The sequence below is a fragment of the Synechocystis sp. LKSZ1 genome, from assembly GCF_040436315.1.
GTDB lineage: Bacteria > Cyanobacteriota > Cyanobacteriia > Cyanobacteriales > Microcystaceae > Synechocystis.
The window spans coordinates 3,048,310-3,105,980 of record NZ_AP031572.1; the positions used below are offsets into that span (position 1 = coordinate 3,048,310).

Genomic DNA, 57,671 nt, shown 5'->3' on the forward strand with positions numbered 1-57,671 from the left:
CGGAGGAAGTCTATGACCGCTTAGAGAGTGGGCCACAGGGTCTCACCAGCGAAGAAGCGGCCCTGCGTCTCCAGCGCTACGGGGTTAATGAGTTGCCGGAACCCACTCACCGGCCCCTCTGGTTGCGCTTTACGGATCAGCTCACCCATTTCATGGCCCTACTCCTCTGGACGGCGGGGATTCTAGCCTTTGTTTCCCATACGCCGCAATTGGGCTGGGCCATCTGGGCGGTGATTTGGATTAATGCCCTGTTTAGTTTTGTCCAGGAATTTCGGGCAGAAAAGGCCCTGGCGGCCTTAAAAAAAGTGTTGCCGAGTCAGGCCAGGGTCTATCGAGACGGAGAACTTCAGCAGATCCTGGCCCGAGACCTCGTCCGGGGCGATGTGGTGCAGTTGGAAGAAGGGGATCGTCTGTCGGCGGATATGCGCTTGGTCTGGGCGGATAATTTGTACCTTGATGTGTCGGTCATGACGGGGGAATCCTTGCCGGTGGCCCGTGCCGCTGAATCAGTTCAGGTGCGGGAAGTGCGGGCCGTACGGGGAGGAACGGTTATTCCCCACGGGGAGGAAGGTCATCTCCAGGAAGTGGTCAAACCGGCGGAAATTCGCAATTTAGTGTTGGCAGGTTCAACGGTAACGGCGGGTCGGGGCCTGGGGGTGGTCTATGCGACGGCGGCCCAGACTGAATTTGGCCATGTGGCCCACCTCACCACCAAGGTACACCGGGAAACCAGTACTCTGGAGGTACAAATCAGTCAGATTGTGCGTCTGATCACCCTCATTGCCGTCAGCATGGGGATATTGGTCTTTCTGCTGACTTCGTTGCTGGTGGGGATGGCCGTCAAGGAGAGTTTTATTTTTGCCATTGGCATTATCGTGGCCTTGGTTCCCGAAGGATTGTTGCCCACGGTCACCCTCTCTCTGGCCCTGGGGGTACAACGGATGGCCAAGCAAAATGCCCTGGTGCGGCGTCTATCGGCGGTGGAAACCCTGAGTGCAACCACGGTGATTTGTACGGATAAGACAGGAACCCTGACCAAGAACGAAATGACGGTTTGTGCGCTATGGTTGCCGTTGAATCAACAAGGCTATCGGGTTACGGTTACCGGAGAAGGCTATGATCCCCACTCTGGATCGATTGCCTGGCCCGAAGCAATGGCCCTGCAACAACAGATTCAACTTCTACTGCTGGGAGGGGCCCTCTGTTCCAATGCCCATCTCGTGAATCCTCCCGGTTCCAGCCGCTGGCAAGAAATTGGCGACCCGACAGAGGCCGCCCTACTGGTGGCGGCTCTTAAGGGCCAGTTGGATTTATCCCAACTACAACGGGAATTTCCCCGCCAACGGGAAGTCCCCTTCGATTCCCGACGACGACGCATGAGTGTGGTGTTGGGACGAGAGGATGGTGCGCTGTTTGATCTCCTGGCCCAGCCGGGCCAAGGCCCTGGTTTATTGCCCTATGGCCTGATTACCAAAGGGGCCCCCCTGGAGGTACTGCGGGGCTGTCAGGGCCTGTGTCGCGCCGGAGTGGTCGATACCCTGAAGGAGGAAGACCGGCAGCAAATCATTGCAGCCAACGATGCCTTTGCCCAGGAAGGGTTTCGGGTACTGGGAGTAGCCATGCGCCAAGGCAACGAAGCACTGCTAACGGAAACCCCCCAACGCCTGGAACAAAGCTTGGTTTTTATTGGGTTAATCGCTATGTTTGACCCCCCACGGGCGGAAGTGCCGGAGGCCATTACCCGTTGTCATCAGGCCGGAATTAAGATCACGATGGTGACGGGAGACTATGGGCTGACCGCTGAGGCCATTGCCCACCGTATTGGGCTGGTACAAGACAGGGCTCGCATTATTACCGGGGATGGACTCGAACGCCTCTCTGATGCTCAGCTCAGGCAGGTGTTGAAATACCGCTCAGGATTAATCTTTGCCCGTATGGCTCCGGAGCAAAAGCTCCGTCTGGTTCAAGCCTATAAAGACCTAGGACAGGTGGTGGCAGTGACGGGTGATGGTGTTAATGATGCCCCGGCCCTGCAGGCCGCCCACATTGGCATTGCGATGGGCCTTAACGGCACCGATGTGGCCCGGGAAGCGGCGGATATCGTCTTGATGGATGATAACTTTGCCACCATTGTCAGTGCTGTCGAGGAAGGACGAACGGTGTACCAGAATATTCGCAAGTTTATTACCTATATCCTGGCCTCCAATGTGGCGGAACTGGTGCCCTTTTTGGCGATGGTGGCCTTAAAAATTCCCCCAGCTCTGGTGATCATGCAAATTTTGGCAGTGGATTTAGGCACCGATATGATTCCCGCCCTGGCCCTGGGGGTCGAACGAGCAGAACAGGGAACAATGCAGCGGCCCCCTCGCCCCAAGCAGGCGGCCCTGCTAGACCGGTCTTTGCTCCTACGGGCCTACGGATTTCTAGGGCTGATGGAAGCGACCCTGGCCATGGGGGCCTTTTTTCTTGTCTGGTGGAGCCATGGCTATGGCCTCAGCGAACTCCAAGCTATCACCCCGAGTATTCTGAGCCATACCGCCAGTGCTACGGTAATAGCTATTTATGCCCAGGCGACAACGATGACCCTGGCAACCATTGTGGCCTGCCAAGATGGTAATCTCTTTGCCTGCCGTTCTGAACAGACTTCCGCTCTTCAACTCCCCTGGTTCAATAACCCGCTGCTCTGGATCGGGATTGCCACGGAATGGTTATTGATCATTTCGCTGATCACCGTAGCCCCCCTGGCCCAAATTTTTGCGACCGCTCCCCTACAACCTTGGCAGGGCCTCTTGCTCTTGGTTTGTCCCCCCTTGGTCTTGGGGGCTGAAGAACTGCGGAAATATGTTCTGCGCCAACATCCAGGAACCTTAGTGCAGGAAATGACGCAGGCCGGTAAAGACCATCACCAGGCCTAATTCATTGGCGGCCTGGATGGAATCTTGGTCACGCACGGAGCCACCGGGTTGGACAATGGCCGTAATCCCGGCCTGGGCCGCCGTCCGTACCGAGTCATCAAAGGGGAAAAAGCCATCGCTGGCCAGATAACCGCCCCGAGCCTTTTCGCCGGCTTGTTGCAGGGCAATGGCCACAGAACCGACTCGATTCATTTGGCCGGCCCCGACGCCCAAACTAGTTTTCTGGTGACTGACCACAATGGCATTGGACTTAACATGCTTGCAGACCTTCCAGGCAAAGAGGAGTTCAGCGAGTTGTTCAGCACTGGGCTGTTTTTCCGTCACGACTTGCCAATGCTCTGGAGTTTCAGCCACATCATCACTGGCCTGAACCAGGAAACCACCGGCGATGGCCTTGATTGTCTGTTGAGGGCCGGTGAGTAAATCGGGGAGCAACAACACCCGCAGATTGGGCTTAGCGGCCAGAATTTTTTCCGCCTCTGGGTCACAGGCCGGGGCCACAATACATTCCAAAAAGGTTTGGCTTAGGGCCTGGGCCGTGCTGCTATCAATCGCTTGGTTCAGGGCCACAATGCCGCCAAAGGCGGAGACTGAATCCGCGGCATAGGCCTTACGGTAAGCTTCGGCCAGGTTACTCCCCAGGGCCACCCCACAGGGATTGGTATGTTTGAGAATGGCGGCGGCGGCCTCCTGGGGGTCAAATTCTGCAATCAGACGACGGGCCGCTTCCAGATCCACCAGATTGTTGTAGCTGAGTTCCTTACCCTGCAATTTAACCGCACTGGCCCAACCTTCGGCCTGGCTTCCTGTTTGGTACCAAGCGGCACTTTGGTGGGGATTTTCGCCGTAGCGGAGGCTTTGGCGTAGGTTGCCTCTGAGCCCATAGTGTTGACCTGTCTCACCGTTCAGTTGGGCAAAGTACTGGGCAATGGCCTGGTCATAGGCCTGGGTCAAGGCAAAGGCTTCTCCGGCCCAACGTTGGCGCAAGCTTAGGTCAATTTCTCCAGTTTCCCCCAGGGCCTGAAGATAGTCAGCGTACTGGCGGGGGTGGCTCAAGATGGTGGTGTGGGCAAAGTTCTTGGCGGTGGCGCGGATCATGGCCGGGCCGCCAATATCGATCTGTTCAATGGCCTCAGCCACGGTGACGTTGGGTTTGGCAATGGTCTCTTCAAAGGGATAGAGATTCACCACGACTAAATCCAGGGGACGAATTTGGTTCGCTTCTAGGTCTGCCAGATCCTCGGCTAAATTCTTGCGTGCCAAGATACCGCCATGGATGCGGGGATGGAGGGTCTTCACCCGGCCCCCTAAAATTTCCGGTGCGCCGGTGTAGTCACTGACCTTGGTCACAGGAATGCCGGCCCCCTGCAAGGCCTTAGCCGTACCGCCACTGCTAATCAGGTCAAACTGAAACTCTTCGACCAAAGAACGAGCAAACTCAATCAAACCGGTTTTATCGGAAACACTGAGCAGGGCAAGGCGGGCCATGGCTTTCTCCTATCGCAATCAGGGACAAACCTTTCCATTATCCATCGACACTCCCCCGTCCACCCAACGATTTTTCCCCAGGCATTTGGCGGAACTGCCTGTTGGCGATAAGATTGGGGCGTATTTTGTCGTGACTCCCATGCCTGCGCCATGCTCAGACTAATCACCGATTTTGACGGCCCGATTATGGATGTTTCTGAACGTTACTATCGGGTTTATCTCTATTGTTTAGAGCAGGTGCAAGAACCCGGTCAGGCCCTGCACGTGTTAACCAAGAGCGACTTTTGGCAGTTAAAGCGGGCCAAGGTAGCAGAGGTAGAAATTGGTCGTCGTTCTGGCCTGGTGGAGTCCCAAGTCCAGCGTTTTGCCGATCTCCGTCGTCAGACGGTGCATACTCTACCCTACCTTGTCCACGATTTACCCCATCCGGGGGCCGTAGAAACCTTGGAATATCTGCAATCTCTCGGTGTTGAGTTGGTGGTGATGACCATGCGTCGGGTCTGTGAATTGGAGGAGGCCCTGGAACGCAATCATCTGGGTCGTTTTTTTGCCCCCCAGCATCGCTATTGTCTGAGCAACGACTACGTTAAAACCGGCGATACCAAGGATAAACCCCTGCTGATGCAACGGGCTATCAGAGAACTGCCTCCCCACGATACCGTTTGGATGGTGGGAGACACCGAGGCGGATATCCTGGCGGCCCAGAGTGCGGATATTCCGGTGATTGGGGTGTTATCGGGAATTCGTAACCAAGAACAGTTGGAACGCTATGGCCCTCTGCGGATTATGGCCAATCTGCGCGAGGCCACGGAATTTATTTTGGCTAGCGTAGGAAGCTACTAATCAGCCAAAAAACCAAGAAAGTCACGCCCGTGGCCATGGCTTCTGCGCTCAGGCCCGTTAGCAGTCCCGCACTTCCCAAGAGAGCTGTCAGACCCGTGCCTAGGGCCACGCCAGCAATCAGGCCCAACAATGTCAGCAAAAAGGCCCGGGCAAACTTTTTCTCTTTGCGATTGAGAAAATAGAGGTTGACAAAGACCCCGGCCACTAGCAGGAGAGGACGCAGGGATTGAGGGCCATTGGGGCTAAAAAAGCTGACGACGGCCAGGGCCAAGAAAAGACCGGCGGGCAGTAAAATATCGTTTTTAGACGGCGTATCAACTAAATTCTGGAGCCAGGACGGAGTCTGGGTTTTGGGAAAGTTCGGCCCACTGTTGGGCATCTCTACACTTTTTTCGGGAAAGCGAATCCGTTCCGGGACTTTGATTTTTCCCTCCTGACGTAGTCTAAGCCGCTCCATGATGATGGCATCGTAGGCCGCTTCAATTTTCTCCACAGCGGCGCTGTCTTCCTGGTATTTTTGACTCAATTGAGCCTTGATGACCTGAATCTCCTCAAAGGACGCATCTTCGGTGACACCAAGGGTTTGGTAGGGAGTGGGGTCGCTCATAGGGCCAGCTTGTCTACGTTTTTCTGCATTCGTCGCCAATCATAAACCTTATTATGCGTTAATTTTCTCTAATCTGCCCCTGGAAACCGAGAGAAACGTGAGTCGGATTCCATCGTAGGATAATGGCCAAGGTAAGCAACGTCTCTCGGACTATGCCTAAGCTTGCCGCCCAATTCTACCGGCCACAGACCATTCACGAGGGGAAATTAGGGGTGCTAGAACCAGCTCAACGCCTTGCCCAGTTGCGGCAACAACTCCAAAAGGCTAGCTATGCCTACTATGTTCTAGACGCGCCCATTATGGAGGACAGCGTCTATGACCAACTCTATCGGGAACTCCAGGCCCTAGAAAGTCAGTACCCCCAGTGGATTACCCCCGATAGTCCGACCCAACGGGTTGGAGAACGACCCGCGAGTCAATTTACCTCCGTCCGCCATCGCATTTCCCTCTACAGCCTCGAAAATGCCTTTAATCTCCCGGAATTGCGCCAATGGCAGGAACGCTGGCAACGCCTGGCCCCTGATGTTCCGGACGCGGAGTATGTTTGCGAACTCAAAATTGATGGTTCGGCCATTGCCCTGACCTACGAGGCTGGAGTTTTAGTGCAAGGGGTGACCAGAGGTGATGGTACGACCGGCGAAGAGATTACCCAAAACCTGAGAACCATTCGCTCCATTCCTCTGCGGTTGGCCCTAGACTCCCCTCCCCCCATTGTGGAAGTCCGGGGTGAGGCCTTTTTACCCCTAGCGGAGTTTCATCGCATTAATCAGGAACGAGAACAGGCCGGCGAGGCCCTGTTTGCCAATCCCCGCAATGCGGCGGCGGGGACCTTACGCCAACTGGATTCTAGAATTGTTTCCCAGCGGCGTCTCCAATTTTTTGCCTACACCCTGCATCTACCTGGCCAGGAAGAACAGATTACTAGTCAATGGCAGGCCCTGGAATACTTGAAGCAAGCCGGTTTTGTGGTCAATCCCCACTGCCAACTCTGCCCAGACCTGACGGTGGTGACGGAATATTTTGAGGATTGGGAAGGGGCCCGACAACGGCTCCCCTACATGACCGATGGCGTAGTGGTGAAGCTCAATGACTACGCCCTGCAAGAACGCCTCGGCTTTACCCAAAAGTTTCCCCGCTGGGCCATTGCCCTGAAATATCCCGCCGAAGAGGCTCCGACGGTCGTTAAAGATATCCAGGTCAACGTTGGTAGAACTGGCGCCGTGACGCCCTTGGCCGTGATGGCCCCCGTCCAACTGGCCGGTACGACGGTACAACGGGCCACCCTCCATAACCAAGACCGCATTACGGCCTTGGACATTCGCATCGGGGATACGGTAATCATCCGTAAGGCCGGGGAAATTATCCCGGAAGTTGTCCGAGTCTTATCGGAACTCCGGCCCACGGGAACCCAGCCCTTTCAGATGCCGACCCATTGTCCCGAATGCAATTCCCTGCTCGTCCGGCCGGCCACCGAGGCTGTGATCCGCTGTATCAATAGTTCCTGTCCTGCCATTTTGCGGGGGAGTCTAGTGCATTGGGCCTCGCGGGATGCCCTGGATATCCGGGGCCTGGGGGAAAAAGTAGTAGTGGCCCTGCTCCAGCATCAGTTGGTTCGTTCCTTGGCGGATCTCTATCGGTTAACCGAATCCCAATTGTCCCAACTAGAGCGCTTCGGAGAAAAATCCGCCCAAAATTTGGTTCAGGCCATTGCCGACAGTAAACAGCAACCCTGGGAAAAAGTCCTCTACGGCCTCGGCATTCGCCATGTGGGGGTAGTCAATGCTCGGGTTCTGGCGGAGCAATTCCCCTCGGTGGCGGCCCTGGGCCAGGCCACGGTAGCTCAATTAGCTGGGGTGTACGGCATTGGCGATGAAATTGCCCAGGCAGTTTTTGATTGGTTCCGCAGTCCGGCGAATCAAGCATTACTTCAGGATCTGGAGGCCCTGGAATTGACCCTGGCCCGGCCCCAAACCAGTGTAGAAAATGCTTCCCCCCGTTCCCTAACCGGCAAAACCTTTGTCCTGACGGGAACCCTACCCACTCTCAAGCGACAGGACGCCCAAACTTTGATCGAGCAGGCCGGTGGCAAGGTAACGAGTAGCGTGAGTGCTAAGACCGATTTCGTGGTGGTGGGGGAAAATGCCGGTTCTAAATTGGCCAAGGCCCAAGCCTTAAACCTGACATTGCTGAGTGAGGAAGAATTATTGGCCCTGTTAGTATCAGAGACTACTTAGGCCAGTGACAAATTCCGTTGGGCTTCGACCAGGCCTGAGCGTTGCACAAGGGCCAGCAGAGCCCCGGTTTGTTCCGTTCCCCGCACGCCAAAATCACTGTGACAAAGAATTAAGCGCTCCGTGACCCGGCCCAACAGATCCTGAATCAGACGTTCAAAACGATCCTGATTAAAGGCCAATTCCTCGGCTTCCGTCCAAGGGCCAGGGGGCCGATAACGTTGAAAGAGGGGGGCCGCAAACTTGGCCGCTCCGCCCTTGCTCCAGAGATTATCCCCCACATCCAGCCAAATCTGCCAACGATGTTGCTGACGCAGAGAACGATAGTGATACACCGTCGCTAGTAGGACTTGGTTGGGGGGGTGGTCAAAGTAGTGGGGAGGACGAGACGGTGCATTAACCAGGCCCTGGCGAATGAATTGGATTAATTGTCCGGCCCGCTGGGCCTGGGTCAAGGGGGGCTCTGTTTGCAGACGGTCTTGGATTTGTTGGAAGTGATAGGTGGTTTTCTGGAGGGTGCTTAACTCCATGGCCTGGGCATAGGACAGGCAAGATTTGGGTAAAACCAAGTCCTCAATGGCCTGATAGAGGATGGCTAGCGGTGATGGTGGAGTTGTTCCCTGGCAATCTTGCCGATAGCGCTCGATCCATTGGTAAAGCTTTTGATAGGCCTGGGTGGCCCGATAGCCAAAACGATCCCAACGAGCGTAGCTGGTTTCTGGCAAAAGGCGGGGATGGTCAGGGCTCAGTTGATAGCAGGTGTCTGCCAACAGGCCGGCCCGCACGGGATCAATGGCGGCCTGGACACTGGGGGAGGCCGCCGGGGTCACTTGGGGAAACTGACTCAGTAGGACTAACATTTCGGCCACTTCATCCCGCAGGGCCCACTGGCCGAGGCCAGGGTATACCAGGGCCAACAAGGTTAGCAGGGCCCGAATCAGCGGAGAACTATTGAGGGGTCGTTGTTCATTGAGGGGAGCAATGGCAATCTTAGCCGCGCCTAAAATTTCCAGTAGGGTATAGCGGGCCACTTCATCCAGACCGGGAGCAATGATGGCAATCTCCTGGGGTTGAACCTGGCCCTGTTGGATCGCTTCGATGATAAATTCCGCCGTTTCCCGCAGGAGGTTGGCCCGTGAAGTAGTCTGAATCGATTGGATGACCGGAGGCAGGGGGTCATTAGTTTGGGGATTCTGGATCAAGGCCAATAGGGTTGACCCGAAAGTGCGGGCCAGGCCATTGCCCTGCTCCAGCTCAAGGCGTTCTCCCCAGGTGGCTAAATCGGTGAAGGCCTCGGGATCCACATCTAGGCCCAGACGAACGGCCCCGTCACGGTTAAAGGTCAAGGCGCTGGTGTGGAGACAGGGCCGCAGTTGACGAAAGAGATCACCAATAATCGCCGGATAATCATCCACGTCATCGGCAAACAGGGCCTCGAAACGTTCCTTTAAGGAGGCCTGGTAACGGGGATGGGGCAACAGAAAGCGCCAATAGAACTCTAGGGTTATGCCATCGGGCAAAAAGCCTCGTTGCCAACACCACTGGCGCCAATGGAGCAAGAAGGCCTGGCGTTGGGCCACTGGTAGGCCCTGGGCCAGATAATCGGGCAGGCCCATTGTTAGCAAATCCTCAAGACTTTCTAAGGCTTTGCCCGCCGCCCCGGCTAACTGCATCAGATCGAGGGTCTCCCGCACTCGACGGACTTCGGCAGGACTCCCCATGTCTTCCTCTCCTAGGTCAAAAAACGCTTGCCACACGGGTATCGCCAGGGCCTGTTCCATCTGGAGGGTCAACACCAAGGGAATGGCCCCAAGACCCGGATGCTGTTCCACTAGCAGGGGCCAGAAGAGTAAGACTTCCTCCCGCAACCAACCCAGGGGTGTATAGCAACGAGGCGCGAAGGTATCTCCCCATTGTTGCGCCAGACGGTCTAGCAATTGACGCCGGTTATCACCATTGGCGACTAATAATAAGGCGGTGGGTTGTCCCAGGGCCAGTTCCTGAGGAGCTTTTGCCTGACACCATTGCTGGATGAGCGTGATTAATTGTTGCGTTTTGCCACTGCGGGTCGGCCCCTCAATCCAAATTGCTCGGTGCAATCTCAACCCTCCGGAATCGAATTTGCTAAGATTTGTCTTATCCGTACGAAGCATGGGCGAGTTTAGGGGCCGGGCCCCTCCGCCGTTGAATCTATTCCGACATTAACCCATCGTGTTGAAATTGAATACCTTTTGGAACCAGGCGACCCAGTGGTTAACAAACCCTTCAGAGCAGGCTCTGGAAAAAGCATTTCGCTCCGCCGTCAAGATCAAAGAAATTGAAGATGAGCATTTTCAGGGCCACAAAATCTCTCCTGGGAATAGTCAGTACGGCACCAGTGTGATCACCTACTTTACGGCGGAAGCCAATCGTCATCTCCAGCAGATCGAGCGGAACTTGCAGGGCCTGCGTAAAGGAGGAAGACTGAGTCTTTTTTCATCTGTCGCCAACGGTGGGCCGGCCCCGGAAACCGATGTTATTCTGCAAAAACTCCAGTTTATTGATACCGTTCTGGCGCGCTACGAGCGCTCCCCGATAGAACCGGTTCTTTCCCTGGAAACCGAAGCTGGCCCTCCTCTACGGACTCCTCGTCAGATACAAAAGGAGGATTTTCAGTACCGACGCCAGGAAGAAGCTAACCAAAAACTCGACAGTGCTTCCCGGAAAACCGGCGTCCTACCTCGCTCTTTCCTGCGGACTATTAACCGCCTCCGTCAGGAGATGAATCCCCAGTCTGGAGAAAGCGAGCGCAAGGTTTTAAATCAGTACCGGAAATCCCGCTATAAGACAGCACTATCTGTCAAATTTCTCTTGATGCTGGTGATTATTCCCCTGCTGGTACATCAGTTGACAAAAACGTTTTTTTTAACGCCTCTGGTGGAATCCTACTTTGAGCAACACGCTGAAATTGTGTTTATCAATCAAAATATGGAAGAAGAGGCTCTGGCAGAGCTTCAGCATTACGAAAACTCCCTTCGTTTTCAGGGCCTGTTAGGATTTCGCCAACCCCTCTCCCCCGAAGAAAGCAATGAGAAATTAAAGGAAAAAGCAGCGGAGATTGCCGAGAACTTTCGCCATGTAGGTAGTAATGCTATTGCTAACATATTTGCAGATTTATTCTCCTTTATCGCCTTTGTTATTGTTCTGTTGACCAGCCAGGAAGAAATTGAAGTTCTGAAGGAATTTATTGACGAAATTGTCTATGGTCTAAGTGATTCCGCCAAGGCCTTTTTAATTATTCTATTCACCGATATGTTTGTGGGCTTCCACTCTCCCCACGGTTGGGAAGTGATTCTCGAAAGTATTGCCCGTCATTTTGGCCTGCCCGAAAATCGAGACTTTAATTTTCTGTTTATTGCCACCTTTCCTGTGATCCTGGATACGGTCTTTAAGTACTGGATTTTCCGCTACCTCAACAGTATTTCCCCCTCCTCTGTGGCCACCTACCGCAATATGAACGAGTAAGGCCGGCCCTTAGCGGGATAATGGGGAGAGCTTTTTTCCTTGCTGATGATGCTGTCTCCCGACTCCACCACCTTTGCGGCCCTGGCCCAACAATACCAAACGGCTCTCTTAACGGATGTTTTGCCCTTCTGGCAGGGCCATTCCCTCGACCAAGACCAAGGGGGCTATTTTACCTGCCTCGACCGCCAGGGCCAGGTGTTTGATACGGACAAGTTTATTTGGTTACAGAATCGTCAAGTCTGGCTTTTTTCGGCTCTGTACAATCGTGTCGAAGCGCGGGCAGATTGGTTAGCTATAGCGCGCCACGGGGCCAACTTTTTAGCCCGCCATGGTCGAGATGACGAAGGCAACTGGTATTTTGCCCTCAATCGCCAGGGCCAGCCTCTGGTGCAACCCTACAATATTTTTTCCGACTGTTTTGCGGCCATGGCTTTTAGCCAGTATGCCTTGGCCAGTCAGGAGGAACAGGCTCAGGCCATCGCGCTTCAGGCCTACCAGAATGTTCTGCGTCGCCAGGCCAATCCCAAGGGCCCCTACAACAAGGCCTATCCCGGTACGCGGCCCCTCAAATCCCTAGCTGTCCCGATGATCCTGGCTAATCTAACCCTAGAAATGGCCTGGCTATTGCCCTCTAGTACGCTAGAAGAAGTCCTGCATAGCACCGTTCAGGAGGTGATGACTGATTTCCTCGACCCCCAACGGCAAATTCTGCGCGAAGCAGTGGCCCCCGATGGCAGTTTTGTGGATTGTTTTGACGGTCGTCTCCTCAATCCTGGCCATGGCATTGAGGCCATGTGGTTCATGATGGCCATTGGCCAACGTCAGCAGAACCCAGCCTTGATGGAACAGGCGGTGGACATTGTCTTGGCGACCCTCGAACGGGCCTGGGATACCGAATTTGGCGGTATTTTTTACTTTCTGGATAGCCGAGGTCATCCCCCCCAGCAACTGGAATGGGATCAAAAACTCTGGTGGGTTCACCTGGAAACCCTAGTGGCCCTGGCCCTGGGCTACCAACTCACGGGGCGGCCGGCCTGCTGGCAATGGTATCAGCGAGTGCATGACTATAGCTGGCAACATTTCCCCGATCCCGAATATGGGGAATGGTTTGGCTATCTCAATCGTCGGGGCGAGGTTTTGCTCAATCTCAAGGGGGGAAAATGGAAGGGCTGTTTCCATGTCCCCCGGGCCCTCTGGCTCTGTTGGCAGGCCTTTGATGAACTGGCCCAGGGGGATAATTCCCAAAAGCTTGTTCTGTAAGCCTTCCAAGCAGGGATTTTAAAAAAATGTATCTGGTAGCACTTGCATTTTTCAAAAAGCGGTTATAATAATACGCAGGTAAATACATCACGCGGCTTTTGCCTGGGCTCCTCCAGTCTGTCCCAATGATGATTTACTGCCAACGAGATCTCCTGCTAGACGGGGTCGCCCATTTTATGACAGTCCAAGACCACCCATTGGTGCTTGAGGCCGGGCCTACCCTTCTGTCAAAAGGTCTTCGTTTTTTGAGTCCACCTTACCAGTCCCCAGGACTGTCCTTACTTAACTCATCCTCGTTTGTTAACACCGCTTCTACCGCGCTAGAAGCCCTGCATCTCCCTTGGGCTGCATTCTAGACCCCCTTCTGCGGGGCCTTGTCCGATCGTTATAACCCTACGAATATCTGCGGCACTCCCCCAGGGATGCCCCCATGGGCTGAGCTCTCAGTCATCGGGGCCAGATTGTCCTTGGCAAAATAAGTCTTTTTTTACTATTTTTCTACTCAGTCCCCCATGCCGTGGTAAAGGCGAGGCTCCCTCCTCTACCCAGTTTTACCCTGTCGGGAGAACTGGCCATAATCCTATTTGAGGTGAAATGCCATGATTAGCCGTTCTATTGCATCCTTTTTGACCTCCCTAGAAGAAGTCAATACGATTACTCCCCGCGCCAGTCTACCGACCTATGCGCTCATTTCAGTTCATGGTGACCCCACCGCCGATATCGGCAAGGAAGGGGCTGGGGGCCAAAATATTTACGTTCGTCAACTCGGTCTGGGCCTCGCTCAACAAGGGGCCCGGGTTGATATTTTTACGCGACGGGAAAGCCCCGACCAAGCAGAAATTGTTGAACTGGCTCCGGGTTGTCGCACCATTCGTCTAACGGCAGGCCCGGCGCAGTTTATTCCCCGCACGGAACTGTTTGAATATTTACCGGATTTTGTAGCGGCCTGGTTGGATTTTCAACAACGCTCGGGACGACGGTACAATCTAGTCCATACCAACTATTGGCTCTCCGGGTGGGTCGGTCTGCAACTCAAGTTTCGCCTGGGCCTACCCTTGGTTCATACCTATCATTCCATTGGCGCCGTTAAGTACCAAAATCTATCCGACCCGCCGGCCATCGCGGCAGTCCGCCATGGGGTTGAATGGGCCTGTCTGGAACAAGCCGACCGGATTATTGCCACGAGTCCCCAGGAAGAGGCGGATATGCGTCGCCTTCTGTCTCGCCATGGCCGGGTACAAGTCATTCCCTGCGGCATTGATACGCAACACTTTAGCGCGGTGACGCGGTATGAGGCCCGTCAGCAATTGGGACTAGACCCCCAACGTTCCCTCCTCCTCTACGCGGGCCGTTTTGATGAGCGTAAAGGCATTGAAACCTTGGTGCGAGCCTGTGCCCAGTTGTCAGACCCTTACCAGCTTTATCTCGTCGGTGGGGCCCGACCGGGGGGCCAGGATAACCAAGAGCAGGAACGCATACGAGCCTTGGTGACGGAATTGGGTCTAGCCGATGTGACCACTTTTACCGGGCGGATTGACCAGGCCCAGCTCCCGCCCTACTACGCGGCGGCGGATATCTGCATTGTCCCCAGCTACTACGAACCCTTTGGCCTGGTGGCCATCGAAGCCATGGCCGCAGGAACGCCCGTCATTGCCAGTGCCGTGGGGGGCCTCAATTACACCGTTATTCCCCATAAAACAGGTTGCTTAGTACCCCCTCGGGATGTCTCCGCCCTGGCCCAGGCGATTACCCGTCTCTTACAAAATCCTGAACATCGTTTGGCCTACGGAACCGCCGCCCAGCAGTGGGTCAAGGCGAACTTTAGCTGCGATGGTGTGGCCCGCCAAGTTTTGCATTTGTATCAAACCCTTACCCTGAAGGAAAGCCTGAAGACAGCCCGAATTGGCCAAGGGCTTTCTGCGGAGTTGGCGGCCCAGCTCCAGGCCTTGATCGAGAGTAAGGGCATTAAACCAACCGGGAGTCAGGCCCTCGATCAATGGCTACAGACCTTGGGACGGAAGGCTCCCTCGACTGTAGTCCCAGCTCAGCGACTAGCCTCCTAGCCCTGGAATGCTTGCTTTGTTTATTTTTTTATTGCCATGTCTACTCTCCTGCAAACTATTCTAGATGGCCCCGAAAAAGGGGCCCTACGGGAGTTTCTCCAGCAACTCCGCCAGCAAGGCAAAACCTACTGGCTCCGCAACGATATTCTTCAGGTTTTTTACGACAGTTGCCGCTGTTTCCCAGAGCGGGAGGCCTTCATCCCCCATGCTTCCCTGGCTAAGCTTTTGGACACAACCCAGGAAATTATTCTGGAAGCGGAAAGTGCCTGTTTTGTCCTTCGTCCTAAAATTGCCAGTCAAACGGCCGTTCGTCTCACAACGAATCTGGATCTCGAGCCCATCACCATCCCTGAACTGTTGGACATTCGCGACCGCCTGGTTAACCATTACAATCCCCAGGAAGGCGATATTTTTGAAATTGATTTCCATCCCTTCTACGACTACTCTCCCCTGATTCGAGACAACAAGCAGATTGGCAAAGGGGTGCAGTTCCTCAACCGCTATCTCTCCAGCAAACTGTTCCAAGACCCGGCACAGTGGCTAGCCTCTTTGTACAAATTTCTCCGTCTGCATCACTACAACGGTACACAATTGCTGATCAACGAGCGCATCACGAACCAGTTCCAACTTTTGGAACAAGTCAAAGAAGCCCTTCTTTTCCTAGATGCCTATGGGGCCAAGGAACCCTACACCAATTTCCGCTTTGAACTCCAGGTCTTGGGCATTGAAGCGGGTTGGGGTAATACAGCGGGTCGAATTCGGGAAAGTTTGGAATTGCTGGAGGCCTTACTCGATGCCCCCGACCATCAGACCCTAGAGGCCTTGTTGTCTCGCATTCCCATGATGTTTCGCTTGGTATTGGTCTCTATCCACGGTTGGTTTGGCCAAGAAGGGGTGCTGGGCCGTCCTGATACCGGTGGCCAGGTGGTTTACGTCCTCGACCAGGCCCGGAGCCTAGAGCAACAGCTACAGGAAGACATTACCCTTGCCGGCCTGGATGTGCTCAAGATTCAACCCAAGGTGGTTATCCTGACCCGTCTGATTCCTGACCATGAGGGTACCCGCTGTAACCAGGCCCTGGAAAAGGTCTACGGCACTGATAATGTCACCATTTTGCGGGTGCCTTTTCGGGATTTTAATGCGGCGGTCACCCAGGGCTGGATTTCCCGTTTTAAAATTTGGCCCTACCTGGAAAGCTTTGCAATTGATGCGGAAAAGGCCCTGTTGGCCCATTTGCAGGGCCACCCCGACCTGATTGTGGGTAATTATTCCGATGGCAATTTGGTGGCCTTTTTACTGGCCCGCAAGTTCAAGGTTACCCAATGCAATATTGCCCATGCCTTGGAAAAGTCCAAGTATTTATTTAGCAATCTCTACTGGCAAGACCTCGAAAGTCAGTACCATTTTTCACTCCAGTTCACGGCGGATCTGATTGCCATGAACGCGGCCAATTTTATTGTTAGCAGTACCTACCAAGAAATTATCGGTATGCCCGATAGTGTTGGCCAGTACGAGTCCTACAAATGCTTTACCATGCCGGGCTTGTACCATGTGGTGGATGGCATTGAACTCTTTAGCCCCAAGTTTAATGTCGTGCCACCGGGGGTCAATGAGGCGGTTTTCTTTCCGTTTTCCCGCACCGCAGACCGTCTAGCGGGAGACCGCCGTCGTCTAGAGGAACTCCTCTTTAGCCTAGAAGACCCCTTGCAAGTACAGGGATACCTTGCCGATCCCCGGAAACGGCCCCTATTCTCTATGGCCCGTCTAGACCGGATTAAAAACCTGACGGGATTGGTGGAAATCTTTGCTCAAAGCCCGGCCCTGCAGGAGGTCTGCAACCTGATTGTGGTGGCGGGTAAATTGCGTCCGGAGGATTCCGATGACCCGGAGGAACGCAGTGAAATTGAAAAGATGTATCGCTTAATCGAGCAATATCACCTACAGGGCAAGGTGCGCTGGTTAGGGGTGCGACTCTCTAAGGCTGATACGGGCGAAGTCTATCGCGTCATCGCCGACCACCAGGGGGTCTTTGTGCAACCGGCCCTCTTCGAGGCCTTTGGCCTGACTATCCTCGAGGCCATGGTCTCTGGCCTACCCACCTTTGCCACCCGTTTTGGCGGGCCTTTAGAAATTATTCAAGACAAGGTCAACGGATTTTATATTAATCCCACCCAGGGGCCAGAAACCGCCGATAGCCTACTGGAATTCGTGCAAAAGTGTGAGCATTACCCCGACTATTGGCACCAGCTTTCCCAGGCCGCCATCGACCGCGTCTATAGTGCCTATACCTGGAAAATTCATACCACCAAATTACTCTCCCTATCGCGCATCTACGGCTTCTGGAATTATGTTTCTCGGGAAGAGCGGGAGGATATGTTGCGCTACGTCGAATCCCTTTTCTACTTGCTCTATAAACCCAGGGCCCAGGCCCTGCTGAACCAGCATACTCAAGGGCTTTAGGGGGTAATTACCATGGCTTTTTTACTGATTTCCGACCTTGACCACACTTGGGTCGGAGACCCCAGGGCCCAGCAACGGCTCCAAGCCTACCTCCAGGCTCGGCGCAGAGAGGTCTGTCTTGTTTATGCCACCGGACGCTCCTATGCTTCGGCCCGGCATCTCCAGGCGGAAGTCGGCCTACTAGAACCCGACTATTGGATTACCGCCGTGGGCAGTGAAATCTACGGGCCCCAAGGGCTAGACTCCATCTGGGCTAAGCATCTATCCATCGGGTGGCAACGGCAGGCCATCGTTGATCTGGCAACCCAGATGACGGGACTACGGCCCCAACCGTCCCAGGAACAAAATCCTTGGAAAATTAGCTTTTACCTAGACTCACCGGCTCTAGTCCCTGTGCTTCAAGACCTGCAACACCAATTGGAACAGGCCCGACTCCAAGCCCAGATTATTTTTAGCAGTGGGCGGGATGTGGATCTCTTACCCCGCAACGGCAATAAGGGCAATGCCAGTCAGTACTTGCGTAAACAGTTGGGATTTAGTCCCCAGCAGACGCTCGTTTGCGGAGATTCCGGCAATGACATTAGCCTCTTTACCGGGGAGGCCTACGGCGTCATTGTGAACAACGCCCAAGCGGAACTCTTGCATTGGTATCATCGCCACGGCCAGACCCACCATTACTATGCCCAGGCTTCCCATGCGGCGGGTATTTTAGAGGCCCTGGCCTATTTTCGTTTAGGGGGATCGGATCCGCAGTGAGGGCCAGGGTTTTCCCTCGTTACCGTTAAAATGAAGGAATATTAGTGATTTCGTATTCCTAGGCCTGTGACGATCTCGCAAGAAAGTGCTTTTGCGGCACCGTCTGCAAGTGGCCCCGCTAGTTTGGCGCTTTTAAACTCTGTATTTACCGCAATCTACTCGACAAAAATAATTGGTGTCAATTCAGAAAAAATATGGAAAAAGTTATTCATAGAACGACCACTAAACAGCAGACTAGTAACTTTCTCTACTGGCAAAGTCAGCCTCTCCTAAAACGCCTTGAGGCCCTAGAACAAATCCGCCGAGAATACCATCAATATAGATATAATGCTGAACCCAGACTTCAAAGAATTTATACAATTATTAAACGCTAATCAGGTTAAATATCTGATTATTGGTGGTTATGCCGTCGCTATTCATGGACATCCCCGCTACACCAAAGATCTAGATATTTGGTTAGAAATGTCACCAGAAAATGCCGATAAAATCATGATTGCCCTCGATCAATTTGGTTTTGGTAGCCTGGGTCTATCTATCCAAGACTTTCTGACCCCTGATCAAGTTATTCAACTAGGCTACCCTCCCAATCGTATTGATTTGATTACTACCGCTGACGGCATCGATTTCAAAATATGCTATCCTTCAAAAACTGAAATCATTGTTGACAATATTCCTGTTCACTTTATCGACTTAGATAACTTAAAAAAAAATAAAAAAGCATCAGGTCGATTGCAGGACTTAGCGGATCTGGACAATCTTGAATGAAGCAATAAAAGCGATAATCTATTGCATTGCGGTCTACTGGGTGTCTTTCAGTATGGACAATCTGTCCTCATTTCCCCAAAAGGGCAAAAGGGAGCCATGTTAAAAATCCCTCTCTGGCCAAAAGAACCGAATCCGCACTGAGGGCCAGGGTTTTCCCCCGTTACCGTTAAAATGAAGGAATATTAGTGATTTCGTATTCCTACGCCTGTGACTATCTCGCAAGAAAGTGCTTTGGTCTTTGACAGCATCGATGCGGCCTTGGCGGATATTAAGGCCGGCCGGCCCTTGGTCGTGGTCGATGATGAGAATCGAGAAAATGAAGGGGATGTCATCTGTGCGGCTCAGTTTGCCACCCCCGATATGATTAACTTCATGGCGGTGGAAGCTCGGGGCCTGATCTGTCTGGCCATGACCGGAGAACGGCTCGATGAATTAGACCTGCCCTTGATGGTGACCAAAAATACGGACACCAACCAAACCGCCTTTACCGTCAGTATTGATGCCTCTCCTCGGTTGGGCGTGACTACGGGGATTTCTGCTGACGACCGGGCAAAAACGATTCAAGTGGCCATTAATCCCGCCACCCACCCCGATGATCTGTCGCGGCCAGGTCATATTTTTCCGATCCGGGCCAAGGATGGTGGTGTGCTCAAGCGGGCCGGCCATACGGAAGCGGCAGTGGATCTGGCCCGTCTCGCGGGGCTTTATCCAGCGGGGGTAATCTGCGAAATTCAAAATTCCGATGGCTCCATGGCCCGTCTGCCCCAGTTGTTTGACTATGCCCGCAAACACCAGCTCAAGCTGATCAGCATTGCCGATTTAATTAGCTATCGCCTGCGCCACGACCGCTTTGTCCAACGAGAAACGGTGTGCAAGTTTCCCAGCCAGTTTGGCGATTTTCAACTCTACGCCTACCGTAACCTGCTCGACCAGACGGAACATATTGCCATTGTTAAGGGCGACCCGGCCCAGTTCCGCGACCAACCGGTGATGGTGAGGATGCACTCAGAATGTCTGACGGGGGATGCCCTGGGGTCGTTGCGCTGTGATTGCCGGATGCAACTCCAGGCCGCCTTAAAGATGGTAGAGAGTCATGGTTTGGGGGTCGTCGTCTATCTCCGTCAGGAGGGCCGGGGTATTGGTCTGGTCAATAAACTCAAGGCCTATTCCCTCCAGGATTTGGGTCTGGATACCGTTGAGGCCAACGAACGCCTAGGCTTTCCAGCGGATCTGCGGGACTACGGCATGGGGGCCCAGATGCTCAATGATTTAGGCGTGAAGCAAATTCGCTTGATTACCAATAATCCCCGTAAAATCGCGGGTCTTAAGGGTTATGGCCTAGAAGTGGTGGAACGGGTACCCCTGTTGATCGAAGCCAACGACTACAATTCCAGCTACTTGGCCACCAAAGCCGAAAAACTCGGCCATTTATTCTTGCAGACCTACCTGCTTACCCTGGCCCTGACCTGGGGGCCTGAACCCCTAGCGGCCCATCAGCGTTACGAGCAATTGGAAAAACTGCGGCATCTCCTGCGGCCCCAGGGCCTGTTGGTGCAAGAGGAAGTCCGGCCCGTGGCCATTGCTCTGTTTGGGAAACCGGCCCTGATTGTGCATATCGGCCTCGACCAACCCCAGGCCCCCCAGGCCTGGTACCAAGACCCCCAGCATCGCCACTATCAACCTATTTTTGCCTTTCTCGAAACCTTGACCACTTGGCCCAGCCTACACCAGTTAGAATTTCTACTGGCCCAGGGGGAAGATCCCATGACCGGCCTCCAGGTGACCCTGGAACGCTTCAATATCTGTGACCTACAGCAAACCCCTTGGCAAGGCCAAACCATTTACCATTACGCCCCCAACGCCAGTCCCGATGTCTGACCTGCCCATTGTCCAGGCCCTGCAACACCTGGGTAGTCAAGCCGATGCCGCCTTCTATGCGCCGGGCCATAAACGGGGCCAGGGGATTGCGCCCGTTCTGCAAAACTGGTGGGGGCCAGGGGTTTTCCAGGCCGATCTACCGGAACTACCGGACTTTGACAATCTTTTTGCGCCAGGGGCCGCGATTCAGCAGGCCCAGGAACTGGCGGCCCAACGCTGGGGAGCAGAGCATACTTGGTTTCTGGTCAATGGTTCGACGGCGGGGGTACTGGCCATGGTTCTGGCTACCTGCGGCGAAGGGGACGTCTTGCTGTTGCCCCGTAATTGCCACCGCTCTGCCATTACCGCTCTGGTGCTGTTCGGGGCCTATCCCGTTTTTCTGGAACCGGCCTACGACCCCGCTTGGGATTTGGCCCTGGGCTTTAGCCCCGCAACCCTCCGCCAGGCCCTCCAGGCCCATCCCCAGGCCAAAGCCGTGTTAGCCCTGTATCCCACCTACCACGGTGTTGGAGCCGACCTGAAGTCGATTGCGGATCTCTGTCACCAGCAGGGCCTGCCGTTGTTGGTGGATGAGGCCCACGGGGCCCATTTTGGCTTCCATCCAGCCCTGCCCCCCTCGGCCCTTTCCCTGGGGGCCGACCTTACGGTGCAATCCACCCATAAAACCCTCGGGGCCCTGAGTCAGGCCGCTATGCTTCACGGCCAAGGGCCCAGAATTTCTCCAGAGCGGATTCAGTCGGCCCTGGCCCTGGTTCAATCCACCAGTCCTAGCGCTCTCCTGTTGGCCTCCCTGGATGCGGCCCGTCAACAAGTCCAAGAGGCCAATTTTTTCCAACGGCCCCTCGATCTGGCCCAACAAGCTCGACAGGCCCTGGCCGACCTTCCGGGTTTACGACTATTGACCGAGGAGAGCCGACAGGCCGGCTTTGCCTATCTTGACCCAACCCGGCTAACGGTGGATGTCTCAGGCCTGGGGTTAACGGGGTTTGCGGTCGATGACATTCTCCGCCAACGTTATCAGGTAACGGCAGAACTGCCGACTCTACGACAATTGAGCTTTATCATTACCCATGGCAACACGGCGCAGGATATTCAGCAACTGATGATGGCCTTTCAAGGATTGGCCCAAACGGGAAAACCAATCCCCAATACTGCCTTAACAGTTCCATTGCCGCCCTCTACCCGCTTGGGACTGACTCCCCGCCAGGCCTATTTTGCCGCCACGGAAATTGTCCCCCTGACCCAAGCGATGGGCCGTCTCAGCGCAAGTTTACTTTGTCCCTATCCGCCAGGTATTCCAGTGTTAATTCCGGGAGAAGTGATTACCGATCAGGCCCTGGCCTATCTCCAGAATCTGGTGGATTTAGGCGCTGATATCCTCGGGGCCGACGATGAATCACTCCAGTCCTTACGGGTTATCCGTTGAGAACCAATTCTCCTAGGGAACTTGCAAGGCTACTCTTCCTCTAAACTGGCAAACAACCGGCAGGGGTAAACATCATCGACTGGTTACGGCCCGATGCCTTGGCACAGTAGAGGGACTGATCCGCTTGTTCGATCAGTTTTGCCGGTGAAGAATCACTGCTAGGAATAAGACTGGTGATACCAATACTGATGCTGATGGTGGCTTGAATCTCGGAATTGCCATGGGGTAACGATAATTCCGCTACGGCTTGATGCACCTTCTTGGCCACAGCGATGGCCCCAGACAGATCAGTTTGAGGCAGGATAATGACAAACTCTTCGCCACCGTAGCGAGCAAAGAGATCCGAGGGCCGCTGAATAACCTGTTGCACCGCTTGGGCTAGTTGATAAAGACATTGGTCTCCCTGGGGATGGCCGTAGTGGTCATTGTATTGTTTGAAAAAGTCCACATCGAAGAGGAGTAAGGAAAGCGGTTGTTGTTCTCGAAATAACCGTCGCCATTCCCGCTCTAGCCAGATGTCGAAACAACGACGATTGGCAATCTGGGTCAGACTATCTAGATTCACCAATTTTTCTAGTTCTTCGTTGGCCCGCTGCAATTTGAGTTGCGTATTTTTGAGCTTCAGTTCACTGAGCTTGCGTTCGGTAATGTCTTTGATGTAACCGTGCCAAATAATGCTGCCATCCGGCTCCCGGCGTGGCGTGGCATAACCGACGACCCAAATCACTTGCTCCTTAAAACGAACGCGATACTCGCACTGCCAAGGACTTAGGTGTTCCATCGACTCTAAAATTGAATCGAGTACCCGGTTGAGGTCGTCTGGATGGAGAACGTTAATCACAGAACTTGCATCCTCTTTGGCCTCTTCGGGGCTAACGCCGTAGATATCCCGGATCCCCTCGCTGGCGTAGGGAAAATGGGACGTGCCATCGGGCCGGACACGATACTGATAAATAACACCAGGAATATGGCGGGCAATCTGCCGTAGACGATTTTCCAGATCTAACTGTTCAGTAATGTCCTCCGAGATTCCCAGTATATATTGACTATTACCCTGGCTATCTAAGAGGGGAATTTTGCGCGTATGTAAAATCCGCAGGCCTTGGTGTTTTGTCTGAACCATTTCCTCCGGGATGTCGAGGACTTCTCCCCGCGTTAAGACTTCACGATCTTTAGCGATAAAAAATTTGGCTTCCTCGGGAGGAAAAAAGTCCGCATCACTCTTGCCTAAAAGATCTTCACGCCGATAACCCAGTAAATGTTCACCCGCTTTATTGAGATAGACAAACTGTAAGCTATCTGCCGCTTTCACGAAGACCATATTGGGTAAATTATCCACAATAGAATCGAGAAATTGCTGAATTTGCCGGGCTTCCGCTTCGGCCTGTTTGCGCTGGGTAATATCCTGAGAAGAACCGAGGATCAGCCAAGGCTGGCCCTCTTCAGTCCGCGCAAAAACCGTATCTCGAGAAAGGAGCCAATGGATCTGGCCCTGTTTATTCTGGATGCGATATTCAATTTCAATAAACTCACCATCCGCTAGGGCCAAGCACTGTTGAACGCCTTCATAGATCCGGGGTAGGTCGTCGGGGTGACAGATGGTTGCAAAAAGCTCGGCCCCCAGGGCCTGAATTTCTTCAGCGGAATAGCCTAGGGTTTCAATCACTGCCTGGTTCGCATAAATATTTTTTTTGGCGATGAGGTCATAGATATAAAGTAGGCTGGGGGTTGCTTCGGCCATTTTTTGAAAACGCCGTTCCGATTCCTGACGTTGGGCCGCCATCAACTGCTGAAGCTGGTCGGCCATTTGCTGGAAATGCTCCGTTAGGCGGTCGAGTTCGCTAATGCCTGTGGCTGGGGTTAACAGGATGGGCCATTGGCCTTGGGCCAATTGATGGCTGGCCTGACTGAGGTGACGAATTGGCCGAGCAATCCAGTGGGCAGTGGCTAATCCAAGGGGGATTACTGCCAACAAAATGCCACTGGCTAGGGATAGGGTCTTGCGCCAATTGTTGTGAATATCTTGGAGGAGGTGCTCTTCAGGAACCGAGCTAACCACCAACCAGTCCAGGCCGTAGCGGTCTTGGTAGGGTTTGACCCAGACGTAGTAGGGGGGCAAGCCAGGCAGATCTAATCGCTGCAAGGTGTTTTGGGAAGAGGTTTTTGACTGTTTAAATCCTTCCGTTTGCTGACTTAAAACCGTACTAAGCTGACGAATTAAGGGATCTCGACTTTGTTGGGCCAATAGGCGTTGGGCCCGGCCCCCTTTAATCGGTGCGGGGGATTCCTGGCTAGAACTGGCGACCAATAACCCCGAGCGTTCCACAATAAAAATGCTGGCCCTGTGGGGTTGGGCCAACTGCCGCAGAAATCGACTGATTTGCGATAGTTCCAAATCAATACCCAAAACGCCCTGCAACTGACCCTGGACATCATACACGGGCGCACTGGCAGAAATACTGATGTGGTCAGGGAGGTCTCCCCAGGTGTAGATCTCACTCCAGACCGGCTTACCAGCCTTGACGGCATCCAGGTACCAGGGCCGATTCAGGGTTTGCGTAGGGTATTCGGTTCCCAATAGCTGTTGGCGTTGGCCCTGGGCGTTAACGGCATAGAAGCGGAGACGTTCCGGTTGGCTCGGCAAAATTTCGGCAATTTCCCAGGGTTTCTGGGTGCCACGACCGGCACCGATAAACTCCCCCTGAACACCACCAAAATTCACATAATCGAATTGAAAGGTTTGGGCTTGGTGGAGGAAATAACGACCAAGCTGTTCCCGATTCTCCAGATTTAACACCCCGGACTGAACCGCCTTGACATTGAGTTGATTAACGGTTTGGGCATTCCCTAGGTAATGGTTTAATTCTTGAGCAATATCGCGCTCGACTTCGGTTATCCATTCGTCGGCCAAATGCTGGATCGCCGTCTGCTCATCCCGGTAGGCCAAATAACCCACAAGCCCGGCTGTTCCCAATACCTGCGCTACAAACAAAGTCCCCAGTACCCAACGCAGGGGAAACTTAAGAGGCGGTAGAGTGCTTAACCGAATTGACCAGGGCATGAATTAGGGATTACAGCGATATAATCATTTAATCATTTGACTGCTTGTTCGATGGTTAGGGGTTGGCCAACGGCTCCAGCGTAAAAAACAATCAGCTTGACGGGGACAGTCCCCAAATTGCGACCATTGTGGGCAACGTTGACCACTTCCGCTAGTGCATCGCCTGCTTTAAGGATTTTGACTTGTCCATCCCGGAGGGTCACAGTGAGTTCTCCTGCCAACATTAGGCCAAAGGAGGGCACGGGATGGAGGTGCCAACCGGTTTCGGCACCGGGAGCGATCTCGACAATCAGACCCGTAATTTCTGCTTGCCCAGGGGGATAGACAATCGGTTGGCCATCCCAGCTGGTTTCCGTTTTGAGTACCGGCGTCACTTTAACGCTGGAGGTCGGCTCTATGGCCAAGACCGCCGACTGACAGAGAACAACCGTAATAAAAGAGAGCAGAGCGTTCCAGTAGTTCATTGCCAATCATCCAGGCGCGTAACACACTGTGAGTTTTTTCCATCCTACCAAGGCCAGAGAAGAGGATTGAAAAGATTAAGGCTTATTACAAGCCCCTTTCCCTCGGCACTTTCGTAGTCTAGAAAACAAAAAGAAGTGGGGGAAATTGTTGCAATAGTAGTTTCAACAATTTGTATTGGAGAGCCCTTAAGTCCATGGTCAAAGTTTGCCAATCCTGGGCCGTTACCTTATCAGCAATCGTCATCCTCTGGTTCTGGGCCATTGCCCCCGCAGGAGCAGAAACCCCGCTGGCCGAACAAGTTGCCCAGGCCCAGGCCGCGGCGGATACCGGCTTTTTGAGTTCCTGCTCTGCCTTGGTGTTGCTCATGACCGTTGGTCTGGCCTTTTTCTACGGAGGATTCGTCGCCAAGCGAAATGTCCTCAATACCCTCATGATGAGTTTCATTGCCCTAGGGATTGTCTCTATTGCCTGGATTCTTTGGGGCTATAGCCTGGCCTTTGCCCCCGGTTTACCCATCATCGGAGGCATTCAATGGTTTTTTCTGAATGGTGTCGGGCTAGAAACCACCGGTTATCTTCAAGGGAGTGCTCCCGAAGAGATGCTGTCCTATGCCCCCACGGTTCCCCACCAGGGGTATATGATTTACATGGCCATGTTTGCCATCATCACCCCCGCCCTGATTTCCGGGGCCATCGTAGAACGAGCTAGCTTTAAGTCCTATTGTGTATTTCTTATTCTGTGGCTGACCTTGATCTATTGTCCCCTGGCCCACATGATTTGGGGTAAGGGGGGTCTGCTGGGCCTGGCGGGAATTCTCAAGGCCATGGATTTTGCCGGGGGAACGGTTGTCCATACAGCCTCGGGCGTCTCGGCCCTGGTAGCAGCCTTGGTGATTGGCCCTCGGAAAACCTACCCCAATCATATTGCACCACCCCACAATGTTCCTTTCATTCTCTTGGGCGCCGGATTACTTTGGTACGGTTGGTTTGGCTTTAATGCGGGCAGTGCCTTGGCCGCTGGCCCTCTCTCAGTGACTGCCTTTATTACGACGAATACCAGTGCCGCTGCGGCGATGCTGACCTGGTTAGTACTAGAGCAACTCCTGCGAGGTAAACCTACGAGCGTCGGGGCTGCCACGGGGATTGTAGTAGGTTTAGTCGGGATTACCCCCGGGGCGGGCTTTGTGAGTCCGATGTCGGCCATCGCCATTGGCGTGATTACGGCCATTGCTTGCTTTTTTGCGATTACTTTTAAAATTCAATTGGGGATTGATGATAGCTTAGACACCTTTCCCGTCCATGGGGTAGGAGGTATCGTCGGTACTGTTTTGACGGGGGTTTTTGCCAGCCTAGCGATCAACAGTAGCGGTGCGGAAGGGTTAATTGCCGGTAATCCCTTCCAATTGTTGATTCAAATTGTGGCGGTGGCCGTCACCGTTCTCTGGTCGGCCCTGGGAACATTTATTATCCTTAAAGTCATCCAGGCCACTCTCGGTTTACGACTCCAGGCCGGAGCCGAACTCCAGGGCCTAGATATCAACGAGCACGGGGAAGAAGCCTATGGCCACGAATTTCTTTCCCGAGAATCGGTCTTGAAAAAATAGCGATAGTCAGAATCGTAGAAACTTTTAGAAAGACGAGGCCCCTAGTCGCTCTCTCACCGGAAGCAAGTCATTATACCAAATCTCTGAAATTTAACTACACAAATGACCCCACTGTCCCCTTAGCAAGGGGAGGTGCCGGAGGCGGAGGGGTAAAAATCTGTAGCTTCAACTTGAAGAATTGGTATTAAGGGGCCTTTAAACTGAGCATACACTTGCCAAGGGAAATTACTCCGTTTAAAGCTAAATTGTCGATGGGAAGCCTTCCCTTAACCTAGTAGGGGTGAGGCCACTGGCACATTTTCAGTAGACCAGGGCCGAACGGAGGAGAGGGGAATTTTTTGCGTCTCAACAAGTAGATAATCCAGAAATGTCTGGGCAATCACCGACAGTTGCTTACCGGCTAAGTGGGCCACGTACCAACGCCGTTTGATGGGGAAATGTTCCACGTCTAAAATTGTCAGGTCGCTATGGGCTCCCTCGGAAACTAAGGTATGTTCTGAGAGAACAGAGATGCCCATACCACCAGCAATGGCCTGTTTAATGGCCTCATTGCTGCCCAGTTCTAGGCGGACATGAACTTTCACCTCGTGTTCCGCAAATAGGGCCTGGACGGCTTGGCGAGTGCCAGACCCCTGCTCTCGCATGATAAAAGCTTCATTGTTGAGGCGACTGATGGGAATCTGGGCTAGGCCCGCGAGGGGATGTTCCCGTCGGGCTACCACCACCAAGGGGTTATCGAGGAAGGGCTGATAACTTAGCTCTAGCTCACTGGGAGGCTGGCTAACAATGTACAGGTCGTCCTCATTGTCCTGCATCCGCCGCTGAATTTGTTGATGGTTCGTTACTTTTAAAGAGACATCAATGCCGGGATACTGCTGACAAAAGGCCCCCAAAATCCGTGGCACAAAGTACTTAGCTGTGGTGATAACCGCTAGGCGCAGGCAACCTTGCTTCGTTCCTTTGAGGTCGGCAACTTTCATTTCAAAGTTGTCGAGACGCTGAAAGATTTCCTGACAGGTCGCCAGCAATTCCTTCCCCGCTTCCGTTAGATAGAGACGTTTGCCAATTTGTTCAAAGAGGGGCAGGCCGATGGCCTTAGAAAGTTGTTTAATTTGACTAGAGACGGTCGGCTGAGTAATGAAGAGTTCTTCAGCGGCGCGGGTGAAGCTACCATGGCGAGCGGTGGCCTCAAAAACCTTGAGTTGGTGTAGTGTTGCTTGCATTGTCGTTTGTTATACCATTTTCTTGAGTCCACAAAGGCTTGCAAAACCCTGATTGTTGTCCGCAGAACCTTAAACGTTTGGCTCCCCTAAAATCATAGATCAAGGTCAATGTTTTGGCAAACGATAAATTACAAGAGTCTATAGAAGCTGGTTCGGGAGGCTCGCTACCATCCTAGGGACTAGGAGGCGTTAGAAAAACTTGACGTTGGTTGGGATCGAGTCGAGGAGCAACTTCTTGCATAATGCGGCGACTTTGACGCGGATCAAAACTACGCTGAAATTCCTGACGTTGTTCTTGCACACGGGTTTCGGTTTCTTGCACCTGGAGTTGGATTTCCTGGAGTTTGGCCTGCTGGAGTTGCTGAAAGGGAATTAAACGCAGGAGGGTTACCAGGGCCCCAAGCCCTAACATCGTGTTTAAGCTCAGCTTGAAAATAATCTCCCAGACAATCCATTGATGCTCCGGTTGGAGTTGTTGGCGGAGGGGAGGACGTTGACGACGACGGGAGCGGGGGGCTGTTTTGGTATCCAAGAATTGAGCAGTCATGGCGGGGAGTCAAACAGGAAAGGGGTAAAAAAGAGACTTCAATAGGGCGTTAGGGGACGCCCTACCCATTAAACTAGGCCAATCTTACCTTTAGGGGACTGTTATTTATAGAGTTCCGTTGACAGACGAAACGCTAAAAATGCCGGTAGTAGGGCAATAACGAGGGCCACTAAAACCTGAGTGTCAGATAAGGACATGGGGAATTAACTCCTTGAAATTATAGGGTTTTAATTAACATTACTTTGCAATATCCCTGACCTTTTGGGAAACTACTTGTAACAAGTCTTTAAAGTTGCCCCAAGCCATGGCCGTTTTCTCCCGTTCTTCACTCCTCAAAGGTTTCCGCATCCTCTGCCTTGCTATTATTTGGGTGCTTTTGGCTGCGACGCCCGTCCTGGCCCAGGACAGTGCGGTGAATTATACCTATGCCGATCTGGCCCGTCAAGACTTTTCCCATCGTTCCCTGGTCAAAGGGGTATTTGCGGCCGCCGATCTGCGTTACGCCAACTTTGAACAGTCCGATCTGTCCTACACCATTCTAACGGAGGCCACTCTCCTCCACACCAATCTCCGGGGCGCTAACCTCACTGCTTCCCTGATGGATCGGGTGACCCTCGATTTTGCGGATCTGCGGGAGGCCATTTTAGTCGAGGCCATTGCCACCCGGACTCGGTTCTACGACGCAGACATTACCGGTGCAGATTTTACCGATGCGGTGCTAGACCCCTACCAAATCAAACTGATGTGCGAACGGGCCAGCGGGGTGAATCCGGTCACCGGGGTCGTCACCCGCGATAGTCTGGGCTGTCCCTAGGGCCTTACATCCCGATCACATACTTGCGCCACTCTTGGTTATTATTGTTGCGGGTATGTTTGCCAATTTCAAAAATAAGACTGCTGTAGGGGCGACGGGGGGAATAATTGAGGGGCATATTGGCTTCTTTAGGGGTGCGATTCCCCTTTTTGATGTTACAGCGGACACAGGCCGTCACCAAGTTCTCCCAGGTATCACCGCCGCCCCGAGAGCGGGGGAGCACATGGTCAAGGGTGAGTTGTTCCCCTTTATAGTTGCAGTATTGGCAGGTATGGCGGTCTCGCTCCAGTAAATTGCGACGGGTGAGGGGAATTTCTTTATAGGGCACTTTGACGTACTGGCGCAGGCGGATAACGGTGGGAATGGGAAAATCGGTATAGACATAATGGCCATTGTGTTCTAGTTGCTCCGCCTTACCCTTGAGCAACAAAACAACCGCCCTTCGCCAACTGGTGATGTTGAGCGGTTCGTAGGACGCATTTAGCACTAGAACCTTGCCCATAGATGCCACGAGGAGGATAAAAAATTTACCCTCGATGGTAGCACAGGTTTTTGGCTTGGGCCGGAATGCCTCTCTCGGTTTAGGGTACCTAACGCGGTTTGTCAGAATCGATAATAGTCAGGCTGGGAAAGCTGCGGTAGGGTACATTTCCCTTGCTTTGTTTTTGGATATCGTCCTTAATTTGGTCGAGGTCAACGTAGCGGTCGGCCACGTTAATTAGACTATCACTGGTCATGGAGCGCAGACTGACCACTTCAATCCGGGCTCCACGATAGCTAACAGCATCGGCCGCGTAGGCCAGATCTCCATCCCCGCTCACGATCACGGCAGTATCAAAGGAACCCACCAGGGACATTAAATCAACAGCAATTTCCACGTCCAAATTGGCCTTTTTGGAACCATCGGGTAATTGGACTAAGTCCTTGGCAATCACTCGGTAGCCGTTGCGACGCATCCAGAGCAAAAAGCCCTGTTGTTTCTCATTGGTGCGGTCAACGCCGGTATAAAAGAAGGCCCGCAGGAGACGAGAGCCCCCTGTGAGGCGATGAAGGAGTTTGGTGTAATCAATTTCGATCCCCAGTTGCAGGGCCGCATAAAATAGGTTGGAGCCATCGATAAAAATTGCCACCCGGCCACGGTTTTCCAAGAGTTGATCGGGGGTAAATAACGGGTCGTGGTCAAAATCCTCAAACATAATAGTTGTCCTAAAGTGAGTTGTTAAAAGAAAGTGTTAAAAACTTTTGCAGCGGCTCTGAGGGGACATTGCACCTAGGGAGAGACGTCTGCGTCGGCAGGAAGTTCTAAACGGCTAAAAATTGGTTGAGGAGGAGCGAAGTGGGAGTTTAAAGGAAATTGGCCCCATTGGCTGTGCTGAGGAAAGGGGGCCTGCTGGGCCACACTCGGCCAATCATTGAAGTCTAAAGTAAATCCCAGTTGCTGATAAATCTTAGTGCTGAGATTGGGAATAATCGGGGCCAGCAGGTAGGCCGCTAGACGGAGAGATTCCAGAACACTGTAGAGCACTTCTTCCACAGCGGCCTGTTGTCCCATTTTAAATAAACTCCAGGGGGCCCGGTCGTCAATATATTTATTTCCTGCCCGCACCAAGGCAAAAACATCCTCGCAGACTTGATGGAACGCCAGGTGATGGTAAGCGGTCAGAACCTTTTCGGATAGAGCAAGGCCCAAGATCCGTAGGGGATTATCGGGGGCCTGCTCCGCGGTCGTTGCTTGGGGGGCCTGGCCCTGACAATATTTTTTGACCATGCCCAGTGTCCGGTTGAGCAGGTTCCCTAGGTCGTTGGCCAGGTCAGCGTTCAGGATATGCACAAAGCGAACTTCGTTAAAATCCCCGTCCCGGCCAAACTCAATTTCCTTGACAAAATAGTAACGCACGGCATCGGAACCATAGCGTTGCACCAGGGCCAGCGGGTCAAGGGTATTACCCAAGCTCTTGCTCATTTTATGGCCATCCTTCGTGAGAAACCCATGGCCAAAGACGGCTCCGGGTAGAGGAAGACCCGCAGATAGCAGCATGGCCGGCCAATACACCGCATGAAAACGAAGAATATCCTTGCCAATGAGATGGAGGTTAATCGGCCACCATTGGGCCAGGGCCCGGTCGAGGCTCGGTTCCTCCCCTGGTTCCAGTAAGGCCGTGACGTAGCCCAGCAAGGCATCAAACCAGACGTAGATCGTCTGCTCAACATCACAGGGCAAGGGAAAGCCCCAGGACACATTGACCCGCGAAATGGAAAAATCTTGTAGGCCCTGTTGGACAAACTTTAGGACTTCATTGCGGCGGCTTTCAGGCTGAATAAAATCCGGTCGCTCTGCATAAAGTTGCTCTAGGGCCGATTGGTAACGGGAAAGCCGAAAGAAGTAATTTTCCTCATCCCGCCATTCTGTCTTTAGGGTTGGATGCAAGGGACAATGCCCATCCGCCAACAGTTCGCGTTCCTCCTTAAATTCTTCACAGGCCACACAATACCAGCCCTGCTGTCGGGCAGGATAGATATCCCCCTGGGCCCAGACCCGAGCAAAGAAATCCTTAACAATGGCACCGTGGCGGGGATCGGTCGTTCGGCTGAAGCGGTCATACTGGATGTTTAAAGCCTGCCAGAGGGCTTCAAAATGCTGCACAATTTGGTCACAGTGGGTCTGGGGATCAAGGCCCTTACCCTCGGCGGTACGCTGAATTTTTTGGCCGTGCTCATCCGTGCCAGTAATCAGCAAAACGTCTTGGCCCTGGAGACGATGAAAACGGGCAATAGTATCGGCTACAAGAGTGGTGTAGGCACTACCAAGATGCGGTACATCATTGACGTAGTAGAGGGGCGTTGTGACGGTAAACCTGTGGGGGGATAAATCAACCATATTTTAAGAAAAAAAGTTTAAACAGCTTTGCCTGTAACAGACAAAACTGCTGCATTTTTTAAAACGATAGGCTATTAACTATATTGGGCTAGTCTTTATATAGCTTTTTTAGGGATGCGTCCCCATAAAAAAATCCTTAAGTTATTAGCAGAAATTTTGATCTAATAAACGGTAAACGGGGAAGGATGGGCAGGGACTTTTTCCATCATAGCCCATGGAGATTGGGATTGAAAAGCATCGCTGAGATAGGCTAAGTCTTGATAGGCCCGCTATTGGCGTATCCCGTTTGCCTCGAAACCATCCCCAACAGCTATCAGCAAAGATATTGGGTTAAGGAAACTTTACTCTCCGTGCAATCCCCTAGAAAAAAGTAAAAATTATCAGAATCATAAGTAGTTTTCATCTATTTTCTCAAGGCTTCCGGTTCAGGAAAGGGTAAAACCGGGAGACGCTGGCCCCGAAAAACTTCTTCACTGGCCTGGCCCCACTCCAGAGCTACCTGCTGGAGGGATTGACCGGTCTTGAGGGCCAACAGGAGGGGCAAAACTCCGGCACTAATACCTAGGGCAGTTAAGGGAAACATTGGCAGCGAACCTCCTGGACAGAGAACGGATATTAGACGGGATCGTGACTTAGGCTTTCTGAGGTTAGTGTATGGGCCGCCACAAAGATAGAACGGTTACAGCACCAGTTACTGGGCAAGGCGGAGGGCCAGCCCATCCGTAGGGCCTCAGGACAAATCATCGTGACGGTCAATTGGCAGTCGATTAGTTGAAAGCCTTCTTTTTCACATTGTTTAAGACTCTGCTTCAAAATAGAGTCATTTTTGAATTCTATAGTTCTGTTGCACTGGACGCAGACAATGTGATGGTGGTGATGGGGATAGGGTTGGTGTAGCTCATAGTGTTTATGACCTTCTGCTAATTCTAGTTCGCGCAGGATGCCCATACGAGACATCAGCTTGACGCTGCGATAGATTGTAGAAAGGCTAATACCTTCACCCCGCTGTTCCAAGACAGTATGCAGCTCTTCCGCACTTAAATGATTGCCCCTAGGTAAATTTTGAAAAACATGGAGAATTTTTTCCCGTTGCGGCGTCAAGCGCCAACCTCTGGCATTCAACTCTGCTTTGAGGGAGTTGGCTGTGTAGGACATGGTAGGTGCGTTGCGGGGTCAAGGATTTCCCTATGATAGTCGCTTCCTCGAGTAACTTGCAACAACCCATTCTAATTGCAAATTATTGGCAAATTACTGGGGAGTCTGAGCCTAAGGACTTGTGGAACAAGGCCCCAGGGTATTGAGTTGAACCGCCACTTGATCAATAGCCCGCACGAGCGCTGTCCCAGAACGGCTCCAGTCATTGGCTAAGATACTAAAAACAAGCGTGCCATGGGTGGGATTATTGATATAGCCAGACAGGGCCCGGACTCCCTTCAAGGTGCCTGTCTTAGCATGAACATTTCCCTCGGCTGGAGTCGCCTTCATCCGCCGGCTCAGGGTTCCATTCTGGCCGGCAACGGGGAGGGAAGCCACAAATAGATCCTTACTAGGCGCATAGTACATGGCCTGGAGAGTATCCACCAGGGCACGGGGAGTAGCTGCATTGGAGCGGGACAGGCCTGAGCCATCGGCCAAACGAAAGCTTTGAGGATTAACCCCTAGTTGGGTAATGGCGGATTTAACGGCTCCAGGGCCGCCTAAGTGTCGCATCACCCGTTCAGCGTAGCCGTTATCACTGTGTTTATTAATCACCATAATCCATTCCCGCAGAGGTTTAGAGCCAATGGTGACCTGGGGATCAAGGCGTTGGAGGGCGGCGGCGGTGGTAAAAATTTTATTATTGGAGGCGGGAATAAAATATCGATTTTCGTTGAGGCCGTAAAGGACTTTGCGGCCTTGGAGTGTTTCAACCAAAATCCCCCAGTTTTTCATCGCTTTGGCCCCGACAATCTGCTCAATAACGGGTTGCAGGATCGCTGGACAACTGCCTTGGGAAAGGGGGCGATCAAAGTTACCGAAATTATTATTGGGGGGGAGACTATTTGTGGGAGGTTCAATCTCGAGGGGAATCGATTCTCGGCCCTGGAAATAATCGACCGGTGCCGTGGCGTAATCGTTAGCTTGGCTTGGTTTTGCGTTAATGGATAAGGCAAGACTTGCCATACCAAGGGACAGCAACCAGGGGAAAATTTTCAGCATCGGTCTTTTGCTTTCACAACCTCACTTTAATGTTTGGCATTTTAGCAGGCTGAGGGAATTTCAAACCAGCCATGGCTGACCACTACTGAGCGACCAGAGACTTTGACCGATTGTAGACCTTGGGATGTTTGTTCCATTACTAAATCCAAGGTACTGGGTCGGCCCATTTCAACACCTTGGATAACTCGCCAGGAGAACACGCCGGATTGGGGGAAATGCTGACTAAGATAGCCGGCAAAAGCCGCTACCGCTGATCCAGTAGCCGGATCTTCTTCAATCCCCAAACTAGGGGCAAACATGCGGGCCTGGAAATGGGCCGATGGATTGTCTGGAACCTTATCGGTGAAAAGATAGAGACAGTTGACCGCCTGGGATCGGAGCTGGGTTTCCCAGGAATGCTGTTGTAGTTGAGCTTGGGTCAGGGCCGGGTAATCCACTAGAGGTACAAAGAGGAAAGGTAAACCGCAGGAGTAGCACCGGGGGCGCTCCTGGCCCTGTCGAATTTGCTCGGGGGAGAGAGAAAGAATCGGGGCTAGGATTTCAACAGAGGGCGGATCCGGCAGGGCTTGGGGGAGTTGGGCCACGGTTAATTCTGTTTTGTAGAGTTGCCCTTGCTCGGTGTAAAGAGTCACCGCTACTGGGCCAACCCCTTCCTCTAGAACAATAATCGTGGGCTCAGAATTAAGGGACACCTTGCCTAGATGGCCCAGCAGAAAAGCCGTACCAATGGTGGGATGGCCTGCAAAGGGGAGCTCCGTCGCAGGGGTAAAAATGCGGAGTCGATAGTCGCCCTGGGGTGTTGTGGGGGGAAAGACAAAAACTGTTTCGGAGTAGTTAATTTCCGCTGCCACTTTCTGCATCTGGGCCGGAGAGAGTCCCTCGGCTTCGGGAAAAACCGCTAGGGGGTTGCCCCCAAAAATTTGATCGGTAAAAACATCGAGGGTGTAAAAGGGGTAACGCATCAATTTTAGTCTAAACCAAGAACTGGCCTCACCGGACTCTCTACCTGGGGGAAGAAAGACGGCCATGGTATAGTTTTGGGTATTTCCTGAGGGCAATGCAATGACTGATTTACCTCCCTCCGATAATAGCGGAGTCAAGGCCCCGGTGACTCCCCTACGTTGTCTACTTGGGGCAAGCATTTCTGGGGCCTTGGCCTGGGGCCTCTACGGCCTAACCGCCGCCATTGCCGTTAGTTTTGCCACCAAGCCCATCCTTTCCGATAATCTCTTCGTCCAACGAATCGGAGCTGCTGTTCGTACTTTGGTTCTGGGGGTTGCTTCCCTGGGCACTTTTATTTTTGGCTTTGTGGCGGTGGGGTTAATCCTGCTGGCGACCCAATTACTCTGGCAACAATTATTTCCCAAGGCCCCTCCTGAAGCCTAGGTCAAAACCGACTGACTAGCCCCCAACAAGTCTTAACTGCCCCAGGCCCTTAACAATTGTTTCTCCTGATTATTCGCTGCCATAATGTTGTCGTCCCTCCTCCCCTTTGTTCTGGCCCAGGGAATTGCCATTCCTGTTATCCCCCCTCCCCCATCGCCCTCTATCCCCACGGAGCCCATCGCCCCTCAATCCCCCCAGGAACTCGTCGTTCCCCAACGGGTTCGGCCCCTCACGGGCAAATTAGACAATACCCCCGTTCTAAATAGTAATAATCCCGAACTGATATTCAATGAAGGTATTATTATCTCAACCCTGCCTTCCATTGGCATGGGCAGTCCCTACGCCCATCTGAATTATGCCTTCCGGGGTCGCTTTGATGTCTTTGCCCATCACGTTGTTCAGGCCTCTCCCGAGGGACGAACGCTTTATTTAGGGATTTTGCTCTTTAATGACAGCCGCCAACCGGCCAAAGTCAATGTACTCCAGGCGGCTAGTTCCCTTACCTCCCCGGATGCCCTTTTTATTGAGCTTCCCCCCCAAGTCGAAAACCCCGACGGTCAATTTTTTTCTGGCCCAGGTAGTCGGGTAATGGATAGAGTCCTGCGAGGTCAGCGGCAAGCCCTCTATCCGGCTGAATTGATTATTCCTCCTGGCCAGGCCCAAATGTTAGTCAATAACCCTTTACCAGTGAATTATCGGCCTGACCCTACTCAGCCACCGCCGCTCAAACTCCCTCGCAACGGCTTTTCTGCCTATTTTCGTCTCCAGACCGATACCCCCATCTACGGGGCCAGTTTGGCCATGTATGCACCCAAAGATGCTCAGGGCAATGAACGGCCACCAACCCTGGCGGAATGGCAACAACTGCTCAAAACGGCCAATTTAATGACCCCCCGTGACCGTATTCCCCGCAATAGCCAGCGGCGCATCTATAGTCGAGTGGCCGGGGTCTCCTTAGGCTCTACCTGGATAGCCACACTCACCGATAATGACACCAGGGAACAACTCAATATTCCCCAATCTGGCCAGGCCTTTTCCTACGCGATTAGCACCATTGAAGGCGGCCTGATGGGAACCAATCAAAAACAAGCAGCCAAAATGGCCGTCCGCTATCCCGATACGGCCTACGAATCCCACGGCAACTATGGGGTACACTACAGCTTGACGCTCCCCCTCCATAATCCGACTTCCCAGCCTCAGCAGGTTAGTTTGGCCATTGAAACTCCGCTTAAATTCAACGAGGGACGAGACACCCTAACCTTTCTAGTTCCGCCTGCCCCCAATGTCTTTTTCCGAGGAACTGTTCAGTTTCGCTACAATAACGACCAAGGTACTGCGCAAAATCGCTACTTCCACCTGGTGCAAAAACGGGGACAGCGGGGCGATGACTTGGTGACCTTGACCCTTAAACCGGCGGAAAAACGAACCGTGCAGGTAGATCTCCTCTATCCACCAGATGCCACTCCGCCTCAATTGTTAACGGTCAGAACGCGCTAGGGTACAATGAGATCGAAGGTAACACCAGTCTCTGGGAGGTTTGCTATGTCAGCCCTGACCCTACACCAAAACATTGCTAAGTTCACCCCGGAAGATGTTGCCCAATTGGCCCAACGCCTGGAAAAAGACGAATATAACAGTCCCTTTGAGGGCCTCCAGGATTGGCATCTCCTGCGAGCCATCGCCTTTCAACGCCAAGAACTTGCTGAACCCTATCTTTACCTATTGGATATCGAAACCTACGATGAGGCCTAGGAGAAATGCTCCAGGCCCGTCGTGTGTTGGTCGGTGTTGGGGGAGGCATTGCCGCCTATAAGGTGGCGGAGGTCGTTTCTCAGTTGTTCCAGAGCGGAGCGGAGGTGCGGGTTATCCTCACAACCGCGGCCCAGCAGTTCATCACCCCCTTGACCCTGGCCACCCTCAGTCGTCATCCTGCCTACACAGATCAAGATTTTTGGCAGGCCCACCATAATCGTCCTCTACACATTGAGTTAGGAGAATGGGCCGAATTATTCCTGATAGCGCCCCTCACAGCTAATACCTTGGGAAAGTTAGCCCTCGGCCTGGCCGATAATCTGCTGACCAATACGGTGTTGGCTTCTCGTTGTCTGATCCTGTTGGCCCCGGCCATGAATACGGACATGTGGGAACAGGTTTCCGTCCAACGTAATTGGCAGTTGCTGACTCAAGACCCCCGTTATCATTGGCTAGAACCGACCGAGGGCCTATTAGCCTGTGACCGTCGGGGCCGGGGCCGGATGGCGGAACCCGATGTCATCATCCGTCGTGTTCAATCCTTACTCTGGCCTAACTTTCAGCGAGATTTGAGCAATAAAACCCTCCTGATCAGTGCGGGAGGGACGCAGGAATACCTTGACCCCGTCCGTTTTTTAGGCAATCCTGCCAGTGGCAAAATGGGACTGGCCTTGGCCCAATCGGCGCTGGATCGGGGGGCTAGAGTCATTCTCGTCCATGGGCCATTGCTAAATCTGCCGTTACCCACTTCCCCCCAATTACGAAGTATTGCCGTCACCAGTGCCGCCCAAATGGAACAGGCTCTACTAGAAAATCTAGCCCAGGCGGATTGGGTTGTGATGGCCGCTGCCGTGGCGGATGTCAAACCGGCCCATTATTCCCCGACCAAACTCCCCAAACAGGCCCTGCCCCAGGCCTTGGCCCTAGAACCCGTGCCCGATATTGTGGCTAAGCTCAGTCAACAGCGCCACCCATCTCAAATAATTGTGGGTTTTGCCGCTCAAACAGGAGAGATTGTTTCTCCGGCCTTGGAAAAGTTACAGCGGAAAAAGTTAGATGTGATCGTGGCCAATCCGGTAGATCAAGCAGAAGCCGGTTTTGGCACAGATACCAATCAGGGCGTCATTTTAGACCGCTTTGGGCATCAGCAGACGATTGCCCCAGGGCCGAAGTTGGCCCTGGCCCATGCCCTTTGGGACTATCTGCAAACCCACTTTTGCCCATTGTCGTCGGTAGGGGACAATGAGAACTAGTCAGCAGAAGCTTTAGGGCCAATATCTGCATTCCTAAAATAACAAGTACAATCAGCACTAGAAACCCCCAGTAGCGTTGCCAGAGACTCACGAGGATTTTTTCGCTTACCTCTGTTAAGGCCTGTTCCATATGCTCATTGGTCATTTCCTGGTACAGAATCGCCTGGAATTGATTATGAATTTTATGGTTAGCCTGATGGACTCGCTGACTCAGCGCAGATTCAACTTTGCCCAGGGGATTTTCCATACGGCTTCCTCGTGACTAGGGCAGGACTGGCTCCAGCAATTCTAATAATTTCGGCTTGGTAATCGCACCTTCATGGGAAAGTACCAAGTTACCTTGCTTGAAAAGACGCAGGGCCGGAACCCCTTCCACCTGGCATTGGGCAACGGACTGGGGATTGGGATCGACGGCCAACTTGAGGACTTTTAGGCGACCATCATACTGATCCGCAATGGCCTTAACCGAAGGAGACATCAAACGACAGGGGCCGCACCATTCAGCCCAAAAATAAACTAGAACAGGCTGTTCCGTATTGGCCAGTTCCTGGGCAAATTCTAGGTCAGTGATTTCTAGTAAGCTCATGTTGAATTGTCAAGACGGGGGTAACGGCCAGAGTTCTTTTTCAGAAATTTGTATTGTACTCAATCAAGATAACGATAGATTATCCTGGATAGGTAGCATACTCGACAGTATTTTTACCCTGGAGTTTGGCTTTGTACATTAGATTATCTGCGATGGTGACTAGCTCGTCAATGGAACCAGGGACGGTCGTGCAGGTCAAGACCCCCATACTAAAGGTGATTGGCCAATTATGTTTACGCATTTCCGACGCCAAAAACGGACGAATATCTGTAACTAATTGCTGGGCTTGTTCACGGTTTGTTTCTGGCAGCAATAATACAAATTCATCGCCTCCCATTCTGGCGATTGTATCCGTCTTGCGAATATATTTTTTGATGCAATTAACAACGGATTGAAGGGCCTGATCACCATGGGAGTGACCGAGTTGATCATTGACGATTTTGAAATTGTCTAGATCAAAATAAACCAACGTCAAGGGATGGTGATAGCGCTGGAGGCGATACAACTCCAGGGTCATGATTTCCTGAAAAGAACGAGCGTTAACGGCGGCGGTAAGATGATCAGTCCGGGCTAATATCCTTTCTGTTTTGATCAGACGTTTGATCGCCGTCAAAAGAATAGAAACAATGGCAAACAAGCTGAAACGAATTAGGATATTCCAATAGGGAGTCAACACATTGTCGTAGAAACGACCTGACGCTATTTCCGCATAGGTAAAAATACAAGCGCTTAGGAGAGAGGCAAGCAGACCCAGATTTTGGTTGGAAACGAGAGTAATCAGGGCTATGGGCAGGACGTAGAAAACTGAGAAGGCGTACTGATAGCCAGTGTAAAAATCAACGATACCGATGATAAAAAGCGAAAAAAATCCGAGCAAGATAATCGTCGTTTTATCTTTTTGTTCTAGAACTTTGACGATTATCTCTATCAGCATATTTCCTGGGCCACTATACGTCTGCATAGATAAGGCGCTTGTCTCCCAGCTAATAAAAAGCTCAGGACAGCAAGATTACGGAAACAATCTAAAGGTCATTGAGCTTACGGCGCAGATCCTCAAGTTCTGCATCGACGACGGAATCTGCTACCGGGGCCTTGTTCGTATCCACTGGAGCGGCTTCAAGGATTGGTTGAGTTGTTGAGCCACCAGGTAATGCCCCGCCACTCATTTGCGCTTTCAGGAGAGCCAGTTCATCTTCCACATCACTGCTGGCCTCTAGTTGGGCAAATTGATTATCAATGCCAACGCCTCCCAGTTCACCAATGGCCTGGGAACGGGCTTCTAGATCTAACACCTTGTTTTCCATGCGCTCGAAGGCCCCCATGGCACTGCTGGTGTCGATACCACTGAGGGTTTTTTGCAGTTCTTCGTTGGCCTTGGCGGCTTTGGCCCGGGCCTGGAGCATATTTTTCTTGGTTTTGGCCTCAGAGATCTTGCTTTCTAGGGCAATTAAATTCCGCTTCAAGCCCTCTACCTGGCCCGTAAGTTGATCAAGCTGGGCCTTGTAGGTGGCGGCGGTTTCACTAAAGGATTTTTTGCGGGTCAGGGCCTCCCGTGCTAAATTTTCATCCCCCTTAGCCAAGGCTAATTTAGCTCGTTGTTCCCATTTCCCTGCTTCCCCTAGATCTTGGTTGTAGCGTTGTTCTGTGCGTTTTTGTTCAGCAATAGTACGAGCAACCGCCTGACGCAATTGCACCAGGTCTTCCTGCATATCAATAACCGCTTGTTCCAGGACTTTTTCCGGATCTTCGGCTTTACTGACCAGGTCGTTTAGGTTGGCACGTACCACTCGGCCTAGGCGATCAAATAGTCCCATGATCTTATTTATCCTCTCAGCATGTCTAGGGGTAAATGGGGCGTTGGCGGTTGTTCTTCGATGACCAACAGGGAGTTTGTTTCCCTCCTAGTTTAGCTCAATCCGGCAGAGGCTCTGCACTAGGCCTTCGGGATTTGGGTCAGGACATCTTAGTAATAGTTGCCCACTTTCCGATGATGAACCGCCGTTAAGCCTTCCGCCTTGGCAACACGGCCATTAGTCACTTTGCTATAAACGATCCAATGGTCGCTACAGTCCATACGACTGACTACTTCCGCCTCTAGATAGGCCAGGGCCTCGGTCAAAATGGGGGAACCATTACTGGCGGTCTGGGTTTTGATACCCGCAAAACGGTCGGCCCCCGGTGCAAAGCGCTTGAGGAAATGTTTCATCAGGGCCTGATAATTGCCCTCTTCGAGAACGTTCAGCACAAATTGATCCCCCACTTGCAAAAGGGATTCAATCGCCCGATCTTTCGCCACGGCAATGGTAAAACCCGGCGGGTCAAAGCTGGCCTGGGAAACCCAGGAAGCTAACATAGCGCTCTTCACTTCCTGTTTCTGGGCCGTAATAATATACAGGCCGCCACTAATGCGGCCAATGGCTTTTTCCAGTTCATTATCGAGGGATTTTAATTGTTTAATCTTTTCGGATTGGCTGAGGGTTTGCCCGAGGTCGGTTCCCGCTTCTTCACAGAGTTGATACAAGGTTTCGCTGGGCGTCTCCTTTACTTTGATGGCTTTAAAAGCCCTTCTGAGACCCAGATCCAGCAATTGCGTCGCCAAGGGGTCAATGGGTTCGTCGTTACCACCGTAGCTTTCAAAGAGGCCAAACCATTGCTTGGCATTGACTGCCGCCAGGATGGTGCCTAAATTGGCAGTAATTTCTGTCTGGGAGGCAAGGGGAGGCATCCCCAGCACAATTGCGCTGGCCCGGTGGACGAGTTCTTGTACCTCTTGGGCATCAGCAGAATTCAAATCCAGCATATCGACCCCGACGCCCGTTTTAGTAATGCCTTTGGCGAGGCTTTGGGCCAGACGATCACTGTAACCGTAATCAGCAACGTAGAACAGGGCCACAAATTTATCGGCTTTGGCCTGAGCTTGGCTCCAGGTACGATAGCGACTCAACAGTTCCGTGACGTTATAGCGCAACAGCGGGCCATGGCCGTTGGCCACCAGTTGGATGTCTCCGAGGTCGTCCATGCGTTTCATGGCCCCTAACACCGAGCGAGCATTGGGCCCCATCAGGCAATCATAATAAAACCGGTAATCGGCTTCGATTTTGCCCAATTCTTCATCAAATAAGGCCTCGGAGCAATAATGCAGGCCAAAGACATCGCAAGTGTAGAGAATTTGAGTGCCGTGGTCGTAGGTGAGCATGGTATCAGGCCAGTGGAGATTGGGCGCACTGACAAACTCCAGGGTATGGCCCTGGCCCAATTCGAGGCGGTCACCACTCTTCACCTGAAGACGTTGGAAGGGTTGATGGACAAAGTTATCGAGGAATTGCAGGGCCACTTTGCTGGCCACGACCGTAATATGTGGCGCTAACTGTAGTAGGTCTTTCACCAAACCGCTGTGGTCGGGTTCCGTATGACTAACAATTAAATAGTCAATGGTCGCGGGATCGATCAGGCCCTGGAGCGTGTCGAGGTAAAGTTGGCGAAATTTTTCGTGGGAACTATCCACCAGGGCCGTCTTGTCGGCCTGGATCAGGTAGGAATTATAGGTAGTCCCGTTTTGCAAGCCAAATTCGATATCAAACCGATCCCGATCCCAATCTAAAGAGCGCAGGGCCATGGTTTCGGCGGCAATGGCCTGGGTTTGCATCGAAAGCCGTTTAACCGTCTGAATCGGGGTAGCAACCATGGCGCTTTCTCCTGAAGACTAATGATGTCGAAATGTTAAGTATTTATTCTTATTCCCCTAGTGTAATCGGTGCTATGACTTCTGGGTAGGCGGAGTACCATGAGATCTAGCTATGATCAACGCAAGTTAGGCCAATCGATCCTTGATCCACTGGAGCGGTGATTACGGTTGATACAGAAGGGAGAAGGTAAACACATGGAACCAGGGCCTTGGTTAGGTTTAATCATCGGGAACTCCCGGCTCCATTGGGCCGCGTTTAACCAGGCTGAGCTTCTCCACAGTTGGCACAGTGATCATGTCAGTAGTGAGGCAATGGCCCAGCAATATCTGGCATCCTTAGAGTTCGATGGCCCCTTATACCGCGCGTCTGTTGTACTGTCCCAAAGTCAATTTTGGCAGGCCTGTACCCCTTTTCCGGCGATGACGCTAGGACAAATTCCCTTGGCTAACCTCTACAAAACCCTGGGGATCGACCGAGCCTTGGCGGCCCTCGGAGCGGGTCTAACCTATAGTTTTCCCTGTCTGGTAATTGATAGTGGCACGGCTTTAACCCTCACGGCTCTGGACGCTCAACAACGCTTTTGGGGCGGGGCCATTCTCCCCGGCTTAGGCCTCCAATTCCAATGTCTGGCCCAGAAGACCGCCGCTTTACCGGCCTTAGCGCTGCCCTCTGAATTACCTCCCCGCTGGGCCCAAGATACAGAAACAGCGATCACCAGTGGCATTCTCTACACTCTTCTGGCCGGCCTGGGCGATTTTATCCGGGATTGGCAGGCCAGCTTTCCCCAAGGGCCAATTCTTCTAACCGGGGGAGATGCCCCAATGCTTCAGCGCTATGGGCGTCAGCAAAACCCCGCCGAGTGGGCTCAGGTATTCATCGATCCTCATTTAGCTTTTTGGGGCCTCCGCCATCTTGTTCTGTCAATGTAGGTTCGCTACGGTAGCCCGAGCATCAATCAGTAACGCTTCTGCCAGTCGAAACAATTCCTGACCAGTATGCAGGCCCGCATCATCGTAGTTGAGGGTAAAAAGTTCCAGTTCTTCTAGGGCATCGTCGAGATGATTAAGACAGTAGTAGAGAAAGGCTGCAACCTTGGCTAGATTGGTAGGACTGGCCTGGGACGTAAAACAAGTCCGAGCTTGGCTTAAGGTAGAAGCGCAGGCTGCCAGATAGGCCTGGAAAGTTTCCATCAACTGATCATCAAAGGGATCTGCCGCCAGGGCGTCAATTTGTTCATCCAAGGACTGGACAACCTGCCAGAGTTGTTTTGCAAGGGGGGCATAAACTTGGGCAAGCCATTGCTGGAGCCGGGCGTCTGCATCTTGTCGGGCTTGGCGACCATGGCGATAGGCCTGGCGAGCTTGCTGTTGACGCTGGTCACGGGAGCGGGAAAAACCAACACCTTGTAATTCCTGGTCGTACTGGTGGCGGCGATGGGGATCACTTAAAATTTCGTAGGCCGCATTAATGGCAATGATTTTTTCGTGACTGGCCTGATCCGTCTGGGTATCGGGATGAAATTGTTTCGCTAAGCGTCGATAGGAATGTTTAATTTCTCGCTGAGTGGCAGAGGGCCGAAGTTCTAAAATGTCATAGTGATTCATTCGTCGTCGATATTTTGGAAGAGCGGTGTACTAAGGTAGCGTTCTCCAAAACTGGGTTGTACCATCACAATGAGTTTATCTTTATTTTCTGGCCGTTTGCCAATCTGCACCGCGGCATAGAGGGCCGCCCCCGTAGAAATCCCCGATAGCAATCCTTCTTCTCTTGCTAGGCGACGACCAAAGCTAATGGCTGCTTCATCGGTTACGGTAATGACCTCATCAATCAGGTTAGTATCTAATACTTCTGGCACAAAACCAGCACCAATGCCCTGGATTTTATGGGGGCCTGGCAGACCACCGGATAAAACCGGGCTGTTTTGGGGCTCAACTGCAATTACCTGGGTACTGGGCTTACGCTGCTTTAGGACAGAACCAACACCGGTAATGGTGCCGCCGGTACCGACCCCTGCCACCAAAAAGTCGATCGCTCCCTCCGTATCTTGCCAAATTTCCTCTGCCGTTGTTAAGCGATGAATCTCTGGATTCGCCGGATTTTTAAACTGTTGCAGAATGTAAGCATTGGGCAGACTGTCAGCAATCTCCTGGGCCCGACGAATACAGCCTCCCATTCCCTCACTGCCGGGAGTCAATTCTAACTGAGCTCCGTAGGCCCGCAACATGGCCCGGCGCTCTTGGCTCATCGTTTCAGGCATCGTCAGAATGAGCTGATAGCCTTTTGCCGCTGCAATCATGGCCAGGGCAATACCCGTATTTCCCGAAGTAGGTTCGACTAAAACCGTTTCTCCCGGAGTAATCAACCCCTCTTGCTCGGCTTGATAAATCATATTGGCCCCAATCCGGTCTTTGACAGAAGCCGCAGGATTCATGCCCTCCAGTTTGACAACAATCGAGGCTCCACAGCCCTCTGCTTGGGGAATTCGATTGAGTTGCACAAGTGGTGTACGACCAATTAATTCGGTAATATTTTGGGCAATTTTCATGATGTGAGGGGAATAGGGGGACTATTCGAGCATGGTACAACGAAAAGCCCCACCAGGGGCAGGGCTTGTTCAAATCGTAAGGTTATTTCGCTTAACTAGGAAGCAGTTTTAGAAGGTGAAGGTACCGCGTAAAGTACCAATGAAGGCATCCTGGGCATTGGTGGTTTGCTCCGGTTTGGAGATCCAGATAACGCCAGGAGTGAGGGACAGATTGTCGGTAACTTGGTACTTGTAGAAGATTTCTACCTGAACAGGGTTGGTGCTGGGGAGATTATAAATCCCACCGATATTGTTGCTCAGGCCGCTGAGGTAGGGCTGAACACCGGCAAAGATCCCGAGAACGTTGCCTTCTTTACCCAGGTCAGGGAAGGCAAAACCACCACCGTAGGTCCAGATGTCACCATTGGCTTTACCGATCAAGGTTACGTTGGTGTAGCTACCGTAGGCACTGAAGTTTAACCAATCGGCTAGCTTCCAAGCCATTTGGACACCGTAGCTGTTGGTTTGTTTTCCACCAAAGTCGAAGGGGTTAACCGGGTTGTTATTGCCACTGTTATAGGTTGAAGCACCGACTGGAGGCGCACCGACACCAGCACCAGCGGCGAGAGAGTCGTTAAGAACAGCACGGGAGAGGTTAGCAGCACTAGTCCCGACGATACCGACACCCCCTTTACCACCTTGACCAAAGATGGGGCTATCAGGGGTGCTGTAGGCGTTGACGTAGGTGAAGGCTAAGCTGACGGAATTGGAAATGTTGGCGCTAATTTGAGCCAAAGCTGCGTAGTTGCCGCTGAATAGACCGTTGTTACCATCCGAGAAGGTATAGTTTTGACCGGTCAGAGGGTTAGTGGTGGACACCCCTTTATTGGGGTTGTCACCCGTACCGGACAAGTAACCAAAGGTCAGAGAGGTCGGGCCTAGGAGACTTTCCAGGAAGCCAAGTTGTAAGCTAGCACCGGCACCAGCACCACCCCCAATGTTATAGATGGGGTTACGGGCAGAAAATTCACTGAGGGCACCCTTACCACCAGTGTAGTCATCAAAGTAGGGATTTAGGGTGGGGACAAAGTCAGGCCAAATACCGCCAAAGGCTGCAATGTAGGTATTGAGGCGGAAGTTTTCGCCCAAATCAACGGGAACGTAGTAGGCCAACCAATCTACAGTAACGTTGTTGTTGTCGCCAGGAGAGAGGTTGACGTTTTGGGTAAAGGTGGGGCTTTCGTAGCTGTTGCCAACAATCCCAAGGGGTTGTCCAGTGTTGGGATCTAAAACGTTTTGGGTGGGATAAAAGCTCTTGAAGCGATTAGCATTACCAGCGGCTAAACGGGTAACCAACAGGTCATTACCACTGAAGCTGGTGTTGAACTGTAAACGAACCCGGTCTTGGAAGACAGCTTGGTTGTTGTTGGTTTCGTTATTGAGGGTATTTTTAGTTCCGAAGATAGCACTGGGTTGGAAAATGACTTCCCCAGTCAACTTGGTGGTGGTAGAGAATTGATGATCTTCGAGGAAGGAAGTGCGAGCTTCTAGGTTATCAACGCGGGCACCCAGGGCGGCGAGTTCGGCTTCGAACTCTTGCATGAGGCGTTTCAGCTTGTCGATATCTTCCCGGAGTACCGCAACGTTTTCCTGTAGCAAACGCTCCATCACGTTCATACAGGCATTTAAGCCGGCAGCAAATTCCCAACGACTTAAAGCACGATTACCGCGGAAGGTACGGTCAGGATAACCCACGATACAACCGTAGCGCTCTACTAGACTCTTGAGGGCTTCGTAGGCCCAGGAATCAGGGGTTACATCCCGCAATTCGCTAACACTAGTGACTTGCTCAGTGGCATCAGGCAGAGCTTGACCTTGCCCTTCGCTGGCATAGTTGTCGAGTTGGTTAATAATTGCGTTGTCGTTGTTCCCATTGGCGGGAACAGCTTGAGCAGGCCCCGTTGCTACCAAAGCGGCACCAAGGAGAACTGGGCTAACTAACAGAGATTTCCAAGATAGTTTAAGCATATTTCGCTTTTTCCTCACACCTATGGTTTGAGTATAGGAAGGATTGTCCTACAATCAATGATATTATACACAATTTTTTTGGGGCAACGACAAGATAACTTTTTCTTAATCTTCTTAGGGCCCTGTGATAAGCATTACTTAAAGAGATAGGGAAACTAGTGCCCTTCCCTTAAAAAACTATCCGCTCTCCTTAAATATATAAGGGAGCGGTCTAGTCGGGTCTATTTTGATTGAAACCTAACTGCCGGAAGGAACTCGCGGCGATGGTTCGGAATGGGGAACGCCTCGCTTAGAGAACAGCCCCGGCACACAGTTGGTTATCTTCAACCAAGTGACCCATGCGTTTACTACTTTCAACCATGGACATCACCTCCTGTCTTCCTAAACGGATTGCTTTAAATATTGTTATTGACTTCTACAAGGTAGCGCAGGGTGTTGGAAAACGCAAGGCATGGTTTAAAAATTTTTGTAGGAGGGCCGGTTGGTTACCGAAATGGACGTGGAGATAGGAAGCCTGAAGCGAGGGACTGTGCCAACCTTCCCTGTGAGGTGGGTCTTGAGGTAATAGACCCCGGAGTTCAAACAGTGGAGAGTCGGGGGTCGAAATCACGGAGCGATGGAATTCATGACCATAAATCGTTTCTCCAGGGGCTAGCCAGGAGGTAGGGGCCTGTACTTTAACTTTAGCTTGACGATAGCCGAGACTTAGGCGGGAGGTCATCTGAGCTGTTGTAGGCAAAACCCCGACCAGAGCATGATGCTTTTGCTCTAGATCCACTAGGCCCTGACATAAATACATTAGACCACCGCATTCGGCATAGGTGGGCAGGCCTTGCTGGATCAAGCATTTTAGGTGTTGGCGTAGGGAAATATTGGCACTCAGGGCCGCGGCAAAAATTTCTGGAAAGCCCCCACCGAGATAAATGCCTTGAATACCAGAGGGGAGGTGGCTATCTTGTAAGGGACTGAACGGGATTAGCTCTGCTCCCATAGTCTGGAATAAATCTAGATTGTCTTGATAGTAAAAGTTGAAAGCAGAGTCTCGGGCTAAGGCGATCCGGGGACGCTGGGGAAAGATAGCCTTGTCAGGTAGGGGGTTAATCGTGGCGATGGAGTATTGCGGTGGACGCAGGAGGGGAAGGAGTTTATTCCAATCGAAGCTTTCCTTGGCAAGCTGGGCTAAGCGATCAAAATAATGAGTTAGCGCAGGGAGTTCATCGGTGGGAATCAGACCCAGGTGCCGGGACACGAGGGTAATGTCGTCCTTCCGAAAAATAGTGCCCAGTATCGGTACGTCATAAGGTAGCAGGGCCTGTTTTAGAAGCGTGAGATGCCGGGAACTACCGACGCGGTTGAGAATCACGCCAGCTAGAGTAATCTGCGGGTCTAGGTGACGATACCCGGCCACAATTGCCGCCACAGAACCCGAGAGACGACTGCAGTCAATCACCAAAATGACGGGAAGTTGGAGAAGCCTCGCAAGGTGAGCGGTAGAAGCGTAATCCCCCAGGCCCTGCCAGGGAATACCATCAAACAGGCCCATGACCCCTTCCACTAGAACAAATTCGGATCCTTGGCTGTGGTGATAAAAACAGTGTTGGACGTAGGTCTCTGATGTCAGAATTGGGTCTAGATTACGACAGGGTTGGCCCGTGGCCTGGGTATGGAACATGGGGTCTATGTAATCCGGGCCAACTTTAAAGGATTGTATTTTTGCCTTTTTTTGGGCGAGGTAAGCCAGGATCGCGAGGGTGACGGTCGTTTTGCCTACACCACTACGTTCTCCGGCGATGATAACGGCCATAGGCAAATAAAGACAAGATTATATTTAACAGTCATAGAAAAGGAGATTTCTCACCAGAAGTTGATAGAGGACTCCCCGAAAGGAGAAGACTGGGGCATTCTAGACGATTCCTAGACCTTAGCTTAGAAGCATCACGTATGATCAATTATAGAAACGCGTTAGCTTGGCCTAGAAACATTCATGGGAAACGATATTGGTTTTACACACATTGCTCTGCCAGCAAAAAACATTGATCGGAGTATTCGCTTCTACCAACATTATGCCAACATGTCAGTAGTCCATGAACGATGGGATCAAGAAACTCAAAAACGAGTCGTCTGGTTGTCTGATAAAACTCGCCCTTTCGTTCTTGTCTTAGTGGAAAACGAAAATCCAACACCTGTACTGGGGCCATTTGCCCATTTAGGGGTGGGATGCAAGGATCGAGATGAGGTTGATCGCTTGTGCGAGCAAGCGAAACAGGAAGGGACATTAGCCAAGAAAGCCACCGATTCTGGTTATCCCATTGGATATTGGGCTTTTATCCATGATCCGGATGGACATGTTTTGGAAGTTTCCTATGGCCAGGAAGTTGGATTGACGGTCGAACAATCTTAAGCAAACAGAGAAATACGATAAAATACTTACCCTATTCATCACTCGTTCTAAGAGCATAGTATTTGTCTAGTAGAGCTTCGATGGAGCCTAAAAGCTGGGCCTGATTCCAATCTTGGTAAAGATGGGCCACGATGGCGGCTCCACCGGCCCCGACGCCTTCCTTAACGAAACCTTGTTCGTAGCGTTGTAGTTGGGGATAACGGGAATCCCTGAAATTAAGCTGAGTTCCGAGCAGAGGGACTGGCGCAAGGGCCTGGGCCAAGCCAATAGTATCTCCCGTTGGATCTTCCGCAACCCAGCGGGTGGTTCCCACCACAATTTGATCCCAATCTAGAACCAAAGATCGATGGTTAGCGAGGGCTTGAATCAGGGCATAAACCGCTAACATTTGTGTTCCTCCTGCCAGTAGGACTCCGCTGGAGCAACTGGCGGCAATAGCCATACCGGCACAGGTGATTTGCATGGGATCGCCGACGGCGGCAACCAGGGCAAAAGGATCATAGACATCTTTTAAATACTGTAATCCCTGCTGAACAATGGCCCATTTTTGCGCGTGGTTACAGGCTGGATGGCTACTGTTGACTTTGCCGTTGGCCGCAATGCCCAAGGCCGTGAGCAGGGCCAGGGCCGTGGTGGTGCCCCCCACAACACATTCACTAAGGACGAGGTAACTATCGGGATAACGTTGGGCCAAGGTTTCTCCCCAGGCCAGGCCCTGTTGAAAAAGATGCTGGACAAGGCCTAAGGGCAAGGCCTGACCCGTCGAAACACAACCCGCCGGTTGGCCCCCAAGGTCAATGGTCGGAATTGAGGGCGTGATAGGGAGGCCGGTATTGAAAACCTGAACTGGAATCTGACAGGCTTCAACCACGGCCCGAGTAATAAAAACCGGCGACACCCCCACGGAGAGGGGCGGCAACGGATACTGAGGGGCCGCTTGACAGCCCTGCACTAAAAATTCGGCATCGGCCACAGCCGTATATTGGCGGTCTTGGGGCGTTAGGCCAGCGGCCGAAATGCCGGGAATCAGACCAGTCTCGGTAAAGCCGAGCAGACAGGCCAAAAGAGGACGGCGATGACGGTAGCGCTGGATCCAGGCCTGGCCCTGCTCAAACTGCGTATAAACTGTCAACATGCCGTCCGAGAATCCCAATGGGAACTGATTCAATGGAGAGGTATTCGTTAGTTCCATTATCCAGCCTCTAATAAGCTCATGGTTGCTTTAATTGATTATTCTGGTATTCAAACTTTGCCGGCTTTTTGGGCGATTGTGGCCCAGAAATTTCCCCAGGTTTCTGCCATCCAAGACCCCCACGGCAAACCGGCCCTGAATTGGAGCTACACTGAACTCTACGAAAACCTACAACAATTTGCTGCTGGCCTACAGCAACTCGGGTTGGCGGCCAACGATAGGATTGCCATTTTCGCCGATAATAGTCCCCGCTGGCTCGTGGCGGATCAAGGAAGCCTCTTGGCCGGGGCCATTAATGTAGTGCGTTCATCCCAGGCTGAGCGGGAGGAATTACGCTACATCCTCCAGGACAGCGGCAGTACGGCCCTGATTGTAGAAGATGCCAAAACCCTAGCCAAACTCCAGTTAACATCGGAGCAATTTCCCCTCAAGTTTGTTGTTTTATTATCGGATGAGGCCCCACCAACGGAAGGCCCTTTCCCTCTGGTTAATTTCCAACAGGTGCTAGAACAGGGCCAAGGCCAAACTTTACTTCCTTCTCCCCAGGATGAAAATTCCCTGGCAACTCTCATTTATACGTCGGGAACGACCGGCCAACCCAAGGGCGTCATGCTTTCCCACGGCAACCTCCTGCATCAAGTCCGAGAACTCAAGGCGATTCTTCAACCACAACCCGGTGACCGGGTACTCAGTATTTTGCCCTCCTGGCATTCCTACGAACGCAGTGCGGAATATTTTCTACTGTCCCAGGGCTGTACCCAGATTTATACTAGCATCCGTACCTTCAAAAACGACCTCAAAAAATTTAAGCCCCAGCACATGGTCGGAGTCCCGCGCCTATGGGAGTCCCTCTACGAAGGCATTCAAAAGCAATTCCGGGAACAATCGGCCCAACAACAACGAGTTATTAATTTCTGCTTTACCCTCTCTAAACGTTACATCCTGGCCCGCCGCATTAGCCAAAATCTGAGTTTAGGACATCTCCACCCTTCGGGCAGTGAAAAAGTCTGGGCCCAATTGCAAACGTTTTTACTAGCGCCGCTCCATGGTCTCGCCGATAAGATTGTGTACCGCAAAATTCGTGCCGCCACCGGCGGGGAAGTGAAAACCCTAATTAGTGGCGGTGGTTCCCTGGCCCGGCACTTGGATGATTTTTACGAAATTGTTGGTATTCCCTTGCTAGTAGGTTACGGCCTCACGGAAACCTCACCGGTCACCAATGCCCGCACACCCCAACGCAACCTCCGCTATTCTGCGGGCCAACCGATTCCCGGCACCGAAATTCGGATTGTCGATCCCGAAACCCTTCAAGTCCTACAACCGGAACAACGCGGCCTAGTGCTCATTCGTGGCCCTCAAGTCATGCAGGGGTACTATGGTAAACCGGAAGCCACGGCCAAGGCCATTGACCCAGAGGGCTGGTTTGATAGCGGTGACCTCGGTTGGGTGACGAAACAGGGGGATTTGGTACTAACAGGTCGAGCTAAGGATACGATTGTGCTGAGCAATGGCGAAAACATCGAGCCGCAACCCATCGAGGATGCTTGTGTCCGTAGTGCCTACATCGATCAAATTATGCTCGTGGGCCAGGATCAAAAATTCCTCGGGGCCTTGATTGTGCCTAATTTAGAGGCCCTACAGCAGTGGGCCCGACAGAGCAATCTCACGCTCCATCTTGCGGCTCAGGAGGCCTCACCAACAGACTGGGAGAGTAGTGATTTCTATCGGCCAGAAGTTGTCAATCTCTTCCGAGAAGAATTAAACCGGGAGGTCAAAAATCGGCCAGGCTATCGCGCTGATGACCAAATTAAGGCCTTCCGTCTGGTACTCGAACCCTTTTCGATGGACAACGGCATGATGACGCAAACCCTTAAAATCAAACGTCCAGTTGTGACCGAACGCTATCGCGGTATGATTGAGCGGATGTTTGAATAGCCTGCCTTCGCTATTGTCGCAACTATCCGCAGACTCTCTAAATTAACCTCAAACCCGTATGATTGACGCTACCAATAATCTGTTGCTTAAACGCCCAGTCACCGTCAAAATTATTGTGACCCCCCGCTGGAAAGAGGAAATGCAACAGCAACTCCAGGCCCAAATTGGTCAACTGGATACCCAAATTCAGCAACTGGAAACCCAAGGTCAACGGGCCATTGCTGAAATCCAGAAGCAAAGTATTATTCCCCTCCCCCCCAGCGTCACCCAGCAGATTGACAATATCCAAATTCAGGTCAATCAACAAAAGAGTGAAATGTTGGAGCAAAAAAATCAGATGCTCCAGCAAATGCAGCAGGTTCAATTATTAGAACTGGATCAAGAAGTAGCCCAAGCCCAGATTGATAGCTACTTCACGGTTCAAGTAGGAGATAACCTCCTGCAAAAACTCAACGTTGAGGTGGTTCTACGGGACGGTATTGTGGAGGAAATTCGGGGAGAACTCTAGTTTTCGATACGATTAGTGGCAGACCTCTTGACCAATCACCTCTTGGATTAGGTCTGTCGCACATTCAACATTTAAGGGCCGATAAAAGAAATAACCCTGGCCAAAATCACAGCCCAAGGCCTTAAGAACAGCAATCTGTTCTTCGGTTTCAATGCCCTCGGCTACCGATTCTATATTGAGATTCTGGGCCAGGGTCAAAATCGTCTTGACAATGGTATAACCATCCAAGTCAAGGTGAATCCGATCAACAAAGCTCTTATCTACTTTAAGGGTTTTAATGGGCATGGAATGCAGACGATTCAGGGAAGAATGACCCGTCCCGAAATCATCAATGCAGAGGTGAACCCCCAGTTGATTAATGGCATGGAGCACCTCTAGAACATCCCGTGAACTTTGGGACAGGCCCGTTTCTGTAATTTCAATCTTGAGACAACTCTTGGGAAAAAGAGATTGGTTGAGGAAATAATCAATGTTTTCGGTGATTTTACTTTGGCATAGATTCGCAATGGAGAGATTAATATTCACAAATATTCCCCCTAACGTTCCCAAGGCTTCTTGCCAGGCTTTAATCTGATGACAGGCCTTAAATAGAACGTATTCATTCAAATAATTAATCAACCCAGTCTCTTCGGCAATTTGAATAAACGCAGACGGGAGAATAAAACCCTTCGTCGGGTGATGCCAACGAATCAAGGCCTCAAAGCCTGCGACTCGATGGGTGCGTAAATCCACAATGGGTTGATAATAGAGCACCAGTTGTTCTTCTACCAGGGCCTTGCGGAGATCATTTTCTAGGCTCAGACGCTCCAGGGCCTGATTGCGCAGGTCTTCATTGAGGACAATGTATCCCCCTCGGCCCGCGGCCTTGGCCTGATAGAGCGCCACATCGGCATCCCGTAGGATTTGCATCGCATTTTGATGCTCTAGGCTACTGAAAACAATACCCACACTGGCCCCGATAAAGACCTCGTAGTGGAGAAATTTAAAGGGAAATTGTAGTTCTAGGATGATAGTCTCAGCGAGATCTTTGACCGCTTGTTCATCTTGGACTTGCGTCACCAAAATCACAAATTCATCCCCTCCCAGGCGGGCAATACTCGAATGCTTGGGAAGGCAACTATGCAAGCGATTTGCCACTAATTTAAGCAGTTCATCCCCGACGTAGTGGCCTAAGCTATCATTCACCACCTTAAAGCGGTCTAAATCAATAAATAAAACACTGTATTGATGGTCTGGTGTATAAGGGGCCTTTTGTTTTTGTTCGAGAAATTTATCTAAGAAATGTATAAACCAGTAGCGATTGGGTAAACTCGTTAGTTCATCGTAGTAGGCCTTGTAGGCTAACTCTTTTTCCTTTTCCTTTAGTTTCACCAGGGCAGAAGAAAGATCTTTGGTGCGGTGGGCCACCATTGCCTCAAGGTTTTGATTCAATTTTAAGAGTTCCTGTTCAGCTTCAAACCTAGCCTCTACCTCAATTTGTAATTGCTGGTTCTGGAGTATTATGGCCTCGCTAATCCGTCGTAACTTGAGATGAATTTGAATCCGGTATAAAACTTCTTCTGCTTGAAACGGCTTAGTAATATAATCCACACCGCCGACTTTTAGGCCCTCTAGCTTATGTTCCATATCAGCGAGGGAAGTCATAAAAATGATGGGAATATCCGCAGTCTCAGGAGCCTCTTTAATTTTCTTGCAGGTTTGAAAACCATCAATCCCTGGCATCTTGACATCTAACAGAATCAAGGTCGGCAGGTACTGCTTCACCAGCTCCAGGGCTGTTTCCCCATCCTTTGCTTCTAATAGCTTACATCCCGCCCCTGCTAGAATTTGCACCAGGATTTTGCGATAGGAAGCGGTATCATCAACAACCAGAATAATATCCTGCTCATGGTCTAGCATAACGGCCTTCATTGGTTAACGCTAAAAAGAGTCAGGGGATGTTCTTAACGCAAGGTTAATTTAACAATAATCAATCTTTAATTTGATTGTTATTACTTCTATCAATCCCGTGACAACGTCATTATAATCAAGGCTTTGAAATTGTTGCTCATTATTTTCCAATGTCCTGCATTATCTGCTAACACAAGGTAAGCTATAAAAAAAATGGAGTATTAGATTAACCTTATACCCCAGTCTATATCTCAAATTTTAAGCGTTAATTATTGACGAGACTCCAGGGTCTGGGTAAGACGCTCAATTGCCTCTTTTAATTGTGTTTGAGAGGTGATCATCGGATCCGGTTCTGCGGTTATTTCAGCTTGAGCTTCTGCCTTTCGTTGCAGTTTTTCAACGGCTCTAATGATGAGAAAGAGGGCAAAAGCAATGATCAAAAAGTTCACAATAGCTATCGTTAAATCCCCAATACCAAAGGGAAGATCCTTCAACTGATTCACCTTGGCTTGCTGGAGAAAAGGTTGGAGAACCACCGACATTAGCAACGTTACAAAGGCATCGACAATTTTACTGAAGGCTCCACCAATGACAACAGCAACCGCTAGATCAATGACATTGCCTCGTAGAATAAAGTCCTGGAAATCTCGCAGAAAGCCGCTGGCCCCGCGACGTCCACCGTTTGTCATAATATTAACTCCTTATGTAATTGATTGTTCTCATGACACCTAAAACTATACCTCAAGCTTTTAGGCATAGATAAAAAACTATCAAAAACCTGCCTAATCGGCATCTATTCAATGACTTAAACCTTGGGGTATTCCTCCAAGGGCTCTGTTTCCGTCTCAGCCTTGACTGACCGCACCCAGGCCGCAATCATCCCAGCGAGGGGAATGGCCAGGAAAACCCCCAGCAGGCCAGCAATCCGTTCCCCAATAAACAGGGCCAGGAATAGCAATACTGGATTGAGTTCTAGGGCATTGCCCATCACTTTTGGATGAACAATATTGTCCTGAACTTGCTGTAACAGGACAGAGACAATCACCACGGGAACTGCTGTCGCACCGCCTTGGGAAGCCAGAACCAGCAGGGTCACGATCACAACTCCCAGGGTGGCCCCGATACCAGGAATAGCATCTAATACGCCAATAATCACTGCCAGGATTAAGGCGTAGCGAACCCCCAACAGGGAAAAAGCCAAAAAGCTGGCCACCGACAAGAAGAGCATCAACAGAAGTTGCCCGCGTAGAAATCCTAGAAAACTTCTTTGAAAGGTTTTGGCAAAGCGGTCACGAGAGGGTGCCGGCACTAGTTGCAGAAATAGGCGCCAGAGCTTATCGCCGTCGATCACCATATAGACACTAATCACGACGGTAAAAATACCCGTAAAGGCACTGGAAAACAGACTTTGGGCGATACTCAACCCCGAGGCCAGGCCGGATTGGAGGGTTGCCACAATTTTATTCATATCGACCTCTTCTAGAAAGTTGCGGAAGGGCAGCAAACTTTCATGGTTCCAGGTGCCCGTTAACTGGTCGAGTAGG

The 57,671-nt window shown here is 51.8% G+C and carries 48 protein-coding genes (2 of these 48 only partly in view); 21 read left to right on the plus strand and 27 right to left on the minus strand.

Going from position 1 to position 57,671, the window contains the following annotated elements:
- A protein-coding gene (locus ABXS88_RS13845) for a cation-transporting P-type ATPase (protein WP_353672632.1) crosses the window boundary here: on the plus strand, positions 1-2,915 show its 3' portion. 31 nt of this gene lie to the left of the window's left edge; 2,915 of the gene's 2,946 nt are visible here — the last part of the coding sequence; the start codon falls outside the window, past its left edge; the stop codon is at positions 2,913-2,915.
- Here ABXS88_RS13845 and purH read toward each other — a convergent pair.
- On the minus strand, positions 2,868-4,403 hold the full coding sequence (gene purH / locus ABXS88_RS13850) for a bifunctional phosphoribosylaminoimidazolecarboxamide formyltransferase/IMP cyclohydrolase (RefSeq protein WP_353672633.1): 1,536 nt from the start codon (positions 4,401-4,403) through the stop codon (positions 2,868-2,870). The genes ABXS88_RS13845 and purH overlap by 48 nt on opposite strands.
- A gap of 150 nt (positions 4,404-4,553) precedes the next feature.
- Here purH and ABXS88_RS13855 point away from each other — a divergent pair, with 150 nt between their 5' ends.
- Complete coding sequence (locus ABXS88_RS13855; protein WP_353672634.1) at positions 4,554-5,246, plus strand: HAD family hydrolase; 693 nt, start codon at positions 4,554-4,556, stop codon at positions 5,244-5,246.
- On the opposite strand, the gene ABXS88_RS13860 is transcribed toward ABXS88_RS13855, so the two are convergent.
- Positions 5,227-5,853, minus strand: coding sequence for a CPP1-like family protein (locus ABXS88_RS13860; RefSeq protein ID WP_353672635.1), 627 nt, complete (start codon positions 5,851-5,853; stop codon positions 5,227-5,229). The two genes, ABXS88_RS13855 and ABXS88_RS13860, sit on opposite strands and share 20 nt — an antisense overlap.
- Before the next feature lie 152 nt (positions 5,854-6,005).
- Between ABXS88_RS13860 and ligA the strand changes: the two genes are divergently transcribed.
- A complete protein-coding gene (gene ligA, locus ABXS88_RS13865) occupies positions 6,006-8,087 on the plus strand; it encodes an NAD-dependent DNA ligase LigA (protein WP_353672636.1) in 2,082 nt (693 codons plus the stop codon).
- On the opposite strand, the gene ABXS88_RS13870 is transcribed toward ligA, so the two are convergent.
- Complete coding sequence (locus ABXS88_RS13870; RefSeq protein ID WP_353672637.1) at positions 8,084-10,183, minus strand: hypothetical protein; 2,100 nt, start codon at positions 10,181-10,183, stop codon at positions 8,084-8,086. The genes ligA and ABXS88_RS13870 overlap by 4 nt on opposite strands.
- A 115-nt stretch (positions 10,184-10,298) precedes the next feature.
- Between ABXS88_RS13870 and ABXS88_RS13875 the strand changes: the two genes are divergently transcribed.
- The 8 genes from ABXS88_RS13875 (at position 10,299) to ABXS88_RS13910 (ending at position 22,196) form a co-directional block, all read left to right on the plus strand.
- Complete coding sequence (locus ABXS88_RS13875) at positions 10,299-11,588, plus strand: proton extrusion protein PcxA (RefSeq protein WP_353674827.1); 1,290 nt, start codon at positions 10,299-10,301, stop codon at positions 11,586-11,588.
- A gap of 45 nt (positions 11,589-11,633) precedes the next feature.
- Complete coding sequence (locus ABXS88_RS13880) at positions 11,634-12,848, plus strand: AGE family epimerase/isomerase (protein WP_353672638.1); 1,215 nt, start codon at positions 11,634-11,636, stop codon at positions 12,846-12,848.
- 599 nt (positions 12,849-13,447) lie between these two features.
- The gene (locus ABXS88_RS13885) at positions 13,448-14,911 is read left to right on the plus strand and encodes a glycosyltransferase (protein WP_353672639.1); all 1,464 of its coding nucleotides are present in this window, start codon (positions 13,448-13,450) and stop codon (positions 14,909-14,911) included.
- A gap of 36 nt (positions 14,912-14,947) precedes the next feature.
- The gene (locus ABXS88_RS13890) at positions 14,948-17,371 is read left to right on the plus strand and encodes a sucrose synthase (protein ID WP_353672640.1); all 2,424 of its coding nucleotides are present in this window, start codon (positions 14,948-14,950) and stop codon (positions 17,369-17,371) included.
- Between the two features lie 12 nt (positions 17,372-17,383).
- Positions 17,384-18,127: a sucrose-phosphate phosphatase gene (locus ABXS88_RS13895; RefSeq protein WP_353672641.1), complete on the plus strand. Its 744-nt coding sequence runs from the start codon at positions 17,384-17,386 to the stop codon at positions 18,125-18,127.
- A gap of 327 nt (positions 18,128-18,454) precedes the next feature.
- The gene (locus tag ABXS88_RS13900; RefSeq protein WP_353672642.1) at positions 18,455-18,892 is read left to right on the plus strand and encodes a hypothetical protein; all 438 of its coding nucleotides are present in this window, start codon (positions 18,455-18,457) and stop codon (positions 18,890-18,892) included.
- Between the two features lie 207 nt (positions 18,893-19,099).
- Positions 19,100-20,770 (plus strand): bifunctional 3,4-dihydroxy-2-butanone-4-phosphate synthase/GTP cyclohydrolase II, encoded by a 1,671-nt coding sequence (gene ribBA / locus ABXS88_RS13905; RefSeq protein ID WP_353672643.1) that lies wholly within the window; start codon positions 19,100-19,102, stop codon positions 20,768-20,770.
- Complete coding sequence (locus tag ABXS88_RS13910) at positions 20,763-22,196, plus strand: aminotransferase class I/II-fold pyridoxal phosphate-dependent enzyme (RefSeq protein WP_353672644.1); 1,434 nt, start codon at positions 20,763-20,765, stop codon at positions 22,194-22,196. The genes ribBA and ABXS88_RS13910 overlap by 8 nt, the downstream gene beginning before the upstream one ends.
- Positions 22,197-22,236: 40 nt before the next feature.
- Here ABXS88_RS13910 and ABXS88_RS13915 read toward each other — a convergent pair whose 3' ends face one another.
- Together ABXS88_RS13915 and ABXS88_RS13920 are read right to left on the minus strand one after the other, a co-directional pair.
- A complete protein-coding gene (locus tag ABXS88_RS13915; protein ID WP_353672645.1) occupies positions 22,237-25,257 on the minus strand; it encodes a diguanylate cyclase in 3,021 nt (1,006 codons plus the stop codon).
- Positions 25,258-25,289: 32 nt separating this feature from the next.
- Positions 25,290-25,721, minus strand: coding sequence for a cupin domain-containing protein (locus ABXS88_RS13920; RefSeq protein WP_353672646.1), 432 nt, complete (start codon positions 25,719-25,721; stop codon positions 25,290-25,292).
- 194 nt (positions 25,722-25,915) lie between these two features.
- On the opposite strand from ABXS88_RS13920, the gene ABXS88_RS13925 reads away from it, so the two are divergent.
- Entirely contained in the window at positions 25,916-27,325 is a 1,410-nt protein-coding gene (locus ABXS88_RS13925; RefSeq protein ID WP_353672647.1) for an ammonium transporter, read from the plus strand.
- Positions 27,326-27,591: 266 nt separating this feature from the next.
- On the opposite strand, the gene ABXS88_RS13930 is transcribed toward ABXS88_RS13925, so the two are convergent.
- The 3 genes from ABXS88_RS13930 to psaM form a co-directional block, all read right to left on the minus strand.
- A complete protein-coding gene (locus ABXS88_RS13930) occupies positions 27,592-28,548 on the minus strand; it encodes a LysR substrate-binding domain-containing protein (RefSeq protein ID WP_353672648.1) in 957 nt (318 codons plus the stop codon).
- Between the two features lie 172 nt (positions 28,549-28,720).
- Complete coding sequence (locus ABXS88_RS13935; RefSeq protein WP_353672649.1) at positions 28,721-29,095, minus strand: hypothetical protein; 375 nt, start codon at positions 29,093-29,095, stop codon at positions 28,721-28,723.
- A gap of 101 nt (positions 29,096-29,196) precedes the next feature.
- Positions 29,197-29,292 carry a photosystem I reaction center subunit XII gene (gene psaM / locus ABXS88_RS13940; RefSeq protein ID WP_353672650.1) on the minus strand — a complete coding sequence of 32 codons (96 nt, stop codon included), beginning with the start codon at positions 29,290-29,292 and terminating at the stop codon, positions 29,197-29,199.
- 107 nt (positions 29,293-29,399) lie between these two features.
- Between psaM and ABXS88_RS13945 the strand changes: the two genes are divergently transcribed.
- Positions 29,400-29,909 carry a pentapeptide repeat-containing protein gene (locus ABXS88_RS13945; protein ID WP_353672651.1) on the plus strand — a complete coding sequence of 170 codons (510 nt, stop codon included), beginning with the start codon at positions 29,400-29,402 and terminating at the stop codon, positions 29,907-29,909.
- 4 nt (positions 29,910-29,913) lie between these two features.
- Here the strand turns inward: ABXS88_RS13945 and ABXS88_RS13950 are convergent, their stop codons facing one another.
- The 7 genes from ABXS88_RS13950 to ABXS88_RS13980 all read right to left on the minus strand — a co-directional run bounded on the left by ABXS88_RS13950 (position 29,914) and on the right by ABXS88_RS13980 (position 35,948).
- Positions 29,914-30,411: an HNH endonuclease gene (locus tag ABXS88_RS13950; RefSeq protein WP_353672652.1), complete on the minus strand. Its 498-nt coding sequence runs from the start codon at positions 30,409-30,411 to the stop codon at positions 29,914-29,916.
- An 88-nt stretch (positions 30,412-30,499) separates the two neighbouring features.
- Complete coding sequence (locus tag ABXS88_RS13955) at positions 30,500-31,105, minus strand: NYN domain-containing protein (protein ID WP_353672653.1); 606 nt, start codon at positions 31,103-31,105, stop codon at positions 30,500-30,502.
- Positions 31,106-31,179: 74 nt separating this feature from the next.
- The gene (metG, locus tag ABXS88_RS13960; protein ID WP_353672654.1) at positions 31,180-32,787 is read right to left on the minus strand and encodes a methionine--tRNA ligase; all 1,608 of its coding nucleotides are present in this window, start codon (positions 32,785-32,787) and stop codon (positions 31,180-31,182) included.
- 403 nt (positions 32,788-33,190) lie between these two features.
- Positions 33,191-33,370, minus strand: a complete 180-nt coding sequence (locus ABXS88_RS13965; RefSeq protein ID WP_353672655.1) for a hypothetical protein — start codon at positions 33,368-33,370, stop codon at positions 33,191-33,193.
- Between the two features lie 32 nt (positions 33,371-33,402).
- Positions 33,403-33,942 carry a transcriptional repressor gene (locus ABXS88_RS13970; RefSeq protein ID WP_353672656.1) on the minus strand — a complete coding sequence of 180 codons (540 nt, stop codon included), beginning with the start codon at positions 33,940-33,942 and terminating at the stop codon, positions 33,403-33,405.
- 111 nt (positions 33,943-34,053) lie between these two features.
- Positions 34,054-34,986, minus strand: a complete 933-nt coding sequence (gene dacB / locus ABXS88_RS13975) for a D-alanyl-D-alanine carboxypeptidase/D-alanyl-D-alanine-endopeptidase (protein ID WP_353672657.1) — start codon at positions 34,984-34,986, stop codon at positions 34,054-34,056.
- 41 nt (positions 34,987-35,027) lie between these two features.
- On the minus strand, positions 35,028-35,948 hold the full coding sequence (locus ABXS88_RS13980) for a PhzF family phenazine biosynthesis isomerase (protein ID WP_353672658.1): 921 nt from the start codon (positions 35,946-35,948) through the stop codon (positions 35,028-35,030).
- Positions 35,949-36,048: 100 nt separating this feature from the next.
- On the opposite strand from ABXS88_RS13980, the gene ABXS88_RS13985 reads away from it, so the two are divergent.
- The 4 genes from ABXS88_RS13985 (at position 36,049) to coaBC (ending at position 39,377) form a co-directional block, all read left to right on the plus strand.
- Complete coding sequence (locus ABXS88_RS13985) at positions 36,049-36,372, plus strand: DUF3082 domain-containing protein (protein ID WP_353672659.1); 324 nt, start codon at positions 36,049-36,051, stop codon at positions 36,370-36,372.
- Positions 36,373-36,456: 84 nt separating this feature from the next.
- Entirely contained in the window at positions 36,457-37,869 is a 1,413-nt protein-coding gene (locus tag ABXS88_RS13990; protein ID WP_353672660.1) for a DUF3370 domain-containing protein, read from the plus strand.
- A 45-nt stretch (positions 37,870-37,914) separates the two neighbouring features.
- On the plus strand, positions 37,915-38,124 hold the full coding sequence (locus tag ABXS88_RS13995) for a DUF2555 domain-containing protein (RefSeq protein ID WP_353672661.1): 210 nt from the start codon (positions 37,915-37,917) through the stop codon (positions 38,122-38,124).
- Positions 38,125-38,129: 5 nt separating this feature from the next.
- Positions 38,130-39,377, plus strand: a complete 1,248-nt coding sequence (gene coaBC / locus ABXS88_RS14000; protein ID WP_353672662.1) for a bifunctional phosphopantothenoylcysteine decarboxylase/phosphopantothenate--cysteine ligase CoaBC — start codon at positions 38,130-38,132, stop codon at positions 39,375-39,377.
- 262 nt (positions 39,378-39,639) lie between these two features.
- Here coaBC and ABXS88_RS14005 read toward each other — a convergent pair whose 3' ends face one another.
- The 4 genes from ABXS88_RS14005 to ABXS88_RS14020 form a co-directional block, all read right to left on the minus strand.
- Positions 39,640-39,963: a thioredoxin family protein gene (locus ABXS88_RS14005; protein WP_353672663.1), complete on the minus strand. Its 324-nt coding sequence runs from the start codon at positions 39,961-39,963 to the stop codon at positions 39,640-39,642.
- A gap of 79 nt (positions 39,964-40,042) precedes the next feature.
- Positions 40,043-40,924, minus strand: a complete 882-nt coding sequence (locus ABXS88_RS14010) for a GGDEF domain-containing protein (RefSeq protein WP_353672664.1) — start codon at positions 40,922-40,924, stop codon at positions 40,043-40,045.
- Between the two features lie 61 nt (positions 40,925-40,985).
- A complete protein-coding gene (locus tag ABXS88_RS14015; RefSeq protein WP_353672665.1) occupies positions 40,986-41,777 on the minus strand; it encodes a PspA/IM30 family protein in 792 nt (263 codons plus the stop codon).
- Between the two features lie 149 nt (positions 41,778-41,926).
- Positions 41,927-43,648, minus strand: a complete 1,722-nt coding sequence (locus tag ABXS88_RS14020; protein ID WP_353672666.1) for a diflavin flavoprotein — start codon at positions 43,646-43,648, stop codon at positions 41,927-41,929.
- 195 nt (positions 43,649-43,843) lie between these two features.
- Here ABXS88_RS14020 and ABXS88_RS14025 point away from each other — a divergent pair, with 195 nt between their 5' ends.
- Positions 43,844-44,578, plus strand: a complete 735-nt coding sequence (locus tag ABXS88_RS14025) for a pantothenate kinase (RefSeq protein WP_353672667.1) — start codon at positions 43,844-43,846, stop codon at positions 44,576-44,578.
- Here the strand turns inward: ABXS88_RS14025 and ABXS88_RS14030 are convergent.
- From ABXS88_RS14030 to ABXS88_RS14045, 4 genes are all read right to left on the minus strand, one after another.
- Positions 44,570-45,253 carry a DnaJ domain-containing protein gene (locus ABXS88_RS14030; RefSeq protein ID WP_353672668.1) on the minus strand — a complete coding sequence of 228 codons (684 nt, stop codon included), beginning with the start codon at positions 45,251-45,253 and terminating at the stop codon, positions 44,570-44,572. The two genes, ABXS88_RS14025 and ABXS88_RS14030, sit on opposite strands and share 9 nt — an antisense overlap.
- Entirely contained in the window at positions 45,250-46,194 is a 945-nt protein-coding gene (gene cysK / locus ABXS88_RS14035; RefSeq protein WP_353672669.1) for a cysteine synthase A, read from the minus strand. The genes ABXS88_RS14030 and cysK overlap by 4 nt, the downstream gene beginning before the upstream one ends.
- Before the next feature lie 108 nt (positions 46,195-46,302).
- Entirely contained in the window at positions 46,303-48,201 is a 1,899-nt protein-coding gene (locus ABXS88_RS14040; RefSeq protein ID WP_353672670.1) for an iron uptake porin, read from the minus strand.
- 415 nt (positions 48,202-48,616) lie between these two features.
- Positions 48,617-50,005, minus strand: coding sequence for a cobyrinate a,c-diamide synthase (locus ABXS88_RS14045; protein ID WP_353672671.1), 1,389 nt, complete (start codon positions 50,003-50,005; stop codon positions 48,617-48,619).
- 180 nt (positions 50,006-50,185) lie between these two features.
- Here ABXS88_RS14045 and ABXS88_RS14050 point away from each other — a divergent pair, with 180 nt between their 5' ends.
- Positions 50,186-50,602 (plus strand): VOC family protein, encoded by a 417-nt coding sequence (locus ABXS88_RS14050; protein WP_353672672.1) that lies wholly within the window; start codon positions 50,186-50,188, stop codon positions 50,600-50,602.
- A gap of 31 nt (positions 50,603-50,633) precedes the next feature.
- On the opposite strand, the gene cobT is transcribed toward ABXS88_RS14050, so the two are convergent.
- A complete protein-coding gene (gene cobT, locus ABXS88_RS14055; protein ID WP_353672673.1) occupies positions 50,634-51,737 on the minus strand; it encodes a nicotinate mononucleotide-dependent phosphoribosyltransferase CobT in 1,104 nt (367 codons plus the stop codon).
- A 78-nt stretch (positions 51,738-51,815) separates the two neighbouring features.
- Here cobT and ABXS88_RS14060 point away from each other — a divergent pair, with 78 nt between their 5' ends.
- On the plus strand, positions 51,816-53,729 hold the full coding sequence (locus ABXS88_RS14060) for a long-chain fatty acid--CoA ligase (RefSeq protein ID WP_353672674.1): 1,914 nt from the start codon (positions 51,816-51,818) through the stop codon (positions 53,727-53,729).
- Positions 53,730-53,787: 58 nt separating this feature from the next.
- Positions 53,788-54,237: a YlqD family protein gene (locus tag ABXS88_RS14065; protein WP_353672675.1), complete on the plus strand. Its 450-nt coding sequence runs from the start codon at positions 53,788-53,790 to the stop codon at positions 54,235-54,237.
- A 12-nt stretch (positions 54,238-54,249) separates the two neighbouring features.
- Here ABXS88_RS14065 and ABXS88_RS14070 read toward each other — a convergent pair whose 3' ends face one another.
- The 3 genes from ABXS88_RS14070 to ABXS88_RS14080 form a co-directional block, all read right to left on the minus strand.
- Positions 54,250-56,148: an EAL domain-containing protein gene (locus ABXS88_RS14070; protein WP_353672676.1), complete on the minus strand. Its 1,899-nt coding sequence runs from the start codon at positions 56,146-56,148 to the stop codon at positions 54,250-54,252.
- 248 nt (positions 56,149-56,396) lie between these two features.
- Positions 56,397-56,816: a large conductance mechanosensitive channel protein MscL gene (gene mscL, locus ABXS88_RS14075; RefSeq protein WP_353672677.1), complete on the minus strand. Its 420-nt coding sequence runs from the start codon at positions 56,814-56,816 to the stop codon at positions 56,397-56,399.
- A gap of 116 nt (positions 56,817-56,932) precedes the next feature.
- Positions 56,933-57,671: the 3' portion of an AI-2E family transporter gene (locus ABXS88_RS14080; protein WP_353672678.1), read on the minus strand. It continues 299 nt past the right edge of the window; only the last 739 of its 1,038 coding nucleotides appear in the window; its start codon lies off the right edge, out of view; it ends in the stop codon at positions 56,933-56,935.

Coding starts and splice junctions, on each gene's coding strand:
- purH (WP_353672633.1), bottom strand. CDS start 4,403: ATGGCCCGCCTTGCCCTGCTCAGTGTTTCCGATAAAACCGGTTTGATT.
- ABXS88_RS13855 (WP_353672634.1), top strand. CDS start 4,554: ATGCTCAGACTAATCACCGATTTTGACGGCCCGATTATGGATGTTTCT.
- ABXS88_RS13860 (WP_353672635.1), bottom strand. CDS start 5,853: ATGAGCGACCCCACTCCCTACCAAACCCTTGGTGTCACCGAAGATGCG.
- ligA (WP_353672636.1), top strand. CDS start 6,006: ATGCCTAAGCTTGCCGCCCAATTCTACCGGCCACAGACCATTCACGAG.
- ABXS88_RS13880 (WP_353672638.1), top strand. CDS start 11,634: ATGATGCTGTCTCCCGACTCCACCACCTTTGCGGCCCTGGCCCAACAA.
- ABXS88_RS13885 (WP_353672639.1), top strand. CDS start 13,448: ATGATTAGCCGTTCTATTGCATCCTTTTTGACCTCCCTAGAAGAAGTC.
- ABXS88_RS13890 (WP_353672640.1), top strand. CDS start 14,948: ATGTCTACTCTCCTGCAAACTATTCTAGATGGCCCCGAAAAAGGGGCC.
- ABXS88_RS13895 (WP_353672641.1), top strand. CDS start 17,384: ATGGCTTTTTTACTGATTTCCGACCTTGACCACACTTGGGTCGGAGAC.
- ABXS88_RS13900 (WP_353672642.1), top strand. CDS start 18,455: ATGCTGAACCCAGACTTCAAAGAATTTATACAATTATTAAACGCTAAT.
- ABXS88_RS13910 (WP_353672644.1), top strand. CDS start 20,763: ATGTCTGACCTGCCCATTGTCCAGGCCCTGCAACACCTGGGTAGTCAA.
- ABXS88_RS13915 (WP_353672645.1), bottom strand. CDS start 25,257: ATGCCCTGGTCAATTCGGTTAAGCACTCTACCGCCTCTTAAGTTTCCC.
- ABXS88_RS13920 (WP_353672646.1), bottom strand. CDS start 25,721: ATGAACTACTGGAACGCTCTGCTCTCTTTTATTACGGTTGTTCTCTGT.
- ABXS88_RS13925 (WP_353672647.1), top strand. CDS start 25,916: ATGGTCAAAGTTTGCCAATCCTGGGCCGTTACCTTATCAGCAATCGTC.
- ABXS88_RS13930 (WP_353672648.1), bottom strand. CDS start 28,548: ATGCAAGCAACACTACACCAACTCAAGGTTTTTGAGGCCACCGCTCGC.
- ABXS88_RS13935 (WP_353672649.1), bottom strand. CDS start 29,095: ATGACTGCTCAATTCTTGGATACCAAAACAGCCCCCCGCTCCCGTCGT.
- psaM (WP_353672650.1), bottom strand. CDS start 29,292: ATGTCCTTATCTGACACTCAGGTTTTAGTGGCCCTCGTTATTGCCCTA.
- ABXS88_RS13945 (WP_353672651.1), top strand. CDS start 29,400: ATGGCCGTTTTCTCCCGTTCTTCACTCCTCAAAGGTTTCCGCATCCTC.
- ABXS88_RS13950 (WP_353672652.1), bottom strand. CDS start 30,411: ATGGGCAAGGTTCTAGTGCTAAATGCGTCCTACGAACCGCTCAACATC.
- ABXS88_RS13955 (WP_353672653.1), bottom strand. CDS start 31,105: ATGTTTGAGGATTTTGACCACGACCCGTTATTTACCCCCGATCAACTC.
- metG (WP_353672654.1), bottom strand. CDS start 32,787: ATGGTTGATTTATCCCCCCACAGGTTTACCGTCACAACGCCCCTCTAC.
- ABXS88_RS13965 (WP_353672655.1), bottom strand. CDS start 33,370: ATGTTTCCCTTAACTGCCCTAGGTATTAGTGCCGGAGTTTTGCCCCTC.
- ABXS88_RS13970 (WP_353672656.1), bottom strand. CDS start 33,942: ATGTCCTACACAGCCAACTCCCTCAAAGCAGAGTTGAATGCCAGAGGT.
- dacB (WP_353672657.1), bottom strand. CDS start 34,986: ATGCTGAAAATTTTCCCCTGGTTGCTGTCCCTTGGTATGGCAAGTCTT.
- ABXS88_RS13980 (WP_353672658.1), bottom strand. CDS start 35,948: ATGCGTTACCCCTTTTACACCCTCGATGTTTTTACCGATCAAATTTTT.
- ABXS88_RS13985 (WP_353672659.1), top strand. CDS start 36,049: ATGACTGATTTACCTCCCTCCGATAATAGCGGAGTCAAGGCCCCGGTG.
- ABXS88_RS13990 (WP_353672660.1), top strand. CDS start 36,457: ATGTTGTCGTCCCTCCTCCCCTTTGTTCTGGCCCAGGGAATTGCCATT.
- ABXS88_RS13995 (WP_353672661.1), top strand. CDS start 37,915: ATGTCAGCCCTGACCCTACACCAAAACATTGCTAAGTTCACCCCGGAA.
- coaBC (WP_353672662.1), top strand. CDS start 38,130: ATGCTCCAGGCCCGTCGTGTGTTGGTCGGTGTTGGGGGAGGCATTGCC.
- ABXS88_RS14005 (WP_353672663.1), bottom strand. CDS start 39,963: ATGAGCTTACTAGAAATCACTGACCTAGAATTTGCCCAGGAACTGGCC.
- ABXS88_RS14010 (WP_353672664.1), bottom strand. CDS start 40,924: ATGCAGACGTATAGTGGCCCAGGAAATATGCTGATAGAGATAATCGTC.
- ABXS88_RS14015 (WP_353672665.1), bottom strand. CDS start 41,777: ATGGGACTATTTGATCGCCTAGGCCGAGTGGTACGTGCCAACCTAAAC.
- ABXS88_RS14020 (WP_353672666.1), bottom strand. CDS start 43,648: ATGGTTGCTACCCCGATTCAGACGGTTAAACGGCTTTCGATGCAAACC.
- ABXS88_RS14025 (WP_353672667.1), top strand. CDS start 43,844: ATGGAACCAGGGCCTTGGTTAGGTTTAATCATCGGGAACTCCCGGCTC.
- ABXS88_RS14030 (WP_353672668.1), bottom strand. CDS start 45,253: ATGAATCACTATGACATTTTAGAACTTCGGCCCTCTGCCACTCAGCGA.
- cysK (WP_353672669.1), bottom strand. CDS start 46,194: ATGAAAATTGCCCAAAATATTACCGAATTAATTGGTCGTACACCACTT.
- ABXS88_RS14040 (WP_353672670.1), bottom strand. CDS start 48,201: ATGCTTAAACTATCTTGGAAATCTCTGTTAGTTAGCCCAGTTCTCCTT.
- ABXS88_RS14045 (WP_353672671.1), bottom strand. CDS start 50,005: ATGGCCGTTATCATCGCCGGAGAACGTAGTGGTGTAGGCAAAACGACC.
- ABXS88_RS14050 (WP_353672672.1), top strand. CDS start 50,186: ATGGGAAACGATATTGGTTTTACACACATTGCTCTGCCAGCAAAAAAC.
- cobT (WP_353672673.1), bottom strand. CDS start 51,737: ATGTTGACAGTTTATACGCAGTTTGAGCAGGGCCAGGCCTGGATCCAG.
- ABXS88_RS14060 (WP_353672674.1), top strand. CDS start 51,816: ATGGTTGCTTTAATTGATTATTCTGGTATTCAAACTTTGCCGGCTTTT.
- ABXS88_RS14065 (WP_353672675.1), top strand. CDS start 53,788: ATGATTGACGCTACCAATAATCTGTTGCTTAAACGCCCAGTCACCGTC.
- ABXS88_RS14070 (WP_353672676.1), bottom strand. CDS start 56,148: ATGAAGGCCGTTATGCTAGACCATGAGCAGGATATTATTCTGGTTGTT.
- mscL (WP_353672677.1), bottom strand. CDS start 56,816: ATGACAAACGGTGGACGTCGCGGGGCCAGCGGCTTTCTGCGAGATTTC.